The sequence below is a fragment of the Bacillus sp. FSL R9-9497 genome, from assembly GCF_038005805.1.
Classification (GTDB): Bacteria; Bacillota; Bacilli; order Bacillales; family Bacillaceae_G; genus Bacillus_A; species Bacillus_A cereus.
On sequence record NZ_JBBOTY010000001.1, the window covers coordinates 3,139,560 to 3,197,230 of the forward strand.

Consider the following 57,671-nt stretch of genomic DNA (forward strand, 5'->3'; position numbering starts at 1 on the left):
CTAATTACGATAAAGATTGCTGCGTATTGTGCAATCATCGGTGTTGTTAATAAGAACGGCATACCCGCTGGTAAAATTTGTTCTAACCCTTGTACAAGAACGATACTAATTACCATCGCAACGACTGATAAGAATAACGCCTGTACGACTAAGCTATTTGCTAAATACGAGTTCTTTGTACCGATTGCTTTTAATACACCTAATTGCTGTGTTTTTTGCAGTGTAATAACGTAGAAGAATACACCGATTAGTAATGCAGCGATAACAAGTAAGAACGCAATGATCATCGTTAATGTTCCTTGTTCTTCTTTAAATCCTGGAATACTTTGTAGCACTTCTTTTTTGTCAATTACGTGTGCATTTTTAATCTCTTTATCTGTGTTAAGTGCAATTGCACTATAATCTTTTTGATTTGGTTGTGAAATAGATCCCCATACGTCTTCATTTACATAAACGACTGGTGTATGGCTAAACATTTGATCTTTCGTAAATCCAACGATTGTAAATTCTTTCTTTGAAACAGGATCGATAATTGTATCTCCAATATCAATTCCTTTTTCTGTAATTGATTCGTCAGCAACCATCTCGTTGTTTGCTGTACCTAATTTCTCACCTTTTACAATGTTCGGTTCTAAAAATGAATCTCGTTCGCTTGAGAAAATAGCGATATCAACCTTTTTCGAACTATCTTTCTTTTCATATGTTGAAACTTTCACACGAAACGGAACTGCCTCTTTGTCACCTACTTGATTTACTACGTTATCTACATCGTCTTTCTTAATTTGTGAACGAAGTAATTTATTTTCCGCATCATCTGCTAAAACGAACTTATTTGCCTCCATATTTTGAATCGATGAAGCATTATCATATGATAATCCATTTGCTAATCCTGAAATAACAAGGACTAAAAATGATAATAACACCATAATCAATCCGATTAATCCGTATCGTAATTTTGATTGTTTTAATTCACGCAGAGCTAAAAACATTTCGCTCGCTCCTTCCTCTTTCTTTCTATGCACTTATCATAAAAAAGAAATATGAACGGAATATGAACAGAAGATTACAGAGGGTAAGATTTAATTTTCAGAAAGTATTGAAAATAATTGAAATCCTTGATACAATTCAGTCAAATAATATTGACCGAGTAATTTCATTTAAGGAGTTGATCATTTTGAAGCCCGTATTAACACTAACTACTTATAGCCAACTAAAAGCATTAAGCGATCCACTACGTGCCGAAATGATGATACGTCTATGCGAACGTCCTTATACTGGACAATTACTATCTGAGAAATTCGGCATTTCAAGGGCGAAAATTCATTATCATTTAAAAGAATTAGAAAAGAATGGTCTTATAGAGATCGTTTATACAGAGGAAAAGAATGGGATTATTCAAAAGTTTTATCAATCTGTCGCGAAAGGCTTCACCCCTGCTACAGATCTATTACCTCATTTAGAGATAGTAAGCGAATCAGGTCGCCAAATCTTTTTACAAATGATAGAAAGAACGAAAAGCCAAATTCTCGCTGCACCAGAAGAAGCTTTTACATTACAAAATGCAAGTGAAGATCCAGCTAAGTGGAATTACGTTTCATCCTGCTGGGAATTTGATGCTACGCCAGAACAATTTCAAGTGTGGGTGAAAAAGTTTTATGAATTAATGGCTGAATTAAACGAAATCACAAAAGGTGCAGATAAAGATCCGAATAGCAAACCTTATTATATTTCTACTACTGCACTTCAAATCGCTGAGAGAACAATGCAGCAATTTATTAAAAAAGAAGAAAAATCGTAATACGATTTTTTTTACCGAGACGGTCAATTTTATTTTACCGAATAAAATTATTATAAAGGAGTAGATAAAGTGGACATATTAAAAAACCGGAATTTCCTCTTATTATTTTTAGGGAGAATTTTTACAAACATAGGAGATAGCTTGTATTATGTAGCAGCAATGTGGCTCGTATACAAATTAAGTGGTAATCCTTTTTATTCTGGATTGGCTGGTTTCCTTACGTTATTACCTTCTGCATTACAATTTCTTACTGGTCCATTCGTCGATAGATGGTCAATAAAAAACACCCTCGTCATCACACAAGTTTTGCAATGCATTCTTATTTTAATCATTCCAATTACACACTACTTCGACCTACTAACAGTCCACCTACTACTCATCATCATGCCCATCGTAGCTTTTATCGAACAATTCGCCTATCCCGCACAATCGAAAGCTTTACCACTTCTACTGCATAAAACACAATTATTAAAAGGAAACTCACTCTTTTCATTTGCATATCAAGGCATTGATTTAATTTGTACGACTCTTTCTGGAATATTAGTAGCACTATTTGGCGCAATTACTTTATATGTAATCGACTCTTTTACATTCGCGATTACTGCCCTTTTGTTCTTTTCACTAAAAATGCCAAAGCAAACAGAAACCAATACATCGCTATCAACTAAACAATATTTCACTGATTTAAAAGAAGGTTTTTCGATCGTCTTTCGTTCATTAATGGGCGTATTCTTAATCGGTTCAGTAGTCGCTAATTTTTCAATCGGTATGACGATGGCAATACTCCCTTCTTTCGCTGATTCTTTAGGCGGTGTAAAATTATATGGTTTCTTTTTAGCCGCTATATCCGCCGGTTGTTTAATTGGAGCACTATTCAGTTCATGGGTTGGTAAACATAATGTTGGCCGTGTCTCCATTATTAGCTTTGCGACTGGCGCTTTCTTTTGGTTTCTCTCTACAGTTGTACCGTTTCAATGGTTATCCATTTTTTTATTCGGCTTAGCTTGGATACCAATTGGTGCGAACAACATATTATTTGCGACTATTGGTCAAATTGTAATTCCAAACCAATATCTTGGGCGTATCAATTCAGTCACACGAAGCATGGGCACAATTGCTATGCCACTCGGCTCTTTAATTGGCGGATACACTGCGAATGTATATAGTAGCCAACTCATTTTCGCGCTTGCTAGCATCGGGATTTTATTCATTTCCCTCGTATGGCTACTTCATCCGAAATTACGGGCTTTTCCAAAAGCTGATGAAATTACAGCGGATACTTTTGAGCTTCGGTTTAAAGAAGAGTGCGGGAAAGGTGCGGCTTTATAACAGAACAAACATAACCCCGTTCTAAATTGGGGACGGGGTTAAAAATATAATTATTTCATTTTGGATGTAAAATACTTCACTAAAAATATAACAATGAAGTCGTTTGAATATCTAAAATTTATTCAACAATAGCACCAACTAAAAGGTTCCGTTAACGCTTTGATGGCCATGCCCCCTGCATTTTCCTTAATTGAATAATTTGGCCTGTATGATAAGCATCATGAAGCATGATGTCCAGTAATTTACCTTCAAGTGAATTTTGTTCAAGCTCTCTTTCAGAAATTGCACTTAATACCTGTCTTAAATTACGCTGAGCATTTTCAGAGCGTTCAACGACTTCCTTCCATTCCGTATCATTATTAGATTGCTTAGTAAGATAAAAGGTGTCATTACCGTCAAGATTATGTGTCCATTCACGTCCTTCCAAGTTTGCAGCAAGTCTTTCTTTGTAATAAGTGAGATGATTAACATTCTCCCAAATGGTATTCGTTGTCTCTCCAGCTGGTTTCCACATAGCCTGTTCAGCTGTAAGTCCTTCTATAGCATGTTTAAACGGTGCATACCAACTCTCTTTGTCGAATGTTGAATCTAGTACGTTTAATAACAAGTCAATTCGTTTCAAAGTAATTTCCTCCCTACACAGTTCAAGTTTTAATACACTCCCTCTAACTCTGTAGAGGTTCTACATTTTTAAATAAACTTCCTCCTAATCCCACTCCATAAACTCATCCGATTATGCAATTAAAATGACTCATATTTTTTCACTTTACACATAGACTAACGAACAAAAAAGAGGCCGTTCCGAAACAGCCTCTTTCATCTATTTAGGAAGCTCAACCCGAACGGTCGTCCCTTCCCCCTTCGTACTATACACCGAAACGTTTCCGTTATGCAGTTCAACAATCTTCTGCACGATTGATAATCCTAAACCGCTACCTTCTACGTTTCTTGCCCTTGCTGTATCTACTTTGTAAAAACGATCAAAAATACGATCCATTTCTTCTTTTTCCATACCAATTCCGTTATCCGATATAGAGATAATGACACTAGACTCTAACTCTTCGACAAAAAACTCAATCGTTCCACCATCGTTTGAAAACTTGATGCTATTCGTGAAAATGTTACTCCATACTTGATGAAGTAAGTTTTCATCACCTTTTATAGTGATATCTGGCACATCAAATTCAACGGCAATATCTTTCTCGCGCCATTTCCACTCAAGCATAAAAATGACGTCTTTAATTTGCTTCTGCAGATTGAATTCTCTTATTTGTAGAACCTTTTCCTCTTTATCTAATGAAGCGAGCGTAAGTAACTGTTTACATAAACTAGACATTCGCTTACTTTCGCCTTCAATAATTTGTAAGTAATGATTTCTTTCTTCCTCACTCATCTTTTCTGTTTGCAACGTTTTTGAAAAACCTTGTATGGAAGAAAGCGGCGACTGGAATTCATGTGAAACGTTCGAAACAAATTCTTGTCTCATTTCATCTAGTTCTTTAATACTCTTCGTCATCTTTTGGAAGCTTGTAGATAACGTTCCTATTTCATCTTTTCGTTTTACATCTAATTCAATTTCATATTCCCCACTCGCAATTTTTTGCGTAGCCTTCGTAAATTTACGAATTGGGCGAACGATGTAACCTGCTGCAATCACTATAAAGATAATGCTTAATAGTACGATAAACCCAAGTAATACCGCTAAGAAAATTCGCATCTCGCCAAATTGGTTCTGAATGTCGGGACGAATAAATAAAGCGTACTGTTTATCACCGTGTTGCACTGGTACACCGACACTATTTATTAATTCATTATCGAAAAAACCGGTAATAAAGAGACGCGTTGGATACGTAGAAACACCATTAAACGTTTCTCCTTGCAATACTTTATGAACAGTAGCATCGCTAATAGACGTCTTACGAAACGCATTACCGATACGCTTCCCATTCTTTTGATCATCGACAATATAAATTTCATACCCTAACTTTGCAATAGAATGCAAATACGTCTCTTGATTTTCTTCACTTTGCTTTTCATATAACGATTTAACTTCTTCCGCATACTTTAAAATCTTTTCACTATTATACGGTTTTAACTTCACTTGATAATATACGTTCGTTAATAAAAAGCCGATAATACTACTAAGTAGCATAATACCGACCGTCATAAATACAAATCTAGAATATAGTGATTTCATTTTATTTCAGCTCCAACTTATATCCGAGTCCGCGTACTGTCGTAATTTGAAAATCATCCGTTCGTTTTGAGAAACGATCTCGGAGCCTTTTCACATGAACATCAACTGTTCGTTCATCCCCTTCAAAATCCATTCCCCATACTAGTTCAATTAACTCTTCTCTTGAAAATGTTCTTCCAGGATAACTAGCAAGTTGTGATAATAGCTCAAATTCCTTTAAAGGAAGCAAAATTGTTTGACCGTTACACTTTACTTCCACACCTTTTCGATCAATTGTCGTTCCGTGCAACGTAATAATATCTGCACTCAGCATTTGATAACGACGTAATAAAGCTTTCATACGGAAAATGACTTCAGCTGGCTCAAATGGTTTTACGATATAATCGTCTGTACCAGAAATGAATCCTTTTTCTTTATCCACTAACTGGTCTTTCGCAGTTAATAAAATAACAGGAATATCATGATACTTCCGAATTTCTTCACATAACGTATAACCATCAACAAACGGCATCATAATGTCTACAATCGCAAGATGAATGTTTTCCTTCTCTAATACGTCTTGCGCTACCTTTCCATCTTCCGCCTCAAAAACTTTAAACCCCTCTTTTTGTAAATGATAATGCAATAACTCTCTAATATGTTTATCGTCATCAGCTAATAAAATATGTATCATCTTCATTAAACCCTCTCTCGTTCATCCTTCTACATCACTACATTAAGAAACAATTGGATTTTTTGCAAGAAAAAGAAAAGGATTCCTTAGAAGATACTCTTGTTATCATTGTGGTCAGCTGCTTTATTACTCTTATAACTTGGTGATGTTGTACTCTGGTGTACGAATAAGTGATCTATTACTTTTTTAGTAAGTGGCATAAAGAAATTCAGTAATAGCCCACCTAAACAAACAGTTAATATAGTCCCAACACCAATTGGTCCATGTAAAATCGTTGCCATTATTAAGAATATAAGGTAAATACATGTTCGTGATATAAAGATATTCGTTCTAGTTAATTCTTGTATGATTAAAGTTAATCGATCAATTGGAATGGGAGCAAAATTTGTTTGTAAATATATTGCAGTTCCTAATCCTGTAATAACTAATCCGATTCCAAAATAAATCATTTTACTGTACCATATTTCAGGTGTAATTAAATTGCGTAATAAAAATAGCCACACATCAATACCAATACCCGTTATGAATGCTGTTAACAACCCTAGTATCTCTGGTCTATGTCTTTTTAAAATTGAGTTACAACATATTAATAATAAAGCTATTATTATTTCCCAGCTTCCCACAGTAAGTCCCACATTTAAAGAAAGTCCTACTAAAAGCGCATCAAAAGGTGACGTTCCAAGATCTGATTGTATTGTGAAAGAAATACCAAGGGTTAATATTAAAATTCCTAATACATAAAAAACATACTTCATTTTAATCAACCTCTTCATCGTTATTTTTGTTGCATTTACAATAAAAATATTTTATATTAAATGTAACTTCAAATTGTTGCATTTGCAATAAAAATAAAAGATAAGGAGTTCATTATGAAAGAAATTCTTCGTGAAATTGGCATGATTGCAAGGGCATTAGATTCTATTAGTAATATAGAATTTAAAGAATATGAGCTTACAAAAGGTCAGTATTTGTACCTTGTGCGAATATGTGAAAACCCAGGAATCATTCAAGAAAAGCTATCTGAGATGATAAAAGTAGATCGTACAACCGCAGCCCGTGCTATCAAAAAGCTTGAACTCAATGGATTTATCGAAAAGAAAGAAGATGAATCTAACAAGAAAATCAAAAAACTTTTCCCAACAGAAAAAGGGAAAAACGTCTATCCTTTTATTAAAAGAGAAAACGATTATTCAAATACTGTTGCATTAGAGGGATTTTCGGAAACAGAAGCGGAAACTATTTCTAACCTTCTTCAAAGAGTAAGAAAAAATATAGAAAAAGATTGGGAATTTGTAAAAAAGGGAAATAAGAGAGATTATTGATTATATAAAGGAGCGAACTATTAATATGACTACACATATAGAAAAGTGCACCCTTAAAGATATACACAAACTTCAAGAAATTAGTTATGAAACATTTAATGAAACTTTTAAACATCAAAATTCACCCGAAAATATGCATCATTATTTGGAAAAGGCATTTAACTTAAAGCAATTAGAAAAAGAATTATCCAATAACTCTTCTCAATTCTTTTTTGTCTACTTCAACGATGAAATTGCTGGGTATCTGAAGATCAATACTGATGATGCTCAGTCTGAAGAAATGGGCGATGAATCACTTGAAGTCGAGAGAATTTATATAAAGAGCTCCTTTCAAAAACATGGTCTTGGTAAACACCTACTAAATAATGCTATTGAAATTGCAATAGCAAATAATAAAAAGAATATTTGGCTAGGCGTATGGGAAAAAAATGAAAATGCTATTGCTTTTTATAAGAACTTAGGTTTTGTACAAGCTGGCTCTCACTCCTTTTATATGGGCGATGACGAACAAGTTGACCTTATCATGATCAAAACACTCATATAACTTTTTTGAGAGGTGGGCTATTATGTATATTCCAAAGTATTTTAAAGTCACAAATGTTGATGAAATTTGGGATTTTGTTCAAAAAAACTCTTTTGGAACAATCGTCACAACAAAAAAAGAGAAACCAATCGCAACTCATTTGCCTTTTGGGTTAACTAAACAAGGTGATGATTATTTTATTACTGGACATATGGCTTATGGGAACCCCCAGTGGAGAACATTTGAAACCTGTGAGGATGTTCTTATAATGTTTCAGGGACCGCACTCTTATATCTCTTCTTCTTGGTATGAAAATGAAGAAGTTCCAACATGGAATTATCAAGCTGTCCATATATATGGTAAAGCAAGTATTTTAGATAAAGAGGAATTAATAGATGAATTAACAACAATGCTGAAAAAATATGAAGAGCATCGTGAAAATCCAGTATTATGGGATAAACTTTCCCCTACTCTCTTAGAAAATGAACTGAAAGGTATAGTTGGATTTAAGGTTAAGGTGGGAGACATCCAGGCTGCATATAAATTAAGTCAAAATCGAAATGAGACGGATTATATTAACATTATTGAGAAATTGTACGATGAAGAAAATCCAGATGCAAAACAAATGGCGAAACTCATGGGGAGTAGATTAAAAAATCACATATAATCCATCGTTATTCAACTCTCACATTTCAAAATTAAAGAACAGACTGGAGCGCTTTATCGGCGGTTTTCTTTAGAACGTAAAAGATTGAACTGAAAGTGACTGGCGTTTAATTAAAAAAGAATCTATTTTGAAAACAGATGATTCAAAATAGATTCTTACGTTTTAGTATTAAGATTATTTTAATCAAAAACAATTTCTAAGCCTTCGAAATATCAACAAATCCTTCTCCGAACACATCACGAACATCGTGTATAGCGATGAACGCAGCTGGATCTGTAGTTTGAACAATCCGCTTTAGCTTCACTACTTCTTGCTTATTAATAACAACATAAAGAATTTCCTTCGGAGTTTTCGTGTAATAGCCATGACCTGAATACACAGTAACCCCTCTACCCATTAAAGTCGTCACCTTCCCAGCAATTTCATCTGGTTTATCAGAAATAATCGTGATGGCCTTTTTCGGATTTAAACCTTCAATTACAAATTCCATTACTTTCGTTCCTACATATAACATAATAATTGTCAGCATCAGTTTTTCTGCACCAATGATGAAATAAGATGAAAACGCAACGATTAAATCGAAGAACAGTAGACCATAGCTAATACTCCAGCCTAAATACTTATGCGTCATTCTTGCTAAAATCGTAGTACCTGCAGTTGTTCCGCCAACACGAATGATTAGACCAATACCACACCCAATAAATATTCCACCGAAAATGGCATTTACGAGCATTTCATCAGAAGCAATCGTCCAGCCTTCTGTTAAATGAAGAAATAGCGAGTTGGTCACTACAGCAATAATCGTATAAATCGTTGTAATCTTATTTAAAAATTTATAACCGACTATTAACAAAATCGCATTTAAAATTAAGTTAACTAAACCTGGTGACCACTCAAATAAATAGTACGTAATAATCGTGATACCTGTTACCCCGCCCTCACCAAACTCGTTCGGAATAACAAATAAATTGACACCTAACGCAAAAAGAAATGCACCGATAATAATAAAAATAATGTCTGTCGTTCTTTTTTTCATACAGTACCTCACTTCTTATGTAAATATTTATTCTGCCATAAACTCTCACTATTATATCGTGGAATATTCAAATCGAACAGTGGTTTGTTTTTATTTTAATATAGGATAAAAAATCAACATTATTTATTATGTACTGCAAATAAAGTTTTGATTTCACCCGTAATTTACTCTTAAAAAGAAATGCTGAACATTGACTTGCACAAATTTCAAATAAAAAAGTACCCATCTAATTGTCATACGCAATGAGAATTAGATGGGTACTGCATGATACATTTAGTTTTTACATGTATTGTTTGGAGAAAATTGCAAATAACGACCTATACTCGCCTTATTAAGACCAAATCCATACATCATCATTATTTTCAGTGTTCGTCTTTGCTTCATGAACTCTTTCGATATGATCAACTGTGTTCCAGTTAATAGAACTTCCGCCCCAGCCTACATACTTCATATCAATTTTTACTTTCTCACCCGTATTAAATACTTGTCCCTTTGTTAAGAAAACATCAATAATATCTTTCTTCCCATTTAGCGATGGATATTCAACTACGACATATTTAGTAGCACCGTCTCCCTCATCTTCCATCGTTCCTACTTTTGCTACTTCTCCAATTACATAATCAGGTGAGCCATCTTCTTTCATATGCATACCTAACTTGTTTGTTGTATTTTCAACTGCAGTTGCAACCATATATTCTGTAAAATTACGCATCATAGATCCAGTAGCTTTTACTTCATCTCCTACTTTAACGTTTGAAAGTGAATCAATATACACACTAACAGGTTCCTCATATTGCTGAGATTTTACAACAATTACACCGTTATCTACTTCTACTACTCGTCCTTCTAACGTCGAGAAGTTCGATTCAATAGAAGCTGCACTCGCTTTTGTTAGTTCTAATCCTGGTACATTTGTTCCTGATAATGCTGCGATCCCTAAAGCACCTGCTAAAATTATTTTTTTCATACCCATTATGAAACATCTCCATTCATGATGATTTTTTTTGATTGGATACGACCAATCTGTAACTATTATAGTTACAGCATATAAAAAATAGCAACCCTCTTTCTCATGCAATGATGCATACTGTACTTTTTAAATATAAAGCAAGAGGGCTTTAATTTAATTCAAAGCTAAAATAACCTTATGACCACGGTATAAAGAAATTAAGATCTACTTTCGGTCCTAAGGTTAATGAATAGCTTTATAAAAACTCAATCAAAATCTATTCAACTAGTTGAAAAATGAACCATGTCGAATTTTATTTTCATAAAATTCAAATTTCAAGGAGGTTTTACAAAATATTACACAGAATTATTCGTATATCGTAATATAATTGTATTTTTTTACGATTCATTTCATTTTATCTACCACGTTTAGACAAAATGAAATAAAACAATAAAAAGGAGAGAGATAGATTGAAAAGAAAAATTAGTACAGCTGTTGTAGGGTTATCAGTGTTTAGCTTTGGTCTTTTTGGTGTAAATATTGGGGATGGGGGCGTTGTAAAAGCAGAGCATGGCGATGTTCCTGCTCCAAAACTAGAGACACATGCTGATCTAAGCTCTAAATTAGATTCACATGGCGACACTTGGGCTCCTTCTTATACAAATACTCATGGGGAAGGAATGGCTCCTAAAAAAGAGAGTCACGCTGACTTCTTTGCTCCTACGTTAGAAGCGCATGGTAATACTGGCGCTCCTGCTTTAAATGTTGGTGATACTCCTGCTCCAAAATTAGATTCCCGTGACGATACTGGCGGCGCTCCTGCTTTAAACATCGGCGACACTGGTGGAGCTCCTAAACAAGAAGGGCATACACATTTCCCTGCTCCGAAAGTTGAATCTCATGGCAATACTGGCGGCGCCCCTGCTAATTCTGAACATAGTACAGGTTGGTAAGTTAACAAAATTAAAATCTATTTAGATTACCATTTTCATATACTTACAAGGAAACCATTCGATGTAACAAATATTATGTATATACATGATTTCTATTGTGATACATTCTAACTAAGAGAAATCTCCAATACATATGTGGTTTTCAAGTCTAAAAAATACACCTATTAATTAGGTGTATTTTTATTTTACCTCTCTATCTACTAATTAAAGAATAATTCCCTAAAAATCAAAAAAAACGAAGAATCTATCTATACTTCGGACACTTAAAGTACCACGAACGTTGCGATTTTTAGGGACAATCCGTATCAAACCTCCCTTTCCTCCCATGCCTAAAGGCGATAGCTTTCTTGTTCAGGAAAAGCTATAACCTCTCCATTCATGATGATTTTATTTTTCGGATTGAATACGACCAACTTATAATCATTACAGTTACAGATTGCAGAAAATATCAACCGTCTTTCTCATACAATGTTGCATACTGTAATTTTCAAATATAAATTGGTTATTCCTATATTCAACACTAAGACTGAATTCTTGAACCCCAGCAGGTAAACGAATTGATGATGAAGAAACTAATGTCATACATCATGTTTTTCAATAATACAGTTTGTATAATCGTAGTCCATTACATTCTGTAGCAGCGGAGTTAACATGTTAATAAAACCAAAGAGGTTACAAGCAGAAGATATCGTGGCGACAGTAAGTCCTTCATGGGGAAGCGCAGGTGATTCTGAGATAAGATAACGATATGACAGAGCTTAAATAAATAAAAACACTCCTATAAGATATGACTGTGAATTAGTACTTTTTAAATGATATGGAGATTACTTATCTAATGATAAAGGGGGATTTACGTGTATGGAGGTAACATTTACAGTAAGTAAGTGGGATGAAAAACCAATCGATGATAATAAAAAAGATTTCCCTATTAATATTGCTCATGTTGAATATGATATCGATGGGGAATTACAAGGAAAAGCTTTTGTTGAATACTTATTATATTATTTGGACTCAAATATAAATGATGGTCACTTGGCTACTGCTAAAATTTCTGGTTTTTTACACTTTGAAGGAATTTATAAGGGGCAACAAGGGACATTTACAGCTATAGAGCAAGGAATATTTGATAAAGGAAATTTAGATTCCCCAGGAACAATTATTAAAGCTACCGGTAACTTAGAAAACCTGAGAGGATCCTATAATTATCAGTTTACAGGTCAAACTAGTAAACTAATTTTAGAGTTTGAATTTCAGCAAAATACCTTATAATTTAGTGGAAAGGACATTTCTTGTAATACTAGGAATGTCCTTTTTGTTGACGAGTTTATCCATCACCTATTTTCTAATAGTTAAGAAAAGAACAGAGTATATTACATAACGTCTTATTATCAGTATTCAACGATACATCAAATTTTCGTTATGAGGGAAATTAAAACTCTAAGCCTGAGAGGCAGCGGGGGCCCACTTATTCATTACTTTTCCTACCAATCAAAGAATAATGCCTGAAAAGCTCCCCTGCATTACTTCTTTTCCAAGTTGATTCATACATATAAACATTTTAATTATCTTTGGACGTTTTTTCATCAGGTTCTAATTGTTCAATGGTTACGTCACAACGAATGGTTACTATTAATTGGTGACTTTCTATTAAATGAAAATCGCCTCTTATAGAGCGCAGTTTTACTTATGTTCATTCTTATGCAAATTCTGAAGCATATTCTTCGTATGTCTTTAATGTATTAAGCAATCGAGCTGATTCAATCATGATTTCGTTCGATGAATCAGTTACACAAATGACAATAAATCGATTATCATCTCTATCTCCAAACAACCCTTCTGATTCAAGTTCCATTAACACATTTAACGTTTCTTTCAACAGTGTATGTACTCGTATGTTAAAGTCATCTTCGACGATATTATGATATTTCTTAATAATTTTGTTCACTTCATCAAACATTCCAAAATCGTCCCATTCGCTCCACTCAACAGCTCCGTATCTATAATAATTGTATAAAGGGTCCGATTTATTAACTTTGATTAGTCTTTCTTTATTTGCCACTGGTCCAATGCTATTGACACAATCGTCTGTTAATATGGAGTACCCGTATATTGTGTCAACACCGCATCTTGTTAAAAGTTCGTTATAATGACAACGAATTGCATTTTTCAATTCAACATAAAAACTTTTTTGCAGCTGCATTTTCATCGTATTTCCTCCATTTTTTGTAGCGACCTGTTGTTACATATTTCAATCTTAACATTAAAATCAACATTAAACGTTTACTGAGCCAAAATAAGAAAAACCGAAACTAAAATCATTTCGGTTTTTCTAACTAAAGAAGTCTATTTATTTTAAAGAATGGACAAACAACCCACTACGCAGTTTCGGTTCAAACCACGTTGATTTCGGTGGCATGACTTCTCCGGCATCTGCGATTGCTAATAAATCTTCCATAGATGTCGGATATAATGCGAATGCTGCTTTGTATTCGCCGCTGTTCACAAGGCGTTCTAGTTCTTCTAATCCGCGGATTCCTCCGACAAAATCGATACGTGAATCAGAACGCGGATCATGTATTTCAAGTACTTGGCTTAATAAATGATCTTGCAGGATAGATACATCTAAACCTCTAACAAGATCATTCGCATCAAATGTTTCTTCTTTCACAGTAAGCTTATACCACTTCTCATTTACATACATACCAAATGTTTTTGGCCCATTTGGTTTATACGGAGAAACAGGTGCTTCTTCTACATAAAAGTACTGCGTAATTTGATTTAAAAACTGTTCCTCTGATAAGCCATTTAAATCTTTCACAACTCGGTTATAGTCCCAAATCAATAATTCATCATGAGGGAATAGAACCGATAAGAAGAAATTAAATTCCTCTTCTCCTGTGTAATTTGGATATTGTTCTCTTCGCATAAGTCCTACTTTTGCAGCTGATGCAGAACGGTGATGCCCATCTGCAATATAAAGATTAGGAATATCTTCAAATGCGTTTACTAAAGTCGTAATTACATCTTCATCTGCAATCTTCCACGCAACATGCTTAACACCGTCTTCTGCTGTAAATGTATAAATTGGCGCATGCTCTTCTTTCCAGCTTCTAATTAAATGCTTTACTTCATCTTTTGTACGGTACGTTAAAAAGATCGGACCTGTATTGGCGTCACACACATCTACGTGGCGAATACGATCTAGCTCTTTTTCATGACGTGTTCTTTCATGTTTTTTAATTGTATCATCTTCATACTCATCAATAGATGTACAAACAACAAGACCTGACTGCGTTCTTCCTTGCATCGTCAGTTCATAAATATATAGCGCTGGCTCTTCATCTTGTATGAACACTTCTTCTCGTATAAATTGCTTTAAATTGTCGCCCGCTTTTTCATACACGCGATCATCATACGGTGACAGTTCAGGATCTAAATCAATTTCTGCTTTATCAACATGCAAGAAAGAATATGGATTCCCTTTTACAACTTCCCTTGCCTCTTCACTATTTAATACGTCATACGGTAAAGCTGCCACTTGTGCCGCTTTTTCCTCTACTGGACGAATGGCCCGAAACGGTCGTATTTTTGCCACATTCCTCTCTCCTTTACACAATCATTCGAACGGCTACAACACCTGTAATTTTGCTTATATTTTCTACAATATTCTCTTTTATTATATCATCAATTCCGTTATCGATATCAATCATTGTGTATGCCCAAGAATGTTTACTACGATTAATCATATCGGCAATATTAATATGATGTTCCGCTAAGCATCCTGTAATTTGCCCTACCATATTCGGGACGTTTTGATGCATAATTGTAATTCGTTTCTTTCCGATATACGGCAATTCTACGTTTGGATAGTTTACTGAATTACGAATATTTCCTGTCTCTAAATATTCACGTAATTGACGTGCTGCCATTACTGCACAATTTTCTTCTGATTCAGACGTAGATGCGCCAAGGTGAGGCGTCGCTGTTACATTTTTCATCTTTATTACATTTTCATTTGGGAAGTCCGTTACGTAATGTGTAATAATATCTTCTTCTAATGCCTTTTGAAGAACCTTTTCATCTACAAGTTCTCCTCTAGAGAAATTAAATAGACGCATCCCTCTTTTCATCTTCTCTACAGCGTGTTCCCCAATAATCCCCTTCGTTTGATTCGTAAGAGGAATATGCAGTGTAATATAATCACACGTTGCAAAAATTTCATCAAGGCTAAATGCTCTTTGCACATGTGTAGAAAGACGCCAAGCTGTTTCAACTGAAATGTAAGGGTCATATCCGATAACATCCATCCCTAACGCTAACGCATCGTTCGCAACTAAAGCACCGATTGCACCAAGTCCGATAACACCTAGACGTTTCCCTGCAATTTCCGATCCAACAAATTGTTTTTTTCCTGATTCAACAAGCTGTGGTACTTCTTCACCCTCTAAGTTTTTCGTCCAACTTACACCATTAATAATGTTACGTGAAGACATAATAAGACTGGCAATAATGAGTTCCTTTACAGCGTTTGCATTTGCCCCCGGCGTGTTAAATACTACAATTCCTTTTTCTGTACATCGCTCGACAGGAATATTATTTACACCAGCGCCAGCTCTTGCAATCGCCTTTAAGTCTTTTGAAAACTCTTCTTGATGTAAAGAGTAGCTACGAAGCAAAATTCCATCTGGATGATTGATTCTATCTCCTACTTCATAACGTTCTTCAGTAAAAACTTGCAAACCTTTTTCTGCAATTTGATTTAACGTTTGAACACGAAACATATCCCCATCTCCCTATCTATTCTCAAGCTCAAATTCCTTCATATAATTTACTAATTGCTGTACGCCTTGTACTGGCATCGCATTGTAAATACTAGCGCGCATACCACCGACTGATCGATGCCCTTTTAACGTAACAAGTCCTCGTTCTTTCGCTTTTTGTAAAAACTCATTGTTCAGCTCTTCTGACGGTGTTGTAAACGGAATGTTCATAAGTGATCGATACGTAGGATCAACTGGTGAAGTAAACAATTTTGATTCATCTAAGAAATTATAAAGAAGTGAAGATTTCATTCTATTTTGTTCTTCAATCGCAGATACTCCGCCTTGCTCTTTCAACCACTCTAGTACAAGTTTCGTTACGTAAATACTAAAGGACGGCGGTGTATTATATAAGGAGTTATTTTTACTGTAAGTTTCATAATTTAACATTGTCGGACAAGAGCCATCTGCTCCCCCAATTAAATCTCTTTTTATAATAGCAATCGTTAAGCCCGCAGGTCCTAAATTCTTTTGCGCCCCCGCATATATAAGACCAAACTTCGAAACATCATATCGCTCTGATAAAATATTTGAGGACATATCCGCAACGAGCGGCACTTTTTCTACATGTGGAATGTCCACATATTTTGTCCCCTCAATTGTATTATTCGTTGTAATATGTACATAATCTAGTTTTTCATCACTTAATAAACCGTCCAGTTTAGGAATCGTAGTAAACTTCTCTTGCTCGGAAGAAGCAATCACTTGTACTTCCCCAACTTTTTCGGCTTCTTGCAATGCCTTTTTAGACCATGAGCCAGTTAGTACGTATCCAGCTTTTTTATACGTATTCATTAAGTTCAACGGTATCATAGAGAATTGTAATGACGCACCGCCTTGTAAAAATAAAACTTCATACTCATCAGGGATGCTCATTAATTCACGAAGTAAGTTACTCGCTTCCTCTATAATACTTTGAAAATAAGAAGATCGATGACTCATTTCCATAATAGACATGCCTGTCCCGTTATAATTTAATAGCTCCTTTTGCACTTTCTCTAAAACTGGCAAAGGGAGTATTGATGGTCCTGCTGAAAAATTATAGACTCTCTCCATTACCCTCATAACCTCCCTATTTCTCATCGGATTATTTTTTAAACTTTCTGAATTATAACCTAAAATATAATATGTGGTCAATTTGTTTTCTATTATTAGGGCGCAAGACGCGATGGAATCGCTTGCAAGTGCAGACTTTTTTATGGACATATAAAAAAGTGTTAAGTACATAATCGTACTTAACACTCTAATAATGAAAGAATAATAGCTAATCGTTCGTAAAGAACCGATCAAAAATTTGATAAATAGCAGAGAGACCAATGAGCCAATAAATAGTGTCCACAAGCGCCGGCATAGAACCAAACCATTTCTCAACTACATTGTAATCTAACGCTACAAATAACCAATTCAAACCGCCAAGAATCACCAAAATTACTGTAAGGTAAGACAAAAATTTCATTATGATTGCCCCCTAGGTGATAAGATGGTGAAAGGCCTTTCACTAGAAATATATGTAGTAAACTTTAAAACTTACCTATTTTATAAAATTTATTTTCTGTACCACCCGTTAATAACTGCCTCTGCTTCTTTACTATGTATTTGATACGCATGTGTACTATCATTAGAGCCAATAAACCAAATTGAAAAACCTTTAAAATATGGTTTCGGTTCTAATACATCGCGGTAAGCACGCCATCCATTTAATTGCACATCCTTCGAAAACACATTTGAAACATCTGGATTCCATGGATTTTGTAATCCAAGTTCACGTGCTGGAACGTTAAATCCACCGAAGTAAACTGGCTTTCCTGTTGCATTATGTAATTGTTCCAATTGCTGAACAACATTTTGCCCACGATTATATACTGTTGTCGCAAATAAACTTTGCTTCACTTCTTCATATGTTGGATTTCTTTTTCCTGAAACTTCAAACCAACTGTCTATGCTAACAATATCCACCTTTTTTAAATACGGGCGATTGATTTTCTCTTCAAACTTCGCTTCATAAGAAGGGTCCCAGCTTGCTGTTAACCACCAGTTCATTTGATACAAAACATTTCCTTTATACTGATTACGAACAAAATCAATTGTATCGCTCCAGTATCCTTCTGCATACTCCATATTCACGAAATTAGAAGCAATCTTTAGTCCATACACATTGTATTTACTTGTAATGGAATTAAAAATATCTTGCAGAATAACCGTCTTCCAATTCCAGAAGAAATCATTAATGTTACTTGGGTTCCATTCTGTCTCTCCAACATTCCCCTGCTGAATATACGGGAACGGTTCCACTATAACTTGAATATTACGCTTTAATAATTCTTGAATTAAAATAATAGCTTGTTGCTTTTGCGCTTGATTAATTACCATGTTAGTAGAAGTCACATTTGGGATATCTACTTGAATCGGTACATTTACTGTATTTAAATTTAAGCGCTCCACATCCGCTAATACTTTCGCTACATTTCCAACTTCCCATACTGTTACGTTTCCTGATTTGATTTTTCCAGATTGAACAGTATTTACATCTGCCTGTACATTTCCTTGAAAACAAAAAGAAAACAACATAAGAAACACTCCTAAAAAACTTATTAAACTCTTATTTTTCTTCACAACTTTCCCCCTATAATTTTTGGCTTTCTTGATTATTTTATACAACGTTTCATATATATTCCACAAAAAATCCGATAAATTTTTATTGATAAAAATGCTATTCATCCTTTATTCACATCTTACTCATACTAAGCTCCTAAAAATAGTAAGATAAATAAAAAAGGAACGGATTTCCGCTCCTTTTTTATCTTTTTACAATTATCAATCCATTTCCCTTTTAGGCTCTACCAACATGATATGGGATTCCTTTTCAGTGAAAGGTTTATGCTCAACGCCTCTCGGGACAATAAACATCTCGCCTTTAGAAATTTTCACCTGTCCATCACGAAAATCGATGAACATCTCCCCTTCAAGCACAATAAATAGCTTATCTGTATTAGGATGCTCATGCCATATAAAATCTCCATTAGCTTTAAAAAGCTGAATTTGATCGTCATTCATTTCACCAATCACTTGTGGATACCAATAATCGTTAATTTTAGATAACTCGTCATTTAGTTTAATAGGTTGGTAATGGATAATAATCCCTCCTCACTTTCAAATTCCACTATATTACAGTAATATAAGTAAAAAAGTCGTTATTACGCTTAAAAAGAAAATGCTCCGGCCAGAACTTTTCATTCAGATAGTACAAAGGAGTGATTTCAATGAAAGTACTTTCAATCCAATGTTTCCTTTAACTCTCCATAAGTATAGAACAGTGATTTTCAAATAAGAATGGACCCCTGTTGACATTAGTATGGATTATTGATGAACTTCTCGCGATATTTAGTAGGCGAAATGCCAACTCGCTTCTTGAAAACTCTACTAAAATAAAAAGGGTCTGCGATTCCAACAGCCTGCGCAATTTGTTGTACAGGCACATCACTTGTACATAACATTTTTTGAGCCATCTTTATACGATAGTTCAATAAATATTCTGCTGCCCCCATACCTGCATGCTTTCTAAACACGTAAGAAAGACGATTTCGATTAACATTATTTTGTTCTGTAAGTGTATGAATTGTAATATCTTTATAATAGTATTTACGAACGTAACTAGATATTCGTTCGAATAAAGTATGCGACTCATAATTGCTTTCTCTATTGAAAACACTTAATAAAGCTTCATTCAACGCTTCGCGAAACAGCATTTCGGTCTGAAACATCGAAATGCCTCCACGCTGATTATATACATCCCAAAGACGCATAAGTAATTCGACAAGACGAGGAGATTGTCCTGTTAATAATTCAAAATGCTGATGAGTAAATCCAGAGTCTTCTCGTTCTGAATTGCTTATCCGATATAAAACAAGAATATATTCCCAGTTTATTTCACCAAGCATTTTATGGGCTAATGTCATTTTTGCACCCCCATGTATAACTTTTCCTGGGGAAAGAGTATACGGCGTACCATTAAATTGAAATTGCGTCTTCCCTGTAATTGGAAATACAAATCCTGGGAAAGAATCTGTAGACTCAGCAAAAGGCACACCTGGATTTTTAGCATAACGATATACTCCTTCTACTCGGAAAGGAGTATTGGCAAGATACTCTGCTAACTCATTCACGTCTAACTTCACAATACACGCCTCATTTCAATAATAGTTTTCTTGTAATTCGCGAGATTAATTGGTGTACATTCTGGGAAACGCTAAACTAAAAATAGTACATACAACTTAACAAAATCTGATTATTAACCTATAAATATATTGTTTTTCATTTATTGACCAAAGTATCCTCCCTATATTATTGATAATGATTTTCATTGTAGTTTGATAAAAAAACATTTGTCAAGTTGGCTGGCCTAGAAAAATGATGAAACAAGGGGGATAGAGGAACAGTTCTGTTGCAAATAATACCTAGTCTTTGTTAACTAATTCCCCTCAAAACTGGAATGATCATGTTAATAGTTGTAATGACTTTATTAGTTACAGCACTTACAGCATGTGGAAATAATCGTAATCCTGAAGAAGTTGCTACAGCGTATTTCGAAGATGGAAACAGCCTACTATCAAATTAAATGATAGTAGGCTGGCTGTTAAAATTATTTAAGAACTGGGTTATGTTCTAAATGATAAGCTTTCATTATCAAAAAGAGTATTACTAGTTCCCTCCACAAACAAAAACACCCTATCACTTCGGTTCTAAATTTAGCACCTTCCCCTCTATCCCCTCCGTATTCAATGTAGTCGTATGATACGTGCCATTTACCCAATCATCTATTTGATCATGATACCAATCGCTTCTAAAATGGCCCGACTGTCCTGGCCCTACGATATGATAACCGTTTGACATATCTTTCGTATCAATAATGAATCTCCAAGACGCCCCGTGATTTACAATGCCGTTTTCGCCGTAACTCGCTGCTTGCACGGTAACTTGGCTCCCACCAATCGGAACTGGTTTCTCACGATTAAAAGCGAGTAATGCTAACATACTCGATGATTTCGAAATTGGATGTGTAAAAGCGAGTTGATGGTAATCGCCCCACTTCCACTCTCCAATATCGGGTCCATATTCCTTCTGCAATTTCTTCATTACATTCTCGTACGATGTATGCACAACTTTTGTGAAACCTCCGTACTTCGTAAACCAAACGCTATTTTCTCCCGCTACTTCTTTTCGAATCAATTCATCAACAACTTGTGACTTCCCTTCAAATAACTCCATTACATCTTTCGGTATTTCTTTTGAAAATAACGTATTTGAAATCTCTTTCATTAACAAATGGAATATTAATGGTGCCGCTTCATCTTTACTATCGTAAAAATTCCACTTTGTTAATTGGTCTACGCCTTCTTTCTCTACCTCATTTAAAGATGCTTTATTTAACTCTTTTAAAAATATAGGAGTAAACTCTTTCCCATATAAATTCTTTTGATCCATCTGTAACTCTTCTAAATCTTTCACCGTATACTTTTCCTTCTCTTGCAAAAATTCTTGAATACGCATTTGCCTATATGGCTGCGCCCACGTATTGCTAATATGATACGGATAATCATCATCAACAATTTTATTATTCGCAGTTGAAATAAAACCTTCTTTCGGATTTATAACTTTCGGCAGCTGATCAAATGGAATATATCCTTCCCATTCATATTCATCTGTCCATCCTGGAACAGGCAAGCTACCATCGCCTTTTTTACGCACTGGTATATTTCCATTCGCTTTATAAGCAATCGTGCCATCGTTTGATGCAAACACAAAGTTTTGCGTTGGTGTATGGAAATCTTGAAGAGCGGTTTCAAACTCCGTCCAGTCTTTTGCTTTGTTCATATTTAATACAGCTTTTAGCTCAGCTGACGGTTCTAAAGCAGTCCACTTTAAAGAGAAGACGGTTTTCGTTTTCTCCTTCCCCTTATCCGCAAACTCTGAAATTACTGGCCCATGCCTCGTAATCGTAACGTTATAAGGAATTGTCTTCCCGCCTTTTACTTTAATCGATTCATCAACTACCGTAGCTTTCTCCCATTTATCGTTATACAGAAATTCATTTTCATTATTAGGATTTCTCTTCTCAATATATAAATCTTGCACATCAGGCCCCGTATTCGTAACGCCCCACGCTATTTTGTCATTGTGGCCTAATATAACACCTGGTACTCCAGCGAAAATAACGCCACTCACATTTAAATCTTTCGTTTCAAGTCTCGTTTGATACCATATAGAAGGTGTCGCAAGGGATAAATGAGGGTCATCTGCTAAAATCGGCTTACCTGACGCACTCTTCTCACCGCTCACAACCCAGTTATTACTACCGTTAAACTCCGGGGGAATTATCGTTTTTGAAAAACTTTGCGCTACGTCCACATTTGTATTTTTCAGTTCAGCTAGCAATCTAGGAGCATCTTTCGGATATTTAGGAAATAGCTCATTTGCTTGCTCTTTCGGAAGATTTTTCAGCGCCCAATATCGAAATGCCTGTCCGTGCCAATGTCCTCCTAAGTCAAACGCCATATACTTCCCAATCGTTAAAGTATCAACAATTGACCACTCAGCAGGTTCATAACCTAATATAGTAAACTCAACTGGTAATTTCTTTTCCTTTTTCGCCTCACGTATAAAAGCGTTCACCCCATCAGCAAATGACTGCAGGGCATCTTTCGCTTCTCCATTATATTGACTAACTGAAGCTTCGGCCGCTCGCCGTAAACCGAGTGTTCGAAACAATTTATCTCGGTCAACAGCTGCTTCCCCAACAACTTCACTTAACATACCAGAAGCTTGTCTTCTACTTAAATCCATTTGAAACAACCGATCTTGCGCTTGTACATATCCTTGTGAAAAATATAAATCATGTGCATTTTCCGATTTAATATGCGGGACACCTTTACTATCCCGCTTCACCGTAACAGCGTGTTGTAAATCCTCTAGCTTTATCGTTCCATCTATCTTTGGCATAGATTTCAGCGTATATATGTTCAAAAAAATCGCAGCGGAAATAACTAACAAAAGAACGATACTACTAGCCCAAATAAAAATTCTTTTTCCCCTTTTTCGTTTCTTCTTTATAACGACTTCCATATAACCACCCCTTTCTCACACTATTCGCTTCTTTTTGAGAAAGAACCTTTTAAAGACATTGAAAAACCCCCTTCATTTTCCTACCAATGAAGGGGGTTTTTCTTATCGTTCGCTACGCCAACTTTCATTATGCCCAAGATTTGAATCTGTCGCTACTTGGACATCATATAACATTTCACTAAAGAAGCGTTTATCTACTTCTTTTGGTACAATGCGTCTTTCATCATCAATCTCATCGTATTCATATGAACCACGCTTCACTGTACCTGCTTTATAAAATTGAATGTCAAATACACATACATCTTCTTCATCTTCATAACCAATCGGAGCTCCGCTAAATGACAATTGCACGCCTAATCCGGTACGAGTATCTTCTTTGTAAAATGTATAATATACACCGCCATCTTGAACAGACCCACGGATCCATCCAAGCTTCGTCATCTTACCGAATAACGAACGACCATTTAGTAAAATACCGCCAAATCTCTCAATAGCACTCTCATCATTCTTTTCTACTACAAACACTGGACGCTCAATTTGTAGGAACGGCTGAACAATTCCCGCACTTTCTAATTGCTCTTTCCATAATTCCTTCTCCGCCCCAGACAATTCTAACGGATGAACGAAACCAATAACAGTGCCAGATGAAAGTTCATAACTCTTCCCGTCAATTGTACAGAACACGCCACCTTCTGCATAACGGAATGCCTTCAGCAACTTCCCTTCCTTATACTCACCCCAAATGAGTGAAATAGAAAATTGCTTCATAATTGGATTATCCATAAATACAGATTTCCATGCATTATGTGACCAATAACCCTTTAACGAAAGTGCCGCTTCTAATCGTTGTTTTTGCATTGAAAGAGTAGTTCGGAGTTCCTTCTTTAAAGAGGCTAATTCTTTTTTAGCCTCTTCAGCCTTTTCTACATCATCTTTTGCATTCGGCTTTGGAAGTGACTTCATACGTTTTCCTTCTTCTGTCTCTAATTCAATTTTTGACTCTGTAGTTAAAATGGCAGTAAAACTTCGATTCCCGAAATCAATTATCTTTTCACCCTGTATAGTAAAGCCGAGGTCCGGCACCAATTGATCTTCCAGCTCTTCCTCTGTTATACCACGTGTTTTCGCAGCAAGACTTAGCGCTTCTTTTGCTGCATTACGTACTTGCTTATGTTTATATTTAAATGCTATTGCATGAATAGACATAAGTGCAAGCTTAGATGAAGACAAACCTAAAGCACGAACGGCATCCGCTGCTATCTTTCCTCTCATTTGAAGCACCCATTCATCAATTTGCTTTATAAGTATGTCGACCATTTTGTCGTCACTATACATTCCGTATAACGAAAGAATTCCACGCTTCTTCACATCTGCGTCTTGAGAAATCCATATTTGATATATTGTTTGCACACATTCTTTTAAGTCCTCTTCATTTAAAGCTCTACCAATTACTTCTGCCGTTTCTTTCTTCTCAATAACAGCATCTGAAATATACTGTTGTAAATAGGCTAACGGAATTGCAGCATCAGCAATTTCATCAGAGTCACGTAAACGGATTTGTGGCTCATCCCCAATCAATTGCAGAAGTGAATTTCTTATTTGTTCAGTTAAAATACGTGCACATAGTTCTTCTATTTTTTCTTCCTCCGTTTGGAATAAAAATGAGAATTTTCCTGCGAAAGATTCATTTTTACTTTCTTGCAAAGCTTCCTGTACAATTTTCGTATATTTTTCAAGCTTATACTCTATTAGTATTTTCATCACATTTTCACGAACAATCTTCTTTTTATTATGAAGTTCAACTGCTACATCTGCTGCAGCTTCCACATCTTTTGAAAGCAGTTTAACTACAGACTCACGCATTTTTTTAGATGAATCTCCTAAGCTTTTAATTAAAATTGGACGCATTTTAATCATGTTATCCTTTGCTAACTCTTCTAAAATATATGCTTTGGCCACAGCAGAATACTCATCAAATCTTTCAATGATGTACGCTTGTTCTTTTACAATTACACAAACAAGCGCTTCCTTCGCCTTATTTCTCTCTTCACTGTAGCATGCAGCTTCTTCAACTGCATAAGCGATAAGCTTTTCCTTACTTAACCCATACGAAAGCAGATCTTCTAATACTTGTTTCGGTTCTACTCCTCTGACAGAACATTCGTAAAGAAGTTCGTATAAATTAACACTATCATCATCTCCAAACTGTAGTGTAAGTACAGCTTCCCTCTTCGCTACATCATCTATATCCCAAAGAAGCGCAACCTCTAACACCGGCATACCCCAATACATACTCCTATATTTCGGATTTTTAAGTATTTGCTTCATATCCTCAAGTGACAATTTCCCTTGTAAATAATCACGATATGTATCCCGCACTGTAGACAATTTTATTTGCAAAGCAGCAACAAAAAATTCTTCTCGCATTTTCCCTATATTTAGCTCATATCCTTTTTCAGCTAACGTTCGTGCGATGATGAGATAATTCATTTTACTTACATATTGCAAAGTATGTTGAATACATTCAGGATCTTCCTCCAACATAAAGCATAGCAATTCATATTCATACGTCTTACAAAAATCCTCACTATTTAAATCATGTTGCCTTAGACGATGCGCAAAAAATCTTTCCTTAGAAATCCAAAACTGTGTACAAAAACTTTGAATTTCTTCATATGTTTCTCTATTTACACTACCAGTTTTTTTGTAGTTTTGAGACTGACCGAGAGTGTGACACATATAACGTGTTGCATAGTTTATAAAACCCCAAACATTTTTCTTCGCCAATATTTCAATATATCGCCTCGCAACATTCGAATATTTATGAACACAAAATAATAGCCGCCAAATATGTTCCGATAAATTCCCACCTATAAATACTTCACTATCATCTTCACCTTTTAAATACCGTTTAACTGCTTCAACCTTTTCCTTTTCCCCTAGCAGTTTCAATATAAATTCTGTATGTTCTTCTAACCTTTCATTCAATAAAGAACTATATGTACGAAACTTTTCATAATCTACATCAAACATTATGAGAAGTAATGTTAATTGTTGCTTAGTTGGTAAAGTATGTAATTGTCCCTCTATATAGTTCGGACTCTCTTTTGTTAACTCTCTAAGAAAAACATCTGCTTCATTTACATAACTTGAAATACTGGATAAATATTTACATGCGATTGCTACAAGTTTGTCCAAAGGAAGTGCACTTTTTTCTAAATAAATCTTCATTTTAGAAAAACTGACATGCGCAAAACGGACTACAAGAACATTTAATAATTGCTCCTCGAGTATATGGTAAAATAATCGAAAAAAATCCGGATCTTGTTTATGCACTTTCCTAAAATCGTTTATAAATCTCTCCGCAAAATCACTTCTTTTTTGATCACGAATTGTCGTTAGTTGAATATTTTTTAAAATCTCTTCTTCTTTTGTCTGTAAATATCGTTGTGATAATTGTTTCTGTTCTTCTGTCATATTAATATATTGAAACAACTCAGATGTACTAGTAGTCAAACTTTGTACCCCCCGCATCTTTTTATCTATTATAAAAATACCCTTATTTAATGGTAGTATAGCATAAAACTCACAAAAACGAACGTACATTCTATATTAAATTAATGTAAATTAAAATACACTACTCAACATACATTTCCTTCTCTCTAAACTTCCCATTACAGACTTCTCCCCACTAAAATCCTTTAACTTTTTGCTACACCAATTCCTCAAAATCCCCTTCACATAAGCTAACGTTTTCTTATTATTTTCAAACGCAATTTTAAGTGCCTCTAACACTTTCTCTCCAGAAAGTCTTTGTATCCAATTCTTCAATTCCTTCACAATATATGGGGATAAACTACTAATATTTTGTTCATAAAACTTCACTATTTGGAACGTCCTCTTCTATGGTTTCCACCTCTTCCGCTTCTTCTTTCTCTTCAATAACTACTTGTGAACTACTATTATCCTCTTCTTTTGGCATACCAAAATGCTGCAGTACTAATGGAATCTTGTATTCTTTTTCAAGGCATTTACGTAAAAATATATGTATGAACTCATTACTTTTTACAGTCTTTAACTCACGTAATACGCACTTCTCCACATTCGTATTTGAAATAGGGTTATAGTGTAACCAATTTATTATGAATACCTCTTTCGTTTCCGTATCATATAGAATCTTTCCATACTCAACAAACCTGTTTAGCAACTTCTCAACAGTCTCCATACTATAACCTGTTTCAAGCTCTGCCACACGCTTCGGTAATATGTAGATACCACATTGCTTCGTTTTCGTACCAGTTAACAAATATATGTAAAAATAACGCTCCTCTGGCGTTAAATCTAATATGAATTCATCTTGCCAAAAGTTCACCTGCACATTACGGTATACCGCCATATGTTTCCCTCCACTCTTTGCTAGTAAATAGGAAAATTTTAATCCTTCATTATAAAGATAGGAATGCAGGAATGGTTTTGGCATTCGAATTACAATTTTTTTTACTACTACAACACCGGTTTCATTTTTTCGCGCTTGTTTTGTTCTTGTAGTTGTTTTTGTTTTTGCTTTTGTTTTTTCTTAGTGATTTATTACTTGGTAGGGGCTTATGAGGGGCTTGGAAGGGCATTCTACATTACAATCTTTCAAATACAATTTGTTCTTCCTACTAAATAGGAGCTATCCCAAATTATTATTTGGGATAGCTCCTTTCAAATTCTTCTTATTTTTTACTTCTACCAATGTCAGCTTCTACATACAATTTCTTCTGCTATTTGCGGGCAGTAAAACTCTCATTTCAAAATTTGGTGAATAAACTGCTTGATTGCAATGCGAGTGGCCCTCACTGATTAAAGTTTCCTTTTATTTTTGCATTGAATCTAACATCTTCACAATAAAGGCAGCCGCCTGACCACGAGTTGCTGTGCCTCGAGGATCAAACTCATTATTTCCAATACCATTAACTACCTTTAAGCTGTATAATCGTTGAACCGATTCTTTGTATGTTATTAAATGCTTATCTGTAAATGGTAATGCTACTAACTCACCTGTAATTCCTTTATATCGTAATGCTTTGTCAATCATAATAGATACTTCTTCACGAGTAATTGGTGAGTTAGGATCAAAAATCCCTTCACCACGACCATTAATAATTCCTGCACTTGCACAACGTTTAATACCGTCATGAAGTGATGGATGTGCCTCATTGATATCTACAAATGACTTATTTCCCTCTGGTAGTTTAAGAGCATTCGAGATTAATTTCGCAAACTCCGCTCTCGTTACATTTCGATATGGAGCAAATACACCATTGCCTTCGCCTTGCATAATACCTAGACTGTTTAATTTACGAATATGCCCTTCAAACCATCCACCTGTAATATCATCTTTTGGTTTTTGTACTTCTTCCTTAGGCTTTTGCACTTCTTCCTTTGGTACATTGTAGTTAATTTTAATCCAACTTGGGTCATAGAAAATCCATTCTCCAATACCTACTTTATACCAACCATTTTTAACCGCTAATACTTTGTAACGATCTCCGTTTGAAGCTTTACGTACAACACGATGTTCAATGCCCGCATCACTACGTACATTGATGCCACTACCATTTACCACTAGTTCCATGCTAGGTTCAGCTGGATTATTTTCATTTGGATTAAATGAGTCATTTTTATCTTGTAAAGGCGTATCAATCTGCGCATTTATATTTGCATACCACTGAATTCCTTGTACGAAACCAGCCCAATTACCACGTGAAATTAAAATGTCAGGACATTTTTTCCCGCTCCATTGTTGATGCTTGTAAATATGATCTGCACCAATTCCTTCTTTGTTCATTAAATAACCTGCAAGTCGTTTTGCATTTTCTAACGCTTTATTGTAATCACCGTCTTGGTTAACCGCAATCTCGATACCGATAGACTCCCTGTTTCCTGAACCATCTCCATCTCCTGCATGCCAACCATTTTCGTTTGTTGGTAAGTGTTGATAAATTTGTTTATCATCTACAGTAAAATGCCATGAAGCTGTTCGGAAAGTGCCTTCAGTTGCTTGCTTGTATAAATATTTCGCATGATTTTCAGCATTAGCACCAGCAGCTGTATTTGCGGTCTCATGGATTGTAATGTAACGTGCTTTCATCGGATTTGCAGGACGAATATCAGGATTTCCTGCTGGAACAATCCACTCCACAAATGGAACTCCTGCAAGTGTTCCATATTTCTTCGTACTCTGTGCACTATATTGAATACCTCTTGGCTTTGCAACAGGTTTCATTTGACAATCAGATCCATCATTTCGACCATCTACAGATTCAAATGCCTTTTCAATGTTTGAAATAGCTTCCTTTTCTGCTACTTGTCCCTTCTTAGCATCTTGCATTTTGTTTAATTCTTCTGTTTCATCATGTTTATGCTTATATTCTTCTAAAAGCATTTTTTCATTTTCAGATACTTCTGCTTCGTTAATTTGTACATGATCAGGAACTTCCAACTTGAAATTAGAATAATTTAATCCGCTCGTTCCGTGTTCTCCTTGGGCAATATTAAGTTGATCAGTTTGAGATTTGTTGATCTCTTCTGCTGATGCTGATAAAGGTGCGCTCCCTAAAATCACTAGACTTGTTGATAGTGCGATTACTTGTTGTTTGATTGTCTTATTCATTATTATAATAAATACATACACACTCCCACTGTGTATGTATCTCAACCTCCCTTTATTGTCACATTAATTTTTAAAAATATGAATCTACTATGTACTCCTAATATATTTTCTTTTTATTTATATATTTAAATTACCATATTTTATACCCATTAAGAAAATATTTATATGTCATCCCTACAGATGAATTTCATCTAACATACTTTTTATAAAATTCATCAACAAACATTATTTTACAACTAATTACAAATACCGTCAAAATAATCAATTTAAACTTAGACAAATAACTGGCATACAATTTCATAATAAGAGATCCTATACTATCGACATACATCTATTACAAATTCCCTTTAACGTTTTCAACAATCTCATTTATCGTATTCCGATCAAACTTATCACTAATTTCATATGACTCACGATCTCCTACGAATTGCACGCCTACGATATCATTGCGATCCTTACCGTATTGCACTTCAATAATAGATCCTCGCTCTATTTGTTTCCAAATGAGACCTGCTTCATCTTTATTATCTAAAATAATGCAGTCTTCAATATTTTCATCAATCCCAATTAATTTATTATCATCCATATATCCAATCTCGTATTGTTGCCGTTCTTTCGCTTTGCCACTTACTAATATACCTTTGCTACCATATGAGTAATCCATATAGTCCTTTTTCTCCGTTTGTACCGCTTTCGGCTTTTGTGCTTCAGTTTTTTCAGCAGTCCCACAACCTGTAATAAGACTGATTGGCATAACCACTATTAATACTAATCTAGTAAATTTCTTTATCATTTGTAACCAACCTCATATATTTAATGTAAAACTCCATTTATTACTTCTATTAAAGAATAACATGATATTAAGTAAACAGAACGAAAGATAACATATTATTTACATACTCGCACTTTAATGAAGGACTAGGCCATTTAAACCTAGTCCTTCATAACTTTAACTTTGCTTCACATACTTAATTGTATGAAATGACGTCTCATTAAATAATTGCAAGTTTTCCCCATCATAATCTTGAACTTTATATGCTATTTTCTTTTTTTGAATTGTATCTTCTACACCGTCTACTAAACGTTTATTAAGATGTAAATAGATTGTAAAAGCTTCCTTATCATATTCCCAAGTGCCTTCAATATAATTCTTTTTATTTGGATACTCACCTTTACCATACGTTTCAAATGTCTTATCACCTTTTAGAATAAGTGACATAATGAAACCGTCTGTTCCTTTGAATCCCCAATTACCGATTAATTCCGTACCATCTTTCACATTCTTCATAACGTTATCCGTATTAATTCCAGCTTTCTTATCTAACTCTTTCAAATCTTTCACAGATACTGTACCGTCACCGATTTTAATATCCCCTTCAAGATCTTTGAATGCCTTAAGCCAGTAAATATCTCCTTCTTTCACTAACTTTTCGGATTTCTCCATTAACTCTTTATCAGTCTTATCGCCTTTTTCTCTTTTTTCTTTTCGGGTGAATACTTCATTTATTAAAGAAAAAGACTCTCTAAAATAACCAATTGCTTTTTCAAAATCCTTTTGTTGATTTACATACTCTGTAGGGGGATCTATCGACTCAAATTTATCTAACACTTTATTTAATTCTTTTACACTATCTACTATATCTGATTTCTTTTTCTTACCGTCAAAAACATCTCTTGTAATATTGTTATGCTCCGCAAACAACTTATCAAACTCTACCCCTAATTTATACACTTTATTAGGATAGTCTTCCTTTGAAACTTTTTCTTTCTTACTATTAGACTTCGATTCTTTTACTTTAGACTCTTCCGTTTTCTCCTGTTTAGAAGTGTTCGTTTTCTCAGAAACTCCACAACCAAATAACAACATGACCGGAACTGCTACCCCTAGTAGTTTCTTTGCATTCATGACTGATTTCTCCTTCTACTTGAATAGATTACTCTTACTATACCCATCCTCTTTTTTTATCTTGTAATTAAAGTTACAACTGCAATAACTCCTAAAATTGGTCCCCAATATTCCATTTTTATAAAAAATAGCGAGTGTTTTTTGTTAAACATAACTTTTTCACCAGTTTCGGCATCTATATAAACTTTACCATCTGGCTTATTAATATATTTACCTAAATACCAAGACATAACCCCTGATATAATAAACATTACCGCCATTGGCCAACTATGATCTTGAAAATATGTAGCGTCCCCCGTTATAGATCCAAAAATAGCCTTACCCAAAAGAGTATTAATAATTACAATAATTGCGACTAAAAAACCCCAACCAGACCAAATAATCATTTATTTCTCCTCCTAAAGCATACAACTTTGTGCTTTATGTTAATTTGAACTGCAAACGAAAATGTTTAAAAAACCGAATATTCAGACGTTAATAATTATATTTAGCTTACATTCGATTCTAACTGTAATGTTCTAAATGCAAATGAACCAGATATAATTTGTAAAATTGTCGGAATAAGTAAAAAGAATAATGACATAAATAACATAACTATAGGAATCACAATCATACAAACTCCATAAACTTTATTATTAACCTTGTTTACTAAACACGCTAAAATGAACAACCCTATTTGAACCGTTAAAATAATAGAGTAATAAGCTAAAAGTTCGTAATCAACACCTTCCATAATATTAAACGCTACAACTATTAATATTATAGAAATAATAATTCCCAAAATGCCACCAATTAAACCTAATACAAATTCAGGTGTTCTTTTCAATTCAATCCCCCTTTTTTGAAAAACTAACAACTTGTATATTTTTCCCATTCACCATCATACCAAATATTTATTGGAAAAACTATACAAATCATTTTTATTCTACTGTACTTTACTTCTAACTATAGATAACTTGTAGCAGTTACAAAATTAAAACCTTCACAATTACTTACTGAATTGTCATATTGAAAATTATAAATTAAAACGATAGAATTATAGGATTTATTTAATTTAACTACTTCCTTAATTCGAGAAAGTATTTTATCATCATATGAACATCCCGTTAATAACATAGAACTGTCATCACTCGCTTCTTCTAACACTTCCTTTTCAATAAAATCTTCATCTACATCAATCATATCAATATTAAAATCAACAAAAAATCTTGCTGGTATAGAGTCTCCTTCTTCATCATACGTAACATCTATATATGTATCCAACTGATCTTGCGTTTGCATATTACCGAACCATATTGAAACCATTCCGTGTACTTCCATTAATAGCGTCCTCCATTATGAATATATATTCTCATTCAACTTACGCTTTAAAATTCATGATTTTTATAAAAACCATTTCTTCTTTCCTTTCAGTCAAATAGGATTATTCGGAAATTCATTGTCATACTTATGAATTAGCGCTTTATCATTTTCATCAATTGGTACTTCACCTAAGTATTTATGTTTCCAAATAATCATCTGATCACTAAAACTATATTCTGTATCGAACCAATTTGTATAATCGAAATGCATGTTAAATTCCCCACTATGTTCCAGAGACATTGTAAAAGAGTACCAAAGCTCTTGCTGATTATCTTTGAAAACATTTCTTAATTCCTTACTCAATTTATATAAAAAATCTTCTTTCCTTTCAAACTCCTCTTCATCAACTTCGTATTTAAAAGGAATTTCTACACTATACTTATAATTTTCTTTATTTCTGAAGTTGTTATAGAAAAAGTAAGTTCCCCCTCCATCTTCTGATATTTGTGCATAAAAATAAAATTTCTCCCATTCTTCTGGAATCATGGCATGAACCGTTTCCGCTATCTCTCTATATAATCGATTCAATTTTATTTCCAATTAAATTCCCCCTATTTAATTTTCATCACTTACTTTTTCTATATTATACCATTCTTTTAATTAGCTCTTTATTTCATCTACAATTCAAACCAAGTTTCGATACTTTTAGAAAGTAGACATACCTTTTGAATACAATTAGTATTAACATATGAAATACGAAAAGCTTAAAAAGGCTTTCACATGAAGAGAGGAAGTTGCAAAACTATGGATCTTAAAACAGTTATGCAAGAACTTGAAGCTCTAGGTAAGGAACGAACGAAAAAAATATACATATCTAACGGTGCGCATGAGCCAGTATTCGGAGTAGCTACAGGTGCCATGAAACCAATCGCTAAAAAAATAAAATTAAATCAAGAATTAGCTGAAGAACTTTATGCCACAGGCAACTACGATGCTATGTACTTTGCAGGTATTATTGCCGATCCAAAAGCTATGAGTGAGTCTGATTTTGATCGCTGGATAGACGGGGCATATTTTTATATGCTATCTGATTATGTGGTGGCAGTAACTTTATCGGAGTCAAATATCGCACAAGATGTTGCTGATAAATGGATTGCAAGTCGGGACGAGCTTAAAATGTCTGCCGGCTGGAGTTGCTACTGTTGGCTATTAGGAAATCGCAAAGACAATGAATTTTCCGAAAGTAAAATTTCCGATATGCTTGAAATGGTGAAAGATACAATTCATCATTCTCCAGAACGAACAAAATCCGCTATGAATAATTTCCTAAACACCGTGGCAATTTCATATGTACCACTACACGAAAAGGCAGTTGAGACTGCAAAAGAAGTTGGTATAGTTGAAATCAAACGTGATAAGAAAAAAAGCAGTTTGTTAAATGCTACAGAGAGTATTCAGAAAGAACTTGATAGAGGAAGACTTGGATTTAAGCGTAAGTATGTAAGGTGTTAAAAAAGATTCGTATTAGGGTGTCAATCTGATAAAGATTGATACCTTTTTCATTCAGGTTATATATCCCCTCATTTACTTTTAACTTATATTAAAAAATAATATCCTGATAACCTACTTCCATTACCTTTTCATTTAATAATCGAACTCCTACACCATTTTCTATATCCCACGTACAATTAAATGTAATTCCAACCTCTCGCCCTTCCGTAATATCTGCATACGGAACAACAATACCCTCTAAACCGATCATCTCTAGTATTTGATCAGTTGTTTCAACTAATGGATAATTTTCTTGCACTCCAATATCATATCCCAATTCACATCTCCTTTGTTTGTAATAGTCTAATATAGACTGTAGTAAACTTGTTTGTACCTCTTCCCAATTTTTTATTAATGATTGATACGCTACATACTGCCCTTCATCAAACATCTCATCTTCTTCACCATCTATCATCAAATCAATCTCAGTTACATTGCCTATAAAAGTTATAAGCATACGCTTACCCCAAGCATAATTATATTCAATCTCTCCAAAAACTGAATCGTTCATTGTCATTTATCCGTCACTCCTCTCGCACTTATTACTAAGGTGTCCCTGCTTATTGTTAACTCCCATCAACACTTAACATTTGAAATATTCTTTCAAAAACATATAAAACGTTGGCCAACTCTCCTTTAATTCTCCATTTAAAAGTAATTCATCTCCACCTTCAAAATTTACTGAGTAAACTTTATCAGTTACACTATCAAGGACCAATGCAGCATTTGCTGTCATTTCCGTTAAAACTAAATACTTATTAGGAAATCCATGTTCCTTTCGAGCAATAATTGTGTAATATTCAATATTATTCTCTTCATCTATAATATCAAGTAATTCATAAGGAACGTGCTCGTCCCAAAAAGGTCCTGCAAATCGATAATAAAACTCTCTAAATGTATTAGACACTTCTACACCTAACCTATTTATTACTTCATTCACCTGACCTTTATCTTCCCGTTTATATATATCTTCTTCCAAGACTTCTTCTAAACGATTTGGCAAAGCATGCATTTGTATCCCTCCTTTACAAGGTTTATCCATGTGTTTATGAAATGAATTTGCAGCTCCCTGCAAACTACCTGTACGGCATAGAACCAATAAATGTAACCTCTAAACCATCAAACATATCCTCTCTTTTCACTTCATTATATTTAAAATCATAAAGAACAATAGCAAAGTTAATATCGTTCGCTAAACTATCTCCATTTACTAGCTTTTTTATTTTAGGAATAATTCGTTCACTATAAGAAAAATCATTTAAAATATGTTCAATTTCCCTTTTATTATTCTCATAAAAACAAATTTCAATATTATCTTCATCATAATAACCGAATTCAAAGCTCGTCCCAAACTTTGAATGAACTGAATCACCATCTATCGTGTAATCTATATCGACATACTCCTCAAGATTTTGGAGTGATTTAGAAATTCCAAACCAAACTGAAGCCATTCCACTATATTCCACTTTCCCACCCCATCTAGCCGGTCTATAATTCATATAAACATTCTTTACTTTACTATTTTTGTAATCTCAAACTAGAAATCAACTCATTTAAACTGTTCGAAATCTCCATAAACAACCCACGTTCGAAATCCTCCAATTCGACTTTGCCACTTACATTATTTAAAACAACTAGTAAACCATTTCCTTCTACTCCTATAGGAATCTTATCTAGCTTACGATGATTTTTTTCATACCTTTCTAACTTCTCTTTGAAAGAGTCCAACTCTATATTTGGCAATACAGCCTCTAAACTAATATAATGGTCACCGATAAACCCATCCAAATCAGTAAACCAATATGAATTAAAATAGTGATGAACTGAATCATGAAACTTAATTCCGAACCGCTCCTCAAGTATTGTTAAATTAGTTTTAATATATTTCTCAACCGGTTTCCATGAAATTTCTTCTTCCTCTATTTCCCCATGATAGATAACGAAATTGACTTTTTCGTTATACGGTGTTTTAAATAAGAAATTCAAACCTCTATCAAAATATTCTTTTCTTAATTTAAAATATGTACTCATAGCATTCTTCACTATCACCATACTCCTCTTCAATGCACCATACATTTTCATTTTCACTTCCAATTATTCATATAAGCTCTCAATTTCCATACACCAAAAAGAACCCTTTTCCATACACTTATCATCAATTTTTTTCAATTCTTCCTTCAACCAACTTATTGTACACTCTGGTATATTATTATCGATAAATGCATCCTCACCATTTATCTCTACTGCCTTATCAATCATTTTTGAATATACTAATAAACATGCTGCAAATGGAAGTTTCACTTTAACCTGCAATCTCAGCCGAAGAGAGCCCCTCATGAATATTTCCGCTTACAATGATAGAATGCCCCCAAAATATATCTCCATCCGAAAAGAATATTTCAAAATCACCTTCTGAATAAACGCTTAAGCTGCTTAATGTGATGGAATTAATGAACATTTCTTTTGTAATTTCGTCGATTTCTGCTTCATCATCATCTTGTAGCCATTCATTTGCTAACTCTACCAGTTCTTTTGCAGCGTACATTTTCATTTTCATTTCCCATTCATCTTGCTCTTTGAAAAGTGCATGTGCTGTTTCCAGTGCAGACTTCATCATATGTTTGTCTTCACTCCAATCAAAATATAAATGACATTCTTCACCAGCCCAAGATATTCTCTTTTCAAAAGTTTTCACTCTTTTATCGAGTTCGAACACACCCAACATCTCATCATGATAAAAAAGCGGTTTCATTGCATCTTGTAAGATGATTTCCAACTCATCATCTTTATATGGTGTTTCCAAAACCTTAACAAGCATCAATGAATTTTCTGACTTGCGCACCTGTAATGTTACAACTGTATTTGCTGTCAAAATGTCTTTTGATTTTCTCCATTCTGCATCATCAACCAACCATGCGAGTCGTATATCTTCTTTTGTAATCGTTTCATTGGTATGTAAGTCTTTCCACGCAATCAAATCAATTGACGCAGTCCACAAAATGTTGTCACCGCCTTTTGATGCGCCGATTCCTAATGCCCCTGTGACAGCTGCTATTTCAATCACATGTTCTGAGAATCTATTTTCAAATCTACTTATTTCACTTGATTTACTCAATTTCGAATACATTCCTTTCATCACCCACAGGCATAAATACTTTGTGAGTTTTCCTGTTTTATTATAATTGGTCATGGTAAAGCCTATATAGAATTATAGCTATAATTCTATATAGGCTTTTTTTCACCTGGAATTTTAAATTTATTTACATCATATTCTTTAATTATATATACTTTTATAGCTTCAAAATCTTTACCAAATGCAAGAGATGGATTTTTTAAAAAATATATTATTTCTTCCTCTTCATAAATTCGGGCTTTAATTATTTCTTTGTCCGAGTGAAACGATAAATTGACTCCTTTGTAAAAATATTCGTAGTATCCCTCTTCATCCTGCTCACTCTTATCTTCAAAAGGAACAGATTCAATATGATATATATTCCCATTTATATTTATTGATTTCATATAGCATCACTCTCTTTTTAAGAATATTCATAAGAAATTAAATAGTCTCTGTCAATCATACCAAAAATAAGAGATTTACTTTTAAAATTTATAAAAAATATATAGGATTAAATTTAAATCTTTATATTTTTTTCATATTACTTCATTATCACTGTACAATTGTGTAATGTGTCACAGAAGTAGACATATTGCAATGAGTCGCAGTGAAGTGGGATATCCCTTGAGAATATAAAATAAGAAGATTAATCTAGAAAGACTATCTAGTCTAATCTTCTTTTATTGAATTTTTAATTAATGCATTTTTACCCTTAAAATAATATAATCAACGGGTGGATTATTATTTACATCCTCAAAACTGGTTCTAATTTTAAAGTCAAATTCATTTGTTATATTTTTCAATGAATAAAGGTTTGTTCCATCTACACTTGTACGGAGCAATATATCCGAAAACGTAAAACGCATGAAGAATATGTTGAGGAACTATTAGAAAACGCGGGTATGATATGCCGCAGAGGTTTTAGAAGTTCATGGCGATAATATCGAAGTTATAGGAACATACAAAGGCGCTAGAAATACCACAGAACACAAATGTAACTCATGTAAAAATATATGGGAGGCAGCACCAACAAATATTTTAAAAGGAAAGGGAGAGAAACATTATGTCAAAGTTATTACGTGAATTATCTAAACCGGATAGTGAGGCCCTGCGTTCCGAAGCACTAGAACAGTTAAAAGTTACTTCAGGTAAAATTGTTGCTTGTGATCCTCTTATTTTTAATAAAAATCACTTCGAACAAACAATTCAGCCAGGTACATATTCAATTGTTGCTTGGTGGCATAAGGAAGATGGAGTCATTGCTGGTGCTGAATTGAAATTGTCGGAGTCAAAAGCGGTAGGATGGAAGATGGCAACAAAACCAGAACAAAATGTCAGTGAACTGGAAGACGGATATATTTTTGGTTACCCGGTTGATACAGGCTTAGGGTGCTTTGCAGATGTTGAAGCAATTGATAAGTTAGAGGAAATAGAAGATAGGTTACAACAAGAACTAGGAGAAGAATTTACTAGTTTGTATGATGATCTTATAGATGACATACTAACAGAACATGATGAAGATTGGGGAAATTGCGTGGTGTGTGAGGAAACAGGAAGTAATATCATTATATTCCGTTCAGGTTATGGAGATGGATTTTATCCTTCCTATTGGGGAATCGATGAAGCAGGAAAAATCGTTTCACTTGTTACTGATTTTCAAGTGCTACATGAGGAAAATTGAGGACAACATCAATAATGATATAAGAGTAAATATTTTTTCTTTTACAGCGTCAAATATTCCTCGTCTAATATTTGCAAATAACCCGTGGGATAATTTCCTTATATACTACTGGTTCTAATAAATAGGGTTATATTCTTAAGTGAATATAACCCGTCATTTTATCATGATAGAGTTGAACTTCAGACACTCTACGCTCCGAAATTACTTTTTCTATGATTTCCTGGCGATTATATTCTACCTGCATCGTTTCACAGTTTCCCCAATGAGTAGGAGCGGATTTTTCGTTTGACTCAAATACATCTAGAAGACGATTCAATATCTCTTCCTCGTTAAATGCTACAGTCGGATACATTGCGATTGTAAAATAATTCGGTTTCATTTTACTACTCCTTTTATTTGCTTTATCACAGCCAAATAAGTTTAAATCCCTTTCCACTATTAATCATGTAACTTATTTAAAAACTCCGTAAAATTATTAGCAATATAGCTTTCATACATCCTCCCTCAAAAAAATCCCCACGCTTATGTGAAAATAATCTTTCAACACAAATATGAGGACTTCCTTATTTCATTACTATACTTTACACATTTTATTCGCTAGAATCTTCTTCTTTCAATTTATATACTCTATCTCTTTTCTCATCACTTTTGACAAAAATAAGCTTTTCTTCTTTAACAAAACCTTCTAATAGTAAGCATACTTGCCCATATGCTTTAGGCTTATCCGTTGTGAATCTTTCATCTGATATTTTACCAGCTCGTATTAATTGCTCGCATAACTCAAGTGCACTTATTTCTTCAGAATTAATTAACTCTAAAATAGCCTTTTGTAAGGGCGATAAAGGTACGGGAATCTCAGCTACCTCCAACTTTTCTCGTTTGTTTTCTTCTTCAAATAAATCTTCGAATGAAATTTGATTCATACTTCTTTTCCTTTCTAACTATTGATTTTTATAACATGAACTGAATCCTATAGCGTATGTATTATTATGTATTACTTACCTTTTTTCATAAATCTCAAACTCATGTACATCGTTTCATATAGTATATTTCGATTATACCAAATATACGTTCTGTTTTCTATTGTAGAATTTGTTATAATAGGAATGAAAGTAATTATGAACCTTTTTCTCGTTGTTAATTGTATACTCTCTGTAAAAAAATAGAAATATAATTTATAAATTTGTATAATAAAATAGTACGAGTGAAATTTTATTATAGAAAGGTTCTGGTAATATGTTAGGTATTCATGTTGAAAAAACAAAAGATGAATTAATTATTTCATGACAATTCTCTAAAATTCATATTCCATTATGTGAAATCACTGAGGTAACGGAAGATAATACATATGCTGGTGTTGAAGAAAAAAGCACAATCCGAATTGGAACAGCATATGGTACAACTGATCGTATTTTAATTAAGACAGCAAAGCAAAATTATTTATTATTCACTACTAATAGAGTATCCATTTTAAATAAAATAAAAGCTTAATTGTTTTTCTTCCTATATTTAAACGTTAAACATCTACTAGATGTTTATGTAACAACCTCACCAGCGTTATTGTCTTCTAATTGGCGATCAAGATGTTCTCCCAAGGCTTTTCTCCCTTTTATTTCTTCTTCTCTTCCACGCTCTTGGCTCTTCCTTAAATTTTCAGTCCTAGCGTCCCAATCTTTACGCTCTAAAGGTTGTTTTGTTTCTTCACAATGACAATCATATCTAATATCATCTGCTGCCTTATAATTTCCTCGCGCTTTGGCTTCATCTATTTTCATTCGATAGTATTTTTCTCGTTCTGAAGTTAGTTTAATTTTGTTTGGGTTTGTATTACTACCTTCACCTGTCTCCTTAACCCCACCACTCTCCAAATTCGAGACCCTACTCTGAATACTCGCCTTTGAGGCATCATGGGCTTCTTGGAATTTTCCGCTATAGTTCGTTCCAGATCTAACGACACTTCCATCTGGCATTATTTCTACACCTTTAACGAATGGGGTTACGGAGTCCACACCTTTTGCTAATGTATTTTCAATTATATAATACTAATAATTTATGTTAGCCTGAATTCATAAAAAATAATTTCTAAAAATTTATAGCATGTCTATCTAATAAAAAAGCACTCGTTGCCTTTCGGAGACAATCAAGTGCTTTAAGTTCATGTATTTTTAAATAGCATAAATCTGTAAGTTTTTTAGTAACAGTACGACACCTTTTATATGTCATGACAACTACTACATTAAAACTTACGAGTTTCTATCAGTTCGTTAGTTTAATATGCATTCCATGTGTTTTGAAGTATGCACTTTTTAATAGCCTACTTTTTTTCCACTGCAAATACACTTTATTTTCTATTCATCTACATATATGATTGTTATCTTTAACCAAGTACCACATTTTTTAGCATTCTCATGTATAAAGTATAGTTTTAGCATTTATAAAGTTACTGTAATCCATTTCGTATATTTGCTTAATATCTTAAATTATTAATTACAACATATAAAAGTTGGTAATTAAGGATTCTTCAATCCATTAATAAAATCCTTAAAGCTATCAGCTATTTTATACGTATTTTCTTCTTCACTAGACTGTGGAAAATAAAAAGAATGATCCCAATAATATACACCATGGTTTTCAGTATCTGTAATAAGTACAATTAACCCTGAACTCGGATCATCTCCTATGATTAAACTGGTCGGTAACATATCTTCTTCAAACTCTTCATAGCATTCACTTAAATCAAAAGTTTTTTTTACACCTATACCATACAAAACATCTAAAGGGATTTCCTGATTTAATTCTTTAACAAAAAATTTACTATACCTAACTTTCGAAGTACCTCCGTTATATTCACTTAAAAATTTTTTATAATCTTCCGGAAGTAAAAATCCTAAAAACTCTTCTAATTCTTCAATTGATTCTTCAGTTGCTTTACCAAAAGCATTTAAATTCATTTATTTCACTCCTATTTAATCTTTTAACTTCTTAGCTAATGACATTCCACCCATATGTCGAAATCTTCTGTGCATCTCTTTACTAACTTCTTGCATTGTTGTTAAATCTTGATGATGGTGCCATGTGTTTTCATCTAATTTTGTTCCATTTGGAGCTAATTCATCAGCTTTAGCAAAATCAATGTCATATCTATTAAATTCACCTATCGGAACTTCTTGTCTTACCAACCCAGCAGATTTAAAGTCGGGAAAACCTCCAGGATAAGAAACTCGATTTGGAGGAATCTCCCAATCAATATAAGTCCATATTCCTTCCTCACTAATTTCGATTTTCCCACCTTTTTCTGCCATTTTTCAGGATCTCTAGAATATAAGGGTTTAGTAGATAATTGTTCCTCTGTAAATTTCACTATTTCTGGATTTTTACCCGTACCCTTAGCCACACTACCTTCCTTACTAACTCCTGAACCACCACTACCCTTAGCAAGTTGATAAGCGTCATCCTTAGCTGCCGTACTTGCCTTTGAAAACTTTCCAGCTACTTCTCCAACAGTTGAAGATTCTATATAAGGAAGCTTCATTCCTATTCCAGTATCCATCATCCTAACTGCTACTGGAATAGGAGTATTTTTCATAGCATCTAGTGCATTCTTTAAAGTCTTATTTTCCTTAAGCGATTGTACCACATTATTTCTACGCTAAAACGCAAACAGCACTTGTTGCCTCAAATAGACAATCAAGCACTCTAAATTCAAATAATATTTTCTAAGAGTTTAATTTATTGATTATATAAGACACACACGGAACCAATAGCAATTTTTCAACAATATTATTTTGAATTAATAATTGTATTAAACGGTTCTTAATTCAAATACCCTCTATTTTAAGCCCTAAAATCAGTTAATCAGTACTAGATATTTTCAATATATCCCCTAATTCGCCTAACAGTTCTATGTTTTTTAAAGCCAACTCAACAGGTATGTCTTTCATTAGCACGAATGGTAATTGTTTTGATCCTTTTAATAAGTCAAACAATCCCTTTTTGATGATAAATACCTCTTGTATTTTCTTTAAATCCATAGCCCCTCCTACTGGTGGACTTACCAATATAAGATTACACAGTTTTTCGTTAAACACTTCCTGTTCTTCGTCCACACAGTCAATATCTATCGCTCCGTCATTTATCCACTGTATTAAATTCTCACTTACTGTAGTTGCATAATTCGGATCCATAATCCCCGAATCAACTTGTACTAACTCTGTTGCGTTTTCATTTGCAGTCATTAACAGTATTTTGCCTCCACCATTACTTCCTACAGCAACATAACCCTTTGCATATTCATGGACTTCATATGTTTTATTCATTTCATCTATTATATCCACTCCAAATATAACGACTCCATTATCGGACACAAAACCATTTGTATGCTTTAGTAATTGTTTATAAGCATTAGGGAGTATTAATCCCATTTCCTCTTCAATTTTTTTAATTTCATTTTCATCAACTGGAGAATATAATTCATAAGTCGACAATTTTTGAACATTTATCATTAAAATCCTCCTAATCCATCAAAATATCTATATGCTTCTCGCATTACTTTTTTTGCTACTTTTAAATCTACACCCACTTCAATCATTTCTTTATAGCTAATATTAAATTCGTATATTATATCCCTACTAAAACCTTCATTCCTTCTTCTAGCTCTTTGAAGAGCGGATATTATAGCATGTGGTTCACCAGAGGTAGATTTGAGTAATATTGATGGTGCTTGTCGACTGCTATAATTATTACCGCTTGTTTTAGCCCATATCTTAGCCCATTCATCTTGTATTGTATGATGCGCTTGTACCAATCCATCATTTTTGGTATTCCGAAAACCTAGAGCACGATTCTTATTTGGACTCATTTTTTTATACAAGTCAACATCTTCAACAATATAACCTCCATTTTTAAGTTGACTCCTAGTGGACCTTTGCGGAAATGCAATACCAGCCCTTTCATTAATTAGCATGGAGCTGTTCAGAAGTTAATTCGCCATATTTCCCTCTTAAATATTCTAATCTGGATTCTCCCGTACCCTTAACCCCACCACTCTCCAAATTCGAGATCCTACTCTGAATACTCGCCTTTGAGGCATCATGGGCTTCTTGGAATTTCCCGCTATAGTTCGTTCCAGTTCTAACGACACTTCCATCTGGCAGTATTTCTACACCTTTAAAGAATGGGGATACGGAGTCCGCACCTTTTGCTAATGTATTTTCAATTATATAATACTAGTAATTTGTGTTAGCTTTAATTTATAGCATGCCTACCTATTAAAAAAGCACTTGTTGCCTTTCGTAGACAATCAAGTGCTTTAATTTCATATGTTTTATAAGTAACATTAATCCGTCACTATTCTTTTTTCAATAGTCCAACTAAAGCTAGTTAATTGGGGTATTTTACATATTTACTCGCTAATAATGCAATTCTATTTTTCAGAAAGTTCATTAACAAATTCTGTGAAACTAGAAGCTATTTTTCTAATAAATTTTGGTTCTAATTCTCCTTCATCATCTATATGGTATGTATGACAGTGATAAACACTACCTATATCGCTACCATGGATTGATATGCATATAATGTTATCAGCCGGGTCTTTCCCTATCGGAATAAATTTAGAGGGTAATTTATTCCCCTTGATATAATAATTTAAAGAATTTTGCAGATTATTTTCTGTTTCCTCTGATAGTGGAAAGAACATCATAATTGATGACGTAACCACATCATCTTTCGTACTAAATCTCCTTCTATTAGATTTACCACCATTATCCTTTAATAAAAAACTCTTATAATCATCTGGTAATTTTAATCCATTATTTTTTTCAAAACTCTCTATATCTTCTATTTTAATTTGTTTAAAAGTATATTCAAAACTAAGATTCATAATTCATCAACCTCCAACTCATTCATTTTCACTAAAATACAACGAATTTATTAAATTTGTAAAAGTACTACAAATATATTCAATCGCTTGTTCATCACTATCATAAAAAACTATTGTTGGTGAGTGTTTATCATTCCTAAAATCAAAGCATATTTTATTTCCAAATGGATCTGTAGCAAAGGGGATTATTCCCTTCGGGATGTATGGCGAGATAATATCATAAGCAATCGTTATACTAATATACTCATTTGTGTAGCTTAGTAAGCAATCAAAAACTCCTTCGCCACCATCTTCAAAGAAAAATATATTCGGTACTGGATGACCACCATTATACTTCATTACACACTCTTTGTAATCTTGAGGGAAAATCACATTGAATTTCTCTTCAATTTTTGAAATTATTTGTTCAGTAATAGGAGCATGCGTACGCTCCCACTTTACTCTTTCCATGAAAACAACTCCCTAATTCGATTTATTATGATTCTCTTTATTTTACCATTTCTTCCATCTCTCCCTCCACCTCTGTAAACTTCGATTTCAGCTCAGAATCTTTCATCGCTTTTTCAAACAAATCTTTATTACAGAAGGTAAATTACTCTGAATCACCGGATAAATATTTTGATTCAGGCAATGTTGTATCGAAATGAGTATTAAATATTGGATGCCCATTTTTATCATACGTAACTTTGTATTCTTTACCGTTACTTTTAGAAGCTATCGTATAAGTTGTCGTTCCATCCTCATTTACTTCCATTTTTTTATAGTTTTTTGGTTGGATAGGTTTTCTATTATACGCTGGTTGATTCCTTCCGGCTTCTTCCATTACTTTATCTACTTCCTTATCAAATTCCACTTTTGAAGGTTTCCCAGTCTCCTTAGCCACACTACCTTCCTTACTAACTCCTGAGCCACCACTACCCTTAGCAAGTTGATAAGCGTCATCCTTAGCTGCCGTACTTGCCTTTGAAAACTTTCCGGCTACTTCTCCAACAGTTGAAGATTCTATATAAGGAAACTTCATTCCTATTCCAGTATCCACCGTCCTAACTGCTACTGGAATAGGAGTATTTTTCATAGCATCTAGTGCATTCTTTAAAATCTTATTTTCCCTAGGCGATTGTACCATATTATTTCTACACTAAAACAAAAAAAGCACTTGTTGCCTGTAATTGACAATCAAGTACTTTAAGTTAATATATTTTTAAGTATCGCTAATTTTGTAAGTTTTGTAGTACAGTTTGACACCTTTTATATATCGTGGCAACTACTACGTTAAAACTTACGAGTTTGTACGAGTTCGTTAGTTTTATGTCCATCTCATGTGTTTATATTCACCACCATGTAAAATGTCATATCGCCTAAGCTCGTACTTCGTTTTCTATTCTATCATTGCACACAATACTCTATGATGGTACAACCATCATGAAGTATTTACTTTTTAACAGCTTATTCTTATTCTTTTTCTTTTTCTTTTTCTTTCCACTTCAAAAATAAATTCTTTTTCGTTTATTTGTCTTATGTGAATTCTTTAACTTCTAACCCTAATTGTCTATACCTTTCAGTACTAATTAACCCTCAAATTATAGATTTCCTGCTAACATTAAAAGGATCTACGTTATTTCCCTCTAACAACTCTTCAAATTTTTCTGTTCCGTATTTTACAAAACATTCATATTCCGACTGGGAAATAAAAAATGCTAACAAAATTTTACCATCTTGATCTTCACTTCCAGTACGTACATCACCATATTCTTCTGGAAAAGCAAATGGTTCAGTAAAGTAAACTGCACTTTTATTATATTTTTGAACAAATGATTTATCAATACTTTCAATACCACTAATTGCTGTTCCTCGTCCTATTTCTATTCCATTACCTATACAATAAAATAAAGCACTTGCAAGGATATACCCTGTACTATTAAATGCCCCATCAACTACCATTGAAATTTCAACATTATCCCCGACTATTTCTTCATATTTACTGAATCCAAGTGTATTAAAAACTAAACATTCTTCAAATACATTTTCATATTTTAAAATTTGTATACTTGGAAGCTCTTCATTATTTTTAAACACCTCTCGGTCTATTGGATCACCTAAATATTTACTATAATGGTCATAATAAAGTTCTCCGTAATTAATCATTCTTTTATCTCTCCTTTATATGTTCCTTCTATTCCTTCAAATTTATGACTTATATTACATTCATGACATTGAACCCTTAGTCGAGCATTATATTCATCCAATACTTCTTTTCGTGTTGATTTTACTTCACCTGTTTTCATACTTGCAACTCTTTCTGCCCAAGTATCTGGATAATGATCTAAGTCATATCCAATTCTTTTTACTGGTCCATTTTTAGTATTAATGGTAATACTACCTGGAATGTCTTTTCCGCACGTAGGACAAATCATTTTTCCTGATGCATTTTTTGGTGCTTCACTTTCTGCTTTAACACGAGTACCTTTTCTAAAACTACTTCTCTTATACAAACTATCAGTTTTTTTTACTTTTGTACTACCTTTACCCGTACCCTTAACCCCACCACTCTCCAAATTCGAGATCCTACTCTGAATACTCGCCTTTGAGGCATCATGGGCTTCTTGGAATTTCCCGCTATAGTTCGTTCCAAATCTAGCGACACTTCCATCTGGCAGTATTTCTACACCTTTAAAGATTTGGGATACGGAGTCCACACCTTTTGCTAATGTATTTTCAATTATATAATAATAGTAATTTTCATTAGCCTGAATTCATAAAAAATAATTTCTAAAAATTTATAGCATGTCTATCTATTAAAAAAGCACTTGTTGCCTTTCGTAGACAATCAAGTGCTTTAAATTCATCTGTTTTTAAGCAGCATAAATTTGTAAGTTTTGTAGTAACAGTATGACACCTTTTATATGGTAACAAGTAATACATTAATACTTACGAGGTCATTATTATTATGTCCTTTCCATGTCTTTTCAATAAAATATCATCTCACCTAATTCTCACGCTTTTCTTTCTAATACAGTTGTAAAAATAAAAAATTCAATAGCCACTACGTTCTCCTAACGTTGCCATTGAATTCCTTTACTAAGCATGTACCTTTGTCAACGTGCAAGTAACCAACAAAATAGGCACATTTCTCAATTTATTTTCTATCTCTATTATCACCCCTCCCAAATCCAAAACATTTTTATTATTTCGAATTCAGGAGGTGAAAAGTTTAAATGCATTTGTAGTAACACATGGTGTTATTAAAATTGTACGTGGCCAAAAATAGCACATTCTAGGTGGTTATGCAATCTTGATATTAACTTATAAAAAAATCTTGATCGGATTCAAGGGTGAAGGCATACAACCTTAGGCCTATCTATAATATTTGATACACCTTTCTTGAAAAGGAATTCTATCATCAAGCAACACCTCTTCTTGCAGGATTTTTGTTATATTCTCTATTTTCCCAATGAATAATGCATAAAAGTCGCCCGAATTTGGATATAAAAACAGACCAAATCCCTTTGGTGACAGTATTTTGTTGGCCATCTTGATCTTATCGGGTAAAAATTCATAATTAAATGCTTCTAATCTCTCAAGTTCTTCTTGTGTTGCTAATTCAATTTGGTGGGCAAATTCGTAATCAAGAATAAAATTGACAATTTCTTGGTATTGCTCACCTTTATAGTCAACGTATAAAAACTGTTTCGTTGTCAATCCATATTTTAATAGGTCTTCATGTAAGTCATAACTTCCTTGTTCCTTCAAAAATGTTTCCAAATCCTTGCTATCAGGAAATATAATCTGCGCTATCCCTTGATCAGGCATCTTAGCTTCCTCCCTTTTATTGAAATAATTCTCCATGCTTGTTAGGAATATATTCCGGATAGTTTTCACGATAAAATTGATCAATCATCTGAAGTACGGGATCCCATTCAGGATATGACTCATGTTCCCCAAATACCATTCTAGCTTCTGAAGTATTCATCAGAAAATTATCGATTTGAGTAGGTACTGGCAACCCTAGTTGTTTCCTTACATGGATTAAAAATAATATTTCAAAAGGATAAAATCCGTATCTGAAATCACCAAATTCACCTAGCTGTCCGATTTCAGAAGCTAACGCAGAATGATACTGAGACATTATCGAAATTAGATATTCTATTTCTTCTAAGTCACGAGTCGACCAACGTCCTAACACTTCATCATATATATTTAGGTCTTCAGGGATTAAATCGCATCGCAGTTCAGCTTCTTTAAACTTATTTTTCACGACTAGATGCAATTTTTCATTTGTCCCCATGATGGTTTTATTTCTATACTGCGAGTATAGCTCTAGCAAAAACCAAATATGTCTATTCTCTTCATTAGCATCTATTAAATGTCCACCGAAGTGATGAACCATAAAATCATATAATATATTTTCTTCTTTCTCCCATCCATACATTGCAAAATGAACTAATGTGAGGACGACTTCTCTAAACGTATACCCCAAAATCATCTTTGGATATCTGATTTTATAAAGATCTTGTCCCATGCACTGGTAAAATAAGACTTTCTGCATGTTCTTTAATCCTTCTACATTGTTTCCACCGCTTATCAATACATCGTTTTTCCATAGTGACAAGTGATATGAGAAAATTTTGCTTAAATTTATTAGTAGGATGTGATCTTTCTCTGTTTCATTTTGCTCAACGATTTTCTCAATCTTTCTTCTACTGACATTATATTTATCTTTCACATCTTCAAATTTGATTCCATCCACAAAATTTTTGCTATATTTTTTAAAAGCCATTTCTAACTTTTTTTGGTTTATCATTGTATCCTCCCTATGAATTAATCTATTTTCTTATTCCAGTCCTTTACCTTTAACTCATCAACACCGAATCCAGTATCAGTATTCTTTATATCTGTTTCAACTCTAATAAAATCGAATTGTAGATCCGGACTCTCCAAATTCGAGATCCTATTCTGAATACTCGCCTTTGAGGCATCATGGGCTTCTTGGAATTTCCCGCTATAGTTCGTTCCAGTTCTAACGACACTTCCATCTGGCAGTATTTCTACACCTTTAAAGATTGGGGATATGGAGTCCGCACCTTTTGCTAATGTATTTCCAATTATATAATACCAGTAATTTGGGTTAGCCTTAATTCACAAAAATAATTTTTAAAATTTTATAGCATGCTTATCTATTAAAAAAGCACTTGTTGCCTTTCGTAGACAATCAAGTGCTTTAAATTTATATGTTTTTAAGTAGTATTTAATTTGTAAGTTTTTTAGTAACAGTTCGACAGCCTTTACATGTTGTGACAAATACTAGGTAAAACTTACAAGTTTATATAAATGCATTCTACTTGTATTTATTGCTTAATAAATATAGAATACACTATTTTATCCTTCCATTAACTTCTTCCTCATTTTATGTGTTTCTAAATCTGCTAATCTAACAGGAATAGGTAAACGACTTTCATTATTAATACAGTTCATAACAATTTCAGTACTTGTATCTAAATCAATCCAGTTCCCACAAGAAACAAAAATAGGTTTAACATTTTTGGTCGTTCTTAAAGTTCGACCATAGACTTCATTATTTATTACAATATCAGTGTAAGATCCTTTTAGATTCTCTGGCATAATAAAATCTACATCTCGAATTTTAAGATAACTTTTTGCTACACCAATGGTTGGTTTATTTAGCAGAAAGGAAGCATGAGTAGCAATACCCATGTGACGATAATGTAAATATCCATTACCATCAAAAATATATATATCTGGTTGCTTTGTTAGCTTTTTAACTGCCTCTATTATTAAAGGTAACTCTCTAAATGCAAGGAAACCTGGAATATACGGGATTGGTATTTCTCCATAACTGTATACTTTTTCGACAACTTCCTTTGTACCATAATCAATGATTACAATACAACATGTACCATACTTAGTTTTATTCACATTCCAATAAGCCAAATCTACCCCTGCGATAAATTGTATCTCTTCTATTTGAAAATTATTTTCTAATTTAATTCTAGGTGATAATTCACTTTGGATTTTTGAAAACTCTTGTATTAATTTCTTTTCATCAAAATTATTCATTATCATCACAATCAGCTAATCGGGTAATTAGTCTTAATTCCTCTTTTGTTGGAGCAACTTTTTGCCTAATTATATTCCCTTGTTTATCCCATTCAGTATATTTTAAACAAACGCCAAACTTAAACGTTCCTTCATATTTGAGTTCTTCGCTTTCATACCAAATTTTTCTTATACCTCTTGTTTGTCCTTTTATCATGTAATCTATAGATTTAACTTTCCCATTATGGTGAAATTTAACATAATTACCTTCTTTAAAACCATTCTTATAATAACAGTAATACGCTAGATTCCCATTTTCATATAACTCATAAGCTAATCCAGTAAAAGGTTTTCCACCTTCATCTTCTGGGTTATCCAGCACTTCATCGCTGTAAGAGGTAAACCATAGTTCCTCATCAAAATCTATACCCTGTTCTAATACATATTCTTTACTTAATACATCCATCTTATTTTCCAATTTTTCTCACCTCTAAACTAAATTCAAATCCTTCAGTAATAAAATTACAATGTGGACAGGTTGGCATCATCATACCAGCCGGTTTCAATTTCTTACCAGATCTTACGACGTGGGTAATAAAATCTGTTGGCTGTGCGTTGGGATTCGTAAGTAATGCCTGATTCAAGGAGTATACCTCTGCGTGGGAACCTGCTCCATACGTAAATTTATAACCATCTCTAACGCTACTAGGCATGTTCTCTATCCGATCCCTAATAATTGGGTGCAATGTAACTGGAATATCACCGTCAGTATTGTTAATTCCAAAATAATATTTTCCAGTATTTTTATCAAATGTTCCTGCAACCGCTGGACCCATTTCGTTTTGGGTTAGCCCTAATGTATTTAATCTTTCAACCTCTTTTTCTACAGCACCACGCAAATTAATTCTATGATTTAATTCTTGTGGAGTAAATCGACCATATTTATTACGCAAGTATTCTATTCTACTTAATTTTTCACTACTATTAGAAACTTCACCCGTACCCTTATTTAAAACCAAAAGCGATAATTGGGTTACCAATTATCGCTTACTAAGTCAAACCATTTGATGTACTATAAAGTAACAATTATTTTATTATCTATGATAGTTCTAAAATTGGTGTAATTTCTCATCATATTATTACCATATGCACTAACTGCTTTATTACCACACACCATACTTTCATAGTTATCTTTAAATTCTTTTTTTATTGACTCTTCCAAACTGTCATAGTATCTTTTGATAGCTTCCTCTGCCAATTCACGCGACCCGTGCGTTAATATAAAATTAATATCTACCATATAACCCTTTTGAGGATAAAAGCCCCTTTCAACAACCTCTTTTACAAAGTTGTTCAAATCATTCGTACACCTTTCTACAATTGGCATAAATACACTATTTAACCAATTAGTGAATTCGTTAACTGTCCGCTCCCACTCTTCCTCATTTGCTATGTTCCAATATAACTGACCGCTTGGTACATTGCACTGACGTGTATTAATATGAAATATTTTATCTTTAGATTTTAAAGGAAGAATTGCGCATTCACCATAAAATACTACATTTTTATCAGATATATTATTCCAACTTGTATAAAAGAGTACCTTATAAATGAAATTTTTATCTTTTTTACTCATCCAATGACCAGACTTAGAATATTTCCAGCCATTATCTAAATACTTTTCAGATATTAGATTACATACGCGCTCAAATGCTTTATTTGCTTTCATATTACATCTCCAATTCAAACTACCTAAGATTCATATTTTTTAAACTCAATCCTCAAATCTTGAGTATTCTTCCTAAAAACCTCCAATAATTTATTACAATTTTCAGTTGGTTTATATTTAAATCTTAAATCGAATATAAAGCCATCTACTAACTTAGCATCCGGATAAACACTATAGATTTGCCCACTTTCAATAAAAGATACATAGGCATTAATTTTATCTTGTAACAATGTTAAGTGCTGAAGTTCATTTTCCCAATCTAAATGATCTGCAATCATTAATGCTAACTTATTTTCACCCATACTCTTGCCAATTCCATCTATTTTATTTTTGTCTAATATTGACACTTATCTCTCACCTCATTTATTCATCAAAATAAGTTGTCCCTTCAGGACGAACAATTTGCGGTCTTGTTCCACTAGGCACTTCGTATCCCCCTGAAAAATCTCCCTTTCCTTCACCTACGACCTTTCCACCAGAATTCTTCAATTCAGGGAATCCCTTTTCTTGATTAGTAGTATAGGGAGCAGTAGCGGAACTTTTATATTCTTGTATAATAACATTCCCATATTCATCAGATGCAATTGCGGCAACTCTTACCTTAGTCCCTTCATGTGTAACAATGGTTATTTCTCGTTCAGCGTTTTCATATTGTTGTGAAAATAGATTAAAACTTTCATCAGAAAATTCTTGCCCCTGCTCTTTAAGTGATGCCCATTTTTCACTTGCTTCTTTCCACTCCAGTGGCTCTTTAGGCGCTTCACTATTCTTATATTTCCTTTCACAATATACATCATACTTAGATTGCAACTCAGCATCTTTAAATCTACCAGTATTATCAAGTAAATCAGAATTCCCTTTTCCACCTTCACCCGTACCCTTAGTAGCTTTTTTGAACCACTCTTCAAATTCAACCCATCAAAAACTATACCGTTTTCTTCTCAAGCCACTGGTTATTTTCTACAGGTACATCATAAGCCCCTGCTGGCCGCAGCCTTGAACCTAGATTTTCTCCAACTATTTTTTCGTTTGTATATGTCGTATCTACTTTTCCCGCCATATTCAACGACAAGTTTTCAATGATACTACCTACTAATTTAGTCGCATGTTGCGCGCTCTCTCTAAGAAAACTATCAACCTGCTTCAAACGAGATCCGCCTTCTTCCACCCCAACTTTGGAAGCACTTTTAAATGTAGTAGTACTATTACCTGATTTTAAACCTGTTGTTACATTTCCAAATACATGCAATCCTTTAGCTACAGGTGCTACATCTACCCCCCCAACACATCGCGTAACCAACGTGCATTTGTGTCAAGTTCCCGTTGTGTCAACAATCTTTTCCCATTACTGCACCGGAAACTTCCATTACACCAACACTCGCTGTAAAGGCAAATAATGCTGCACCAGCTAGTGGAAAGAACACTGTAGACCAGCTAACAATAGCATCGTGCTCAGTATTCCCTCATCACGCCAAACTTTCTTATGTTCATGTTGATCTTTGATTGAGTCATAGTTAAATGCACGGGTGTCTAATCTTCTCTTTTGATAGGTCTCATAGGACATGTTACTTTCCCGATTCTCTTTCTTATACGCCTCAAATTGAAATTATAATCTAATAACCTTTGGCTTGCACTCCTCAATAGCATAAATATAAAAAATGACTTTGGATTAATATCCCAAAGTCATTTTTAGTTCATATTCTCAAAATTTTTTTATTAAACTGGCCATTTTATAGAGTACAATTCATAATAAATTTAAGTATTTTTTTTAACTAATGCCCATATACCATATTTATTATAAAATACATGATCTTCTGGAAAATGCCTACACTCAGCATACCTTAAAATAAAACTCGGACTGTTCTCATCTATACTAAACGTAGAACCATTTTCTAATTTGGGCTGCTCAATAAGATTGTATAAGCAAAAAATCCGCATCAAATCTTGAGCATATTGTGTTGTTACTTGATTTTTAAAAGCAATAACATCTGGTAATCCAAAACAATGCATTCCACATGTGTAGTAAAAATCTGTTTCTTCTACTACTGTTACAAAAGCCTGAAATAAATCTACTGTATCATTTGTATTATATATATTAGCCCACTCTTCAATTGTATTTGCAGTACCTGATGATTCAACTTTAACCCCAAGTCCACCAGCCTTTAAAAGTACATTCGCAACTTCAAGTATCTTTACTACTTTATCAATAGATCCGCCTTCTCCAACTAAATATACAGTTAAGAAATGGTTTTTAATACAATCAAGTTGCTCTTCTGTAAATTTACCATTCCCTGCAATCTCGAAAGCTTCCGCCAAATGTTCATCATACCCATAAATCTCGGCTTCAAAAAATCCTATTGGTTCACCAAGCTTACCAATACTATTTCCTGCAAAAATATATCCTTCACTTTGTCTTGCCACTGATTCAACAATTTCACTTCTGTTTTTCCATAACCCTGGTATACACAAAATTATTTTTGAGCCTTCCATAGTAACCCTTCCTCATCATTAGTTATTTTCTATCAACTTCTTTTAGCTCGCTAAGAATTTCATTAGCAACGCCCTCGAATCTTTTAGGATCGTCAGAAATAATTTCATTAAGCAAATTGATTACTGTTAGTTTTATATCATTATTCATTCCTACAAGAATTTTAGCATACTCACTTCTATATAAATCATTATTTAAAATTCTTATGTTTAGTAGCATTGCCCACTCTTTTGCATTCTCAACCATTTTTGGTAAAGCTTTAGGCATCTCTGTTAGATATTTTTCCATTTCAAAATCTTCAATAAAATGAACTAGACCAAACATAACTTCTTCCTCTTGTGTTTCATCCTCAAATACTATACACAACTCTTTAATAAGCTTCTCATCATCATAATCTGCTAAGTTTTCTAATACACTGTCAAACTCTTCACATTCCGATTGATTTTTTAAAAATCTACAACTATATAATCTCTTGATCTCAGATTTGCTGTCCATATAAACTTCTCCTTTTAAAAGAATTAATAAAATTGTAACTGCTCAGCTATATATTTCATTTACAAGTTTGGTAAAAGATACTCATTTTTCATCATATAGATTTCTGCCATGAAGATAAAAATGGACATACACTTCGCTGTCTTTCTATGTTTTAAAACTTTACGCGTGGCAGAAATAGACCCTAACCGCTTCTATGTATGGCCAGTCCCTCTCGACCATTTAAAAAAATACTTTTCAATCGATTTTTTATAGAGTGGCTGAGTAGTTACATAAAATTAAATATTATTGAAATACATAAGACAAATAAAATTGAAAACTAAAATGTTCCTACTATTAGACTAGTATAGTAAATCATCATTCTTTCTTTAATTCTTTTTTATAATAATCCTCTCTTGCTTGTCTAGCATACTCTCTCAAATTTGGGAGCATCTCTTTATATACATTATCTTCCATGTGTATTTTTCTCAAATTCAACAAATCAAAAACAAGAGCATCACGCGACTCTAAAGAATAGTAGTATGCTTTAGAGTCATTAGTCATCTTTCGACCGTATGTCTCAGTCCTTCTATGTCTTCCACCTGTTTTCGGTTGTTCTACATTCATTGCCATACCGTCATTTTTAGCTTTTTTAGAATCCCATTCCAGTTTTCTTACTAAGAATTCTTTTGAAAGCACGTGATGGGGTATAATGTCATCACTAGGTGATCCTGCTTTAATTAGATCTTTATACGTTCCTATGTCCCCTTCATTTGGTAAAAGTTTTTTTGAATCTACATTTTTTACAGTATTACCCGTACCGTTAGAAACTTCATCGACTTTCCTTTCGAACTTGCTAATTAGATTTCCAAGCTTTTCCGTATCAACTTGGAGGGACCTCAATCCGAATAAATCAACCGTTTGACTAATCCTAACCTTAACAGGAATTGGAACATTCTGATATTCCTTTTTCCACCGTTAAGCCGTGCTCATTCCGTCATAAACAGGGAGCTTGTATTTAACTTCATAAATACCTAGAATATCCGGATGTGGCGTTTTTGTTACACCTTGATTAATATTCTTTATCGGATCACCGAAGTTGTCTAAAATGTACTATTCAAAGTTTTCAAGGTTGTGTCCACCTTTTATACCTATAGTCGGTTTTGCTTTAAAACCTTTTACTTCAATTAAATGCTTATCATAACCAGTCTTAAAATTCACTTTAATTTTCGGATTAACTTTAGGAACTTCACCCGTCCCCTATGTTGTACTTTTAAATAATTCGGGGAAAAAGAAGAGGCTTTCTCTAGGTCGTTAGACCATAAAGAAAGCCCCGTTTAAATTAAAGAGATTAACCAACTATTAACTAATTCCAATCAATAAAATCCTATCATTAGTTTTCAGGAATATATAAATTATCCACAAATCCAGAGAAACTTTTAGAAATTAGTC

61 protein-coding genes and 8 pseudogenes (2 of these 69 cut by a window edge) are annotated in these 57,671 nt (G+C 33.8%); 10 read left to right on the forward strand and 59 right to left on the reverse strand.

The genetic code is table 11. The annotated features are described in order from the left end of the window. Positions 1-989, reverse strand: partial view of an ABC transporter permease gene (locus MKY21_RS16090; RefSeq protein WP_000477745.1) — the 5' portion only. 76 nt of this gene lie to the left of the window's left edge; 989 of the gene's 1,065 nt are visible here — the first part of the coding sequence; the start codon lies at positions 987-989; its stop codon lies beyond the left edge, outside the window. A gap of 185 nt (positions 990-1,174) precedes the next feature. Here MKY21_RS16090 and MKY21_RS16095 point away from each other — a divergent pair, with 185 nt between their 5' ends. Both MKY21_RS16095 and MKY21_RS16100 read left to right on the forward strand, forming a co-directional pair. Next, positions 1,175-1,798, forward strand: a complete 624-nt coding sequence (locus tag MKY21_RS16095; RefSeq protein WP_000805789.1) for an ArsR/SmtB family transcription factor — start codon at positions 1,175-1,177, stop codon at positions 1,796-1,798. A gap of 69 nt (positions 1,799-1,867) precedes the next feature. Continuing rightward, positions 1,868-3,127 carry an MFS transporter gene (locus MKY21_RS16100; RefSeq protein WP_000353363.1) on the forward strand — a complete coding sequence of 420 codons (1,260 nt, stop codon included), beginning with the start codon at positions 1,868-1,870 and terminating at the stop codon, positions 3,125-3,127. A 151-nt stretch (positions 3,128-3,278) separates the two neighbouring features. Here the strand turns inward: MKY21_RS16100 and MKY21_RS16105 are convergent, their stop codons facing one another. The 4 genes from MKY21_RS16105 to MKY21_RS16120 all read right to left on the reverse strand — a co-directional run bounded on the left by MKY21_RS16105 (position 3,279) and on the right by MKY21_RS16120 (position 6,752). Then, positions 3,279-3,749: a DinB family protein gene (locus tag MKY21_RS16105; RefSeq protein ID WP_000821001.1), complete on the reverse strand. Its 471-nt coding sequence runs from the start codon at positions 3,747-3,749 to the stop codon at positions 3,279-3,281. 198 nt (positions 3,750-3,947) lie between these two features. Then, complete coding sequence (locus MKY21_RS16110; RefSeq protein ID WP_044307396.1) at positions 3,948-5,324, reverse strand: sensor histidine kinase; 1,377 nt, start codon at positions 5,322-5,324, stop codon at positions 3,948-3,950. Between the two features lies 1 nt (position 5,325). After that, the gene (locus tag MKY21_RS16115; RefSeq protein WP_000781961.1) at positions 5,326-6,003 is read right to left on the reverse strand and encodes a response regulator transcription factor; all 678 of its coding nucleotides are present in this window, start codon (positions 6,001-6,003) and stop codon (positions 5,326-5,328) included. A gap of 80 nt (positions 6,004-6,083) precedes the next feature. Continuing rightward, positions 6,084-6,752, reverse strand: a complete 669-nt coding sequence (locus MKY21_RS16120) for a YczE/YyaS/YitT family protein (protein ID WP_000878277.1) — start codon at positions 6,750-6,752, stop codon at positions 6,084-6,086. A 114-nt stretch (positions 6,753-6,866) separates the two neighbouring features. On the opposite strand from MKY21_RS16120, the gene MKY21_RS16125 reads away from it, so the two are divergent. The 3 genes from MKY21_RS16125 to paiB are packed head-to-tail and all read left to right on the forward strand — an operon-like array spanning position 6,867 to position 8,509. Continuing rightward, positions 6,867-7,319: a MarR family winged helix-turn-helix transcriptional regulator gene (locus tag MKY21_RS16125; RefSeq protein WP_000658990.1), complete on the forward strand. Its 453-nt coding sequence runs from the start codon at positions 6,867-6,869 to the stop codon at positions 7,317-7,319. Positions 7,320-7,344: 25 nt separating this feature from the next. Further along, a complete protein-coding gene (locus tag MKY21_RS16130) occupies positions 7,345-7,863 on the forward strand; it encodes a GNAT family N-acetyltransferase (RefSeq protein WP_000207064.1) in 519 nt (172 codons plus the stop codon). 22 nt (positions 7,864-7,885) lie between these two features. After that, positions 7,886-8,509: a protease synthase/sporulation negative transcriptional regulator PaiB gene (paiB, locus tag MKY21_RS16135; protein ID WP_000275824.1), complete on the forward strand. Its 624-nt coding sequence runs from the start codon at positions 7,886-7,888 to the stop codon at positions 8,507-8,509. Positions 8,510-8,705: 196 nt separating this feature from the next. Here the strand turns inward: paiB and MKY21_RS16140 are convergent, their stop codons facing one another. Continuing rightward, positions 8,706-9,545, reverse strand: coding sequence for a YitT family protein (locus MKY21_RS16140; protein ID WP_000747497.1), 840 nt, complete (start codon positions 9,543-9,545; stop codon positions 8,706-8,708). 331 nt (positions 9,546-9,876) lie between these two features. Further along, positions 9,877-10,518 (reverse strand): F0F1 ATP synthase subunit alpha, encoded by a 642-nt coding sequence (locus MKY21_RS16145; protein WP_000525489.1) that lies wholly within the window; start codon positions 10,516-10,518, stop codon positions 9,877-9,879. 446 nt (positions 10,519-10,964) lie between these two features. On the opposite strand from MKY21_RS16145, the gene MKY21_RS16150 reads away from it, so the two are divergent. Together MKY21_RS16150 and MKY21_RS16155 are read left to right on the forward strand one after the other, a co-directional pair. After that, the gene (locus MKY21_RS16150) at positions 10,965-11,447 is read left to right on the forward strand and encodes a hypothetical protein (protein WP_000823365.1); all 483 of its coding nucleotides are present in this window, start codon (positions 10,965-10,967) and stop codon (positions 11,445-11,447) included. Positions 11,448-12,305: 858 nt separating this feature from the next. Further along, a complete protein-coding gene (locus MKY21_RS16155; RefSeq protein ID WP_000454094.1) occupies positions 12,306-12,716 on the forward strand; it encodes a DUF3224 domain-containing protein in 411 nt (136 codons plus the stop codon). A 427-nt stretch (positions 12,717-13,143) separates the two neighbouring features. On the opposite strand, the gene MKY21_RS16160 is transcribed toward MKY21_RS16155, so the two are convergent. From MKY21_RS16160 to MKY21_RS16245, 18 genes and pseudogenes are all read right to left on the reverse strand, one after another. After that, complete coding sequence (locus MKY21_RS16160; RefSeq protein ID WP_000783832.1) at positions 13,144-13,653, reverse strand: DUF4303 domain-containing protein; 510 nt, start codon at positions 13,651-13,653, stop codon at positions 13,144-13,146. Positions 13,654-13,794: 141 nt separating this feature from the next. Further along, the gene (locus tag MKY21_RS16165; protein WP_341076843.1) at positions 13,795-15,042 is read right to left on the reverse strand and encodes a DUF1015 domain-containing protein; all 1,248 of its coding nucleotides are present in this window, start codon (positions 15,040-15,042) and stop codon (positions 13,795-13,797) included. Between the two features lie 13 nt (positions 15,043-15,055). Then, entirely contained in the window at positions 15,056-16,228 is a 1,173-nt protein-coding gene (locus MKY21_RS16170; protein WP_000490228.1) for a 3-phosphoglycerate dehydrogenase family protein, read from the reverse strand. Positions 16,229-16,240: 12 nt separating this feature from the next. Then, positions 16,241-17,323, reverse strand: coding sequence for a 3-phosphoserine/phosphohydroxythreonine transaminase (gene serC, locus MKY21_RS16175; protein ID WP_341076845.1), 1,083 nt, complete (start codon positions 17,321-17,323; stop codon positions 16,241-16,243). A 208-nt stretch (positions 17,324-17,531) separates the two neighbouring features. Beyond that, positions 17,532-17,723 (reverse strand): DUF378 domain-containing protein, encoded by a 192-nt coding sequence (locus tag MKY21_RS16180; RefSeq protein ID WP_000670804.1) that lies wholly within the window; start codon positions 17,721-17,723, stop codon positions 17,532-17,534. An 89-nt stretch (positions 17,724-17,812) separates the two neighbouring features. Next, on the reverse strand, positions 17,813-18,880 hold the full coding sequence (locus MKY21_RS16185) for a glycoside hydrolase family 113 (RefSeq protein WP_048657067.1): 1,068 nt from the start codon (positions 18,878-18,880) through the stop codon (positions 17,813-17,815). 201 nt (positions 18,881-19,081) lie between these two features. After that, on the reverse strand, positions 19,082-19,321 hold the full coding sequence (locus MKY21_RS16190) for a cupin domain-containing protein (protein WP_000997182.1): 240 nt from the start codon (positions 19,319-19,321) through the stop codon (positions 19,082-19,084). 293 nt (positions 19,322-19,614) lie between these two features. Next, positions 19,615-20,442, reverse strand: a complete 828-nt coding sequence (locus MKY21_RS16195; RefSeq protein WP_000762815.1) for a helix-turn-helix transcriptional regulator — start codon at positions 20,440-20,442, stop codon at positions 19,615-19,617. Positions 20,443-20,995: 553 nt separating this feature from the next. Next, positions 20,996-23,386, reverse strand: coding sequence for a penicillin acylase family protein (locus MKY21_RS16200; RefSeq protein ID WP_341076853.1), 2,391 nt, complete (start codon positions 23,384-23,386; stop codon positions 20,996-20,998). A 102-nt stretch (positions 23,387-23,488) separates the two neighbouring features. Next, positions 23,489-26,902, reverse strand: coding sequence for a DUF4132 domain-containing protein (locus MKY21_RS16205; protein ID WP_341076856.1), 3,414 nt, complete (start codon positions 26,900-26,902; stop codon positions 23,489-23,491). 111 nt (positions 26,903-27,013) lie between these two features. Beyond that, positions 27,014-27,782 (reverse strand): annotated as a pseudogene (locus MKY21_RS16210) (DnaD domain-containing protein). Positions 27,783-28,244: 462 nt separating this feature from the next. Continuing rightward, positions 28,245-30,044 (reverse strand): S-layer homology domain-containing protein, encoded by a 1,800-nt coding sequence (locus MKY21_RS16215; protein WP_341077927.1) that lies wholly within the window; start codon positions 30,042-30,044, stop codon positions 28,245-28,247. A 334-nt stretch (positions 30,045-30,378) separates the two neighbouring features. Beyond that, positions 30,379-30,837 carry a hypothetical protein gene (locus MKY21_RS16220; protein WP_000591642.1) on the reverse strand — a complete coding sequence of 153 codons (459 nt, stop codon included), beginning with the start codon at positions 30,835-30,837 and terminating at the stop codon, positions 30,379-30,381. Between the two features lie 156 nt (positions 30,838-30,993). Next, on the reverse strand, positions 30,994-31,950 hold the full coding sequence (locus MKY21_RS16225; RefSeq protein WP_341076860.1) for a DUF3994 domain-containing protein: 957 nt from the start codon (positions 31,948-31,950) through the stop codon (positions 30,994-30,996). 56 nt (positions 31,951-32,006) lie between these two features. Next, the gene (locus tag MKY21_RS16230) at positions 32,007-32,336 is read right to left on the reverse strand and encodes a hypothetical protein (RefSeq protein WP_000587854.1); all 330 of its coding nucleotides are present in this window, start codon (positions 32,334-32,336) and stop codon (positions 32,007-32,009) included. Positions 32,337-32,437: 101 nt separating this feature from the next. Then, positions 32,438-32,776 (reverse strand): DUF4064 domain-containing protein, encoded by a 339-nt coding sequence (locus MKY21_RS16235; RefSeq protein ID WP_065212265.1) that lies wholly within the window; start codon positions 32,774-32,776, stop codon positions 32,438-32,440. Between the two features lie 119 nt (positions 32,777-32,895). Then, positions 32,896-33,270, reverse strand: coding sequence for an immunity 22 family protein (locus MKY21_RS16240; protein ID WP_065212266.1), 375 nt, complete (start codon positions 33,268-33,270; stop codon positions 32,896-32,898). Between the two features lie 93 nt (positions 33,271-33,363). Then, positions 33,364-33,852 (reverse strand): antitoxin YezG family protein, encoded by a 489-nt coding sequence (locus MKY21_RS16245; RefSeq protein ID WP_000403547.1) that lies wholly within the window; start codon positions 33,850-33,852, stop codon positions 33,364-33,366. Between the two features lie 204 nt (positions 33,853-34,056). Here MKY21_RS16245 and MKY21_RS16250 point away from each other — a divergent pair, with 204 nt between their 5' ends. Beyond that, positions 34,057-34,764, forward strand: a complete 708-nt coding sequence (locus MKY21_RS16250; RefSeq protein ID WP_137074867.1) for a DNA alkylation repair protein — start codon at positions 34,057-34,059, stop codon at positions 34,762-34,764. A gap of 88 nt (positions 34,765-34,852) precedes the next feature. Here the strand turns inward: MKY21_RS16250 and MKY21_RS16255 are convergent, their stop codons facing one another. The 7 genes and pseudogenes from MKY21_RS16255 to MKY21_RS16285 form a co-directional block, all read right to left on the reverse strand. Further along, entirely contained in the window at positions 34,853-35,320 is a 468-nt protein-coding gene (locus tag MKY21_RS16255) for a DUF6985 domain-containing protein (RefSeq protein ID WP_000178425.1), read from the reverse strand. A gap of 66 nt (positions 35,321-35,386) precedes the next feature. Next, complete coding sequence (locus MKY21_RS16260; RefSeq protein ID WP_000543093.1) at positions 35,387-35,815, reverse strand: SMI1/KNR4 family protein; 429 nt, start codon at positions 35,813-35,815, stop codon at positions 35,387-35,389. Positions 35,816-35,879: 64 nt separating this feature from the next. Further along, complete coding sequence (locus tag MKY21_RS16265) at positions 35,880-36,302, reverse strand: immunity 22 family protein (RefSeq protein WP_002024467.1); 423 nt, start codon at positions 36,300-36,302, stop codon at positions 35,880-35,882. Positions 36,303-36,321: 19 nt separating this feature from the next. Next, a complete protein-coding gene (locus tag MKY21_RS16270; protein WP_153595442.1) occupies positions 36,322-36,834 on the reverse strand; it encodes a SecY-interacting protein Syd in 513 nt (170 codons plus the stop codon). Positions 36,835-36,897: 63 nt separating this feature from the next. After that, positions 36,898-37,092: pseudogene (locus tag MKY21_RS16275) on the reverse strand (SUKH-4 family immunity protein); the annotation flags it as partial. A gap of 13 nt (positions 37,093-37,105) precedes the next feature. After that, positions 37,106-37,939: a DUF2262 domain-containing protein gene (locus tag MKY21_RS16280; protein WP_137074869.1), complete on the reverse strand. Its 834-nt coding sequence runs from the start codon at positions 37,937-37,939 to the stop codon at positions 37,106-37,108. Positions 37,940-38,025: 86 nt separating this feature from the next. After that, a complete protein-coding gene (locus MKY21_RS16285) occupies positions 38,026-38,322 on the reverse strand; it encodes a hypothetical protein (protein WP_002178507.1) in 297 nt (98 codons plus the stop codon). Between the two features lie 659 nt (positions 38,323-38,981). Here MKY21_RS16285 and MKY21_RS16290 point away from each other — a divergent pair. Then, entirely contained in the window at positions 38,982-39,599 is a 618-nt protein-coding gene (locus MKY21_RS16290; protein WP_000040618.1) for a DUF4241 domain-containing protein, read from the forward strand. A 127-nt stretch (positions 39,600-39,726) separates the two neighbouring features. On the opposite strand, the gene MKY21_RS16295 is transcribed toward MKY21_RS16290, so the two are convergent. After that, the gene (locus MKY21_RS16295; RefSeq protein WP_000804105.1) at positions 39,727-39,978 is read right to left on the reverse strand and encodes a hypothetical protein; all 252 of its coding nucleotides are present in this window, start codon (positions 39,976-39,978) and stop codon (positions 39,727-39,729) included. A 211-nt stretch (positions 39,979-40,189) separates the two neighbouring features. Beyond that, positions 40,190-40,522, reverse strand: coding sequence for a DUF3895 domain-containing protein (locus tag MKY21_RS16300; protein WP_001071926.1), 333 nt, complete (start codon positions 40,520-40,522; stop codon positions 40,190-40,192). A 376-nt stretch (positions 40,523-40,898) separates the two neighbouring features. Here MKY21_RS16300 and MKY21_RS16305 point away from each other — a divergent pair, with 376 nt between their 5' ends. Further along, positions 40,899-41,090 carry a SunI/YnzG family protein gene (locus MKY21_RS16305; RefSeq protein ID WP_078438867.1) on the forward strand — a complete coding sequence of 64 codons (192 nt, stop codon included), beginning with the start codon at positions 40,899-40,901 and terminating at the stop codon, positions 41,088-41,090. Between the two features lie 47 nt (positions 41,091-41,137). Here the strand turns inward: MKY21_RS16305 and MKY21_RS16310 are convergent. The 25 genes and pseudogenes from MKY21_RS16310 to MKY21_RS16435 form a co-directional block, all read right to left on the reverse strand. Further along, positions 41,138-41,608: pseudogene (locus MKY21_RS16310) on the reverse strand (ADP-ribosyltransferase); the annotation flags it as partial. Between the two features lie 501 nt (positions 41,609-42,109). Further along, positions 42,110-42,550, reverse strand: coding sequence for an SMI1/KNR4 family protein (locus tag MKY21_RS16315; protein WP_001052204.1), 441 nt, complete (start codon positions 42,548-42,550; stop codon positions 42,110-42,112). Between the two features lie 15 nt (positions 42,551-42,565). Beyond that, positions 42,566-42,993: pseudogene (locus tag MKY21_RS16320) on the reverse strand (HNH endonuclease); the annotation flags it as partial. Beyond that, positions 42,973-43,239 (reverse strand): annotated as a pseudogene (locus MKY21_RS16325) (hypothetical protein); the annotation flags it as partial. The pseudogenes MKY21_RS16325 and MKY21_RS16320, both read right to left, overlap by 21 nt. Before the next feature lie 211 nt (positions 43,240-43,450). After that, positions 43,451-44,101, reverse strand: a complete 651-nt coding sequence (locus MKY21_RS16330; protein WP_137074816.1) for an SMI1/KNR4 family protein — start codon at positions 44,099-44,101, stop codon at positions 43,451-43,453. Next, positions 44,101-44,818, reverse strand: a pseudogene (locus tag MKY21_RS16335) (hypothetical protein). The gene MKY21_RS16330 and the pseudogene MKY21_RS16335 overlap by 1 nt, the downstream one beginning before the upstream one ends. 203 nt (positions 44,819-45,021) lie before the next feature. Beyond that, positions 45,022-45,477 carry an SMI1/KNR4 family protein gene (locus tag MKY21_RS16340; RefSeq protein WP_078179120.1) on the reverse strand — a complete coding sequence of 152 codons (456 nt, stop codon included), beginning with the start codon at positions 45,475-45,477 and terminating at the stop codon, positions 45,022-45,024. Positions 45,478-45,495: 18 nt separating this feature from the next. Next, positions 45,496-45,927 (reverse strand): SMI1/KNR4 family protein, encoded by a 432-nt coding sequence (locus tag MKY21_RS16345; RefSeq protein ID WP_137075053.1) that lies wholly within the window; start codon positions 45,925-45,927, stop codon positions 45,496-45,498. A 415-nt stretch (positions 45,928-46,342) separates the two neighbouring features. Continuing rightward, positions 46,343-46,606, reverse strand: a pseudogene (locus MKY21_RS16350) (DNA/RNA non-specific endonuclease); the annotation flags it as partial. A gap of 446 nt (positions 46,607-47,052) precedes the next feature. Continuing rightward, entirely contained in the window at positions 47,053-47,622 is a 570-nt protein-coding gene (locus MKY21_RS16355; protein WP_137075029.1) for a suppressor of fused domain protein, read from the reverse strand. After that, complete coding sequence (locus MKY21_RS31200; protein WP_445662224.1) at positions 47,619-48,173, reverse strand: GH-E family nuclease; 555 nt, start codon at positions 48,171-48,173, stop codon at positions 47,619-47,621. Before MKY21_RS31200 ends, MKY21_RS16355 begins: the two co-directional genes overlap by 4 nt. A 658-nt stretch (positions 48,174-48,831) precedes the next feature. After that, entirely contained in the window at positions 48,832-49,287 is a 456-nt protein-coding gene (locus tag MKY21_RS16370) for a hypothetical protein (RefSeq protein ID WP_001113308.1), read from the reverse strand. 16 nt (positions 49,288-49,303) lie between these two features. Further along, entirely contained in the window at positions 49,304-50,278 is a 975-nt protein-coding gene (locus MKY21_RS16375; protein WP_000609922.1) for a hypothetical protein, read from the reverse strand. 128 nt (positions 50,279-50,406) lie between these two features. Then, a pseudogene (locus MKY21_RS16380) lies at positions 50,407-50,613 on the reverse strand (hypothetical protein); the annotation flags it as partial. A 240-nt stretch (positions 50,614-50,853) separates the two neighbouring features. Beyond that, the gene (locus tag MKY21_RS16385; RefSeq protein WP_033695110.1) at positions 50,854-51,552 is read right to left on the reverse strand and encodes an endonuclease V; all 699 of its coding nucleotides are present in this window, start codon (positions 51,550-51,552) and stop codon (positions 50,854-50,856) included. Beyond that, positions 51,545-51,997 (reverse strand): toxin-antitoxin system YwqK family antitoxin, encoded by a 453-nt coding sequence (locus tag MKY21_RS16390; protein WP_050595094.1) that lies wholly within the window; start codon positions 51,995-51,997, stop codon positions 51,545-51,547. The genes MKY21_RS16385 and MKY21_RS16390 overlap by 8 nt, the downstream gene beginning before the upstream one ends. 1 nt (position 51,998) lies before the next feature. After that, positions 51,999-52,484: a YwqJ-related putative deaminase gene (locus MKY21_RS16395; RefSeq protein ID WP_341076888.1), complete on the reverse strand. Its 486-nt coding sequence runs from the start codon at positions 52,482-52,484 to the stop codon at positions 51,999-52,001. Positions 52,485-52,603: 119 nt separating this feature from the next. Continuing rightward, on the reverse strand, positions 52,604-53,260 hold the full coding sequence (locus MKY21_RS16400) for a hypothetical protein (protein ID WP_137074947.1): 657 nt from the start codon (positions 53,258-53,260) through the stop codon (positions 52,604-52,606). 23 nt (positions 53,261-53,283) lie between these two features. Beyond that, positions 53,284-53,607 (reverse strand): DUF6572 domain-containing protein, encoded by a 324-nt coding sequence (locus tag MKY21_RS16405; protein ID WP_098672075.1) that lies wholly within the window; start codon positions 53,605-53,607, stop codon positions 53,284-53,286. Between the two features lie 16 nt (positions 53,608-53,623). After that, positions 53,624-54,070: a toxin gene (locus MKY21_RS16410; RefSeq protein WP_137074946.1), complete on the reverse strand. Its 447-nt coding sequence runs from the start codon at positions 54,068-54,070 to the stop codon at positions 53,624-53,626. 115 nt (positions 54,071-54,185) lie between these two features. Next, the gene (locus tag MKY21_RS16415) at positions 54,186-54,560 is read right to left on the reverse strand and encodes a hypothetical protein (protein ID WP_137074945.1); all 375 of its coding nucleotides are present in this window, start codon (positions 54,558-54,560) and stop codon (positions 54,186-54,188) included. Between the two features lie 455 nt (positions 54,561-55,015). Continuing rightward, positions 55,016-55,750, reverse strand: a complete 735-nt coding sequence (locus tag MKY21_RS16420; protein WP_016124917.1) for a DUF4261 domain-containing protein — start codon at positions 55,748-55,750, stop codon at positions 55,016-55,018. A 22-nt stretch (positions 55,751-55,772) separates the two neighbouring features. Continuing rightward, complete coding sequence (locus MKY21_RS16425) at positions 55,773-56,243, reverse strand: Imm30 family immunity protein (protein WP_016124918.1); 471 nt, start codon at positions 56,241-56,243, stop codon at positions 55,773-55,775. Positions 56,244-56,597: 354 nt separating this feature from the next. Next, positions 56,598-57,122 (reverse strand): hypothetical protein, encoded by a 525-nt coding sequence (locus MKY21_RS16430; protein WP_088362237.1) that lies wholly within the window; start codon positions 57,120-57,122, stop codon positions 56,598-56,600. A 490-nt stretch (positions 57,123-57,612) separates the two neighbouring features. Further along, on the reverse strand, positions 57,613-57,671 hold the end of the coding sequence (locus MKY21_RS16435) for an SMI1/KNR4 family protein (RefSeq protein WP_341076895.1). Its footprint extends 418 nt past the window's final position; 59 of the gene's 477 nt are visible here — the last part of the coding sequence; its start codon lies off the right edge, out of view — the gene reads right to left on this strand; its stop codon occupies positions 57,613-57,615.

Coding starts and splice junctions, on each gene's coding strand:
- MKY21_RS16265 (WP_002024467.1), bottom strand. CDS start 36,302: ATGAATTATAGACCGGCTAGATGGGGTGGGAAAGTGGAATATAGTGGA.
- MKY21_RS16355 (WP_137075029.1), bottom strand. CDS start 47,622: ATGATTAATTACGGAGAACTTTATTATGACCATTATAGTAAATATTTA.
- MKY21_RS16270 (WP_153595442.1), bottom strand. CDS start 36,834: ATGAGTACATATTTTAAATTAAGAAAAGAATATTTTGATAGAGGTTTG.
- serC (WP_341076845.1), bottom strand. CDS start 17,323: ATGGAGAGAGTCTATAATTTTTCAGCAGGACCATCAATACTCCCTTTG.
- MKY21_RS16130 (WP_000207064.1), top strand. CDS start 7,345: ATGACTACACATATAGAAAAGTGCACCCTTAAAGATATACACAAACTT.
- MKY21_RS16115 (WP_000781961.1), bottom strand. CDS start 6,003: ATGAAGATGATACATATTTTATTAGCTGATGACGATAAACATATTAGA.
- MKY21_RS16385 (WP_033695110.1), bottom strand. CDS start 51,552: ATGAATAATTTTGATGAAAAGAAATTAATACAAGAGTTTTCAAAAATC.
- MKY21_RS16420 (WP_016124917.1), bottom strand. CDS start 55,750: ATGGAAGGCTCAAAAATAATTTTGTGTATACCAGGGTTATGGAAAAAC.
- MKY21_RS16110 (WP_044307396.1), bottom strand. CDS start 5,324: ATGAAATCACTATATTCTAGATTTGTATTTATGACGGTCGGTATTATG.
- MKY21_RS16375 (WP_000609922.1), bottom strand. CDS start 50,278: ATGATAAACCAAAAAAAGTTAGAAATGGCTTTTAAAAAATATAGCAAA.
- MKY21_RS16215 (WP_341077927.1), bottom strand. CDS start 30,044: ATGAATAAGACAATCAAACAACAAGTAATCGCACTATCAACAAGTCTA.
- MKY21_RS16330 (WP_137074816.1), bottom strand. CDS start 44,101: ATGATAAATGTTCAAAAATTGTCGACTTATGAATTATATTCTCCAGTT.
- MKY21_RS16145 (WP_000525489.1), bottom strand. CDS start 10,518: ATGGGTATGAAAAAAATAATTTTAGCAGGTGCTTTAGGGATCGCAGCA.
- MKY21_RS16295 (WP_000804105.1), bottom strand. CDS start 39,978: ATGAAACCGAATTATTTTACAATCGCAATGTATCCGACTGTAGCATTT.
- MKY21_RS16280 (WP_137074869.1), bottom strand. CDS start 37,939: ATGAAAGGAATGTATTCGAAATTGAGTAAATCAAGTGAAATAAGTAGA.
- paiB (WP_000275824.1), top strand. CDS start 7,886: ATGTATATTCCAAAGTATTTTAAAGTCACAAATGTTGATGAAATTTGG.
- MKY21_RS16170 (WP_000490228.1), bottom strand. CDS start 16,228: ATGTTTCGTGTTCAAACGTTAAATCAAATTGCAGAAAAAGGTTTGCAA.
- MKY21_RS16390 (WP_050595094.1), bottom strand. CDS start 51,997: ATGGATGTATTAAGTAAAGAATATGTATTAGAACAGGGTATAGATTTT.
- MKY21_RS16400 (WP_137074947.1), bottom strand. CDS start 53,260: ATGAAAGCAAATAAAGCATTTGAGCGCGTATGTAATCTAATATCTGAA.
- MKY21_RS16220 (WP_000591642.1), bottom strand. CDS start 30,837: ATGATAAAGAAATTTACTAGATTAGTATTAATAGTGGTTATGCCAATC.
- MKY21_RS16340 (WP_078179120.1), bottom strand. CDS start 45,477: ATGAATCTTAGTTTTGAATATACTTTTAAACAAATTAAAATAGAAGAT.
- MKY21_RS16180 (WP_000670804.1), bottom strand. CDS start 17,723: ATGAAATTTTTGTCTTACCTTACAGTAATTTTGGTGATTCTTGGCGGT.
- MKY21_RS16140 (WP_000747497.1), bottom strand. CDS start 9,545: ATGAAAAAAAGAACGACAGACATTATTTTTATTATTATCGGTGCATTT.
- MKY21_RS16255 (WP_000178425.1), bottom strand. CDS start 35,320: ATGACAATGAACGATTCAGTTTTTGGAGAGATTGAATATAATTATGCT.
- MKY21_RS16250 (WP_137074867.1), top strand. CDS start 34,057: ATGGATCTTAAAACAGTTATGCAAGAACTTGAAGCTCTAGGTAAGGAA.
- MKY21_RS16160 (WP_000783832.1), bottom strand. CDS start 13,653: ATGAAAATGCAGCTGCAAAAAAGTTTTTATGTTGAATTGAAAAATGCA.
- MKY21_RS16125 (WP_000658990.1), top strand. CDS start 6,867: ATGAAAGAAATTCTTCGTGAAATTGGCATGATTGCAAGGGCATTAGAT.
- MKY21_RS16190 (WP_000997182.1), bottom strand. CDS start 19,321: ATGAATGACGATCAAATTCAGCTTTTTAAAGCTAATGGAGATTTTATA.
- MKY21_RS16300 (WP_001071926.1), bottom strand. CDS start 40,522: ATGAATCAAATTTCATTCGAAGATTTATTTGAAGAAGAAAACAAACGA.
- MKY21_RS16260 (WP_000543093.1), bottom strand. CDS start 35,815: ATGCATGCTTTGCCAAATCGTTTAGAAGAAGTCTTGGAAGAAGATATA.
- MKY21_RS16230 (WP_000587854.1), bottom strand. CDS start 32,336: ATGATTATTTGGTCTGGTTGGGGTTTTTTAGTCGCAATTATTGTAATT.
- MKY21_RS16370 (WP_001113308.1), bottom strand. CDS start 49,287: ATGCCTGATCAAGGGATAGCGCAGATTATATTTCCTGATAGCAAGGAT.
- MKY21_RS16285 (WP_002178507.1), bottom strand. CDS start 38,322: ATGAAATCAATAAATATAAATGGGAATATATATCATATTGAATCTGTT.
- MKY21_RS16200 (WP_341076853.1), bottom strand. CDS start 23,386: ATGGAAGTCGTTATAAAGAAGAAACGAAAAAGGGGAAAAAGAATTTTT.
- MKY21_RS16345 (WP_137075053.1), bottom strand. CDS start 45,927: ATGGAAAGAGTAAAGTGGGAGCGTACGCATGCTCCTATTACTGAACAA.
- MKY21_RS16425 (WP_016124918.1), bottom strand. CDS start 56,243: ATGGACAGCAAATCTGAGATCAAGAGATTATATAGTTGTAGATTTTTA.
- MKY21_RS16155 (WP_000454094.1), top strand. CDS start 12,306: ATGGAGGTAACATTTACAGTAAGTAAGTGGGATGAAAAACCAATCGAT.
- MKY21_RS16120 (WP_000878277.1), bottom strand. CDS start 6,752: ATGAAGTATGTTTTTTATGTATTAGGAATTTTAATATTAACCCTTGGT.
- MKY21_RS16315 (WP_001052204.1), bottom strand. CDS start 42,550: ATGAATTTAAATGCTTTTGGTAAAGCAACTGAAGAATCAATTGAAGAA.
- MKY21_RS16240 (WP_065212266.1), bottom strand. CDS start 33,270: ATGGAAGTACACGGAATGGTTTCAATATGGTTCGGTAATATGCAAACG.
- MKY21_RS16225 (WP_341076860.1), bottom strand. CDS start 31,950: ATGAATGCAAAGAAACTACTAGGGGTAGCAGTTCCGGTCATGTTGTTA.
- MKY21_RS16290 (WP_000040618.1), top strand. CDS start 38,982: ATGTCAAAGTTATTACGTGAATTATCTAAACCGGATAGTGAGGCCCTG.